This window comes from Streptomyces sp. LUP47B (assembly GCF_001746295.1).
Lineage (GTDB): Bacteria > Actinomycetota > Actinomycetes > Streptomycetales > Streptomycetaceae > Streptomyces.
On sequence record NZ_MJAH01000019.1, the window covers coordinates 110,487 to 168,157 of the forward strand.

Genomic DNA, 57,671 nt, shown 5'->3' on the forward strand with positions numbered 1-57,671 from the left:
GAATTTGGTACGCGCCCGCCATGAGCCCACCTCGGTGAGCCGGGGGTACCTCTTGATCTCGACCCGCCAGCCCTGGTCGTCCGTCAAGTGGAAGTGGAAGACGTTGAGTTTGTGCGCGGCCATCAGATCGAGGTAGCGCAGGACGCCGTCCTTGGGCATGAAGTGCCGCGCCACGTCGAGCATGAGGCCGCGCCAGCGGAATCGGGGAGCGTCGCTGATGGTGACCGGGGTCACCTCCCAGGCGCGCTCGGAGGTGACGGGGGCGCGGCGGAAGGCGGCGGGGCCGAGCAGTTGACGGAAGGTCTGGGCGCCGTAGAACAAGCCCTCCGGGCCGGCTCCGTCGATGACGACGGCGTGCTCGTCCACGGTGAGGCGGTACGCCTCGGGGCTGCCGAGTTCGTCGGCGAGGGTCGGCGTGATCCGCAGCAGGATGCGGCTCCTGCCCGAGGCGTACGGCTCCAGCGGGAGGCCCGTCGCCGCGCCGACCGTGGTGCGCAGCCAGCGGGCCACGCCTGCGGCGCCCCGGCCGGACTCGATCTCGGTGTCCTCGTCGAGGACGAACGGCCGCCCGTCGGCGCCGCCGACGCTCGACGGCGCCGGAATCAGTGAAGTCACGTCAGTCCTTAACCGCTCCGCCCAGCCCCGAGACCAGACGTCGCTGTACGAGTACGAAGAACACCAGCACCGGAATCGTCATCACCGTCGACGCGGCCATGACCCCGCCCCAGTCCGGCTCGTCCGGCTTGTAGAAGACCAGCAGGGCCATCGGCAGGGTCGACTGCGAAGTGTCGCTGATGATGAACGACTTGGCGAAGAGGAAATCGTTCCAGGCCGAGATGAACGAGAACACGCTCGTGGCCACCAGGCCGGGGAGGACGAGGGGGAAGAGAATCTGCCACAGGAATCGCGCACGGCTCGCCCCGTCGATGTACGCGGCCTCCTCCAAAGCCTCCGGTACGGCCTTCACGAACCCCCTCAGCATCCAGATCGCGAAGGGCAGCGAGAAGGCGATGTGGGGCAGGATCAGCGAGCCCAGCGTGTTCAGCAGACCGAAGTCCCGCATCTGGAAGAACAAGGGGATGGTGAGGGCCTCCACGGGCACCATCTGGGCCACCAGAAACATGATCAGCAAGGTGGTCCGGAAGCGGAAGCGGAATCGTGTCACGGCGGTCGCCGCGAGAAACGCGATCAACGCCGAGACGATCACGACGCTGCACGCGACGACAAGGCTGTTGACGAAATACCGACCGAAATCCTGCTGTCCGAACACGCGCCGGAAGGAATCCAGCGAGGGCGCGAGGGTCCAGGGCCGGGGCTCGCTCGACTCGATCTCTCCGGCCGGTTTGAAGGCGCTGAGCACCATCCAGTAGAGGGGGAAGGCGACCACCAGGGCGATGAGCAACGCCGAGGCCTCCGCGGCCAGCCGCCAGGGACGCCGTAGCAGGTTCACAGCTCCTCCCCCTGGCGGTGGAGCAGCCGCAGGTACCCGAGCGTCACGGCGAGCAGGATCAGCAGCATCACGACTCCGATCGCCGAGCCGAGGCTGTACTGCGAGGAGGCGAACGCCTGCTGGTAGGCGTAGACGTTCAGGACCAGGTTCTGGCCCGCGATGCCGCCGCCGTTCGTCATGACGTAGATCTGTGTGAAGACCTTGAAGTCCCAGATGACCGACTGGATGGTGACGACGGTCAGGATCGGCCGCAGCATCGGCGCGAGCACCGACCGCCAGATCCGCCACTGCGAGGCGCCGTCCAGCGCGGCGGCCTCCAGCACCTCGGCCGGTACGGCGCGGATCCCGGCGTAGACCGTGACCATCACGAACGGGAAGGAGCACCAGACGACTTCGAGCAGGACGAGGAAGAAGGCGCTGAGCCGCCCGTACGTCCAGGAGTGGTCGCCGAGCCCCAGGACCCGGTTCACCGGGCCGAAGTCGGGGTCGAAGAGGAACAGCCAGACCGTCGATCCGGTCACGGCCGGTGTCGCCCACGCCCCGAGCGCGGCCAGCATCAACGCCAGCCGCGGCACGGCACGCACGCGCGTGAGCAGCACCGCCAGCGCACACCCGACGGCGAGCGTCGAGACGACACAGGCCGCCGCGAACAGCACGGTGGCCAGCAGCACCTGCCAGAACTCCGGGTCGGAGAACAGCGCCGAGTAGTTCCCGAAGCCCTGGAAGGTGGTCGGTGCACCGCCGCTGACCTGAGCCTGGGTGTACTGGAAGAAGGAGATCAGGCCGAGCTGGTAGATGGGGTAGACGAGCAGTGCGCCGAGGACGACCAGGGCGGGGGCGAGATACAGCCAGGGCGCCCGGGTGGCGCGGTGGGTCGCCGAGGTCACCCGACGGATCCGAACGCGTCGTTCATCTTCTTCGCCGCTTCCCCGGAGGCCGCCGCCACGCTCTTCTTGCCGCTGATGACCTCCTGGAACATCGTCGGCAGCACCAGCGAGGAGTCGATCTGCGACCACGCGGGCGACGCGGGCACGAACTTCGTTCCGGCCGCGAGGGTCTGCGCGAACGGCTTCACATACGGCTGCCGGGCCGCGACCCGCTGCCGGACGTCCGCGAAGGTCGGCAGGAAGCCCATCGCGTCGAACATCGACGCCTGCGTCTTCTTCGACGTGAGCTGTTCCATCAGCTCGACCGCCAGCGTCCGGTGGGACGTGCTCTTCAGCACCCCGATGTTGTTGCCACCGGCGAACGCGGGAGCGATCGACCCCGCGGAGACTCCGGGCAGGGGCACCACCGCGTACTTGCCCTTGACCTTCCCGGCCTCCACCGCCGTATGGCTGAAGTCACCGCCGATCGCCATTCCGGCCTTGCCCGCCGCGAAGGCGGTGATCGTGTCGTTGCCGCCCATGCCGGCGCACTTCGCGGCCGGGCAGTTGTCGTCGGTGAAGAGCGAGGTGTACTCCTTGATGCCCTTCTGAGCGGCCGCACCGGAGATCGCGGAGGCGTACGAGCCGCCCTTGCCGGTGGCGAGTTCGCCGCCGTTGGCCCAGATGAAGGGCATCGCGCCGTACGTGTAGGCGCCGCCGACGACCAGGCCGTACAACTCGGGCTCGGCGGCGCGGATCCTGCGGGCGGTCTCGGCCAACTCGGCCATCGTTCTGGGTACTTGCAGACCGAGTTCCTTGAAGACGTCGGTCCGGTAGTACAGCGCGCGGACGCCGACGTAGAAGGGCGAGCCGTACATCTTCCCGTCCACGGTGACCGACGTCCTAGCGGTGGGGTCGGTGTCCTTGGACTCGCTCCAGGCGCCGAACTCCTTGGTGACGTCGAGGAGTCCGCCGTCCTTCACATAGCCGGCGGTGTCGGTGTTGCCGTACTCCATCACATCCGGCGCGGAGGACGGGTCGTTGAAGGCGGCCTTGACGCGCTGGGCGCGGGTCTCGATCGGGATGTACTCGACGGCGACCTTGGTGCCCTCGTGGGCCTTCTCGAAGGCGGCGACGGCGGCGTCGACGACCTTCTTCTTCGGCTGGTTGCCGACTTCCTGGAAGAGCCAGACGCGCAGGGTGCCGGTCTTGTCGTCCTTGTCGGAGGAGGAGTTGGAGGAGGTCTGGGGGGCGCAGGCCGTGACGACCAGGGCCGTCAGAAGCAGGGCAGGCAGGCGGGGGGAGAGCTTCATGGAGTGATCCTCCGGACGTGCGTTGCAACATATGCAATGACGGTTTCGCTCAACGCAACGGAGGCTATGGCTTGCATGAACACGCCCACAAGAGGTCTCAACCAATTCGTGACACGCAAGAGGCCCCTGAGGCGCGTGGAACACGCCTCAGGGGCCTCGTGAAGCTCAGCCGGGCAGCGGACCTACTTGTCGCCGCCCTTGTCGTCGTCCCCGGAGCCCATGGACTCGTAGATCTCCTTGCACATGGGGCACACGGGGTACTTCTTGGGATCGCGGCCGGGCACCCACACCTTGCCGCACAGCGCCACGACGGGGGTCCCGTCGAGGGCGCTCGCCATGATCTTGTCCTTCTGGACGTAGTGGGCGAAGCGCTCGTGGTCGCCGTCGCCGTGGGACACCTGCGGCGTCGGCTCTACGAGGGTCCCCGTACCAGTCCCGCGCTCGGGCTCGAGAGTGCTCATACGGCCAAGAGTAATCAACCGCCGGGCACTATGGATCCCTGGCTTGTACAACGAGCGGCGCGGGTGGTGACGCCGTGCTCGAGTCCGGCCCCGCCTCGCCACAACTCCCCCGCACGGACGCGAATGTCGCGAGCAGCGGGAGCGGGTGGACCGTCGGAGCATTGCAGCCGCACGCGCGCGCGGACGCGACCACGACCGATCTCCCGCGCGGCCGCGCTGCCCGTGCGAGCCCCGTCCCAGGCACGCCTGCGCGTGATCCACCACGCTCGATCAGTTGAGCGAAGGGTCGTCCGCGTACGTGGCCACCATCGCGAGCTCGCTGCGCTGGCGGCGCAGCACCTCGCGCCAGAGTCTCTCGGGAAACGGGCAGGAGACGTCGCCCGGTTCCGACTCGACGACGTACCAGGCGCCCTCCACCAGCTCGTCCTCCAGCTGGCCGGGGCCCCAGCCGGCGTAACCGGCGAAGATGCGCAGGCTGCCGAGGGCCGAGGCGAGCAGTTCCGGCGGTGCCTCCAGGTCGACCAGTCCGATCGCGCCGTGCACTCTGCGCCAGCCCAGCGGGGCCCCGTCGACGGCCCCGCCGCCGGGGATGACGGCGACCCCCAGGGCCGAGTCCAGGGAGACCGGGCCGCCCTGGAAGACGACACCGGGTTCACCGGCGAGGTCGGCCCAGCCCTCCAGGATGTCGCCGACATCCACGGGGGTGGGCCGGTTGAGGACGACACCGAGGGAGCCCTCCTCGTCGTGGTCGAGAAGGAGCACCACCGCACGGTCGAAGTTCGGGTCCGCCAGGGCGGGCGTTGCCACGAGCAACCGCCCTGTGAGCGAGGACACCTCGGTCATGCCAGACATGATCCCGCATCTTCCCTCCGCGTGGGGAGGCAATGCCTCTACGGCAGTGGATGCAGCTCAGAGCGCAACGATGCGCCCCACGCGCACAACCCGAGCCCGTGACCGCATGTGCCCGGCAGGGAACCGTTCGTGTTGTGACAGAGCTATGACGTGTCTGGGCGGCACTTGGGCTTACTGAAGGGGGGTAGGCGGCGATTACCCTTTCCCTTCTGCCCCCTGCCCGACTCATCGGAACGCGAGATACATGACCGTCAACGGCTCTGACGACGTACTGATTGTCCACGGCGGAACCCCGCTGGAGGGCGAGATCCGGGTCCGCGGTGCGAAGAACCTCGTACCGAAGGCCATGGTCGCCGCCCTGCTGGGCAGCGAGCCGAGTCGACTGCGCAACGTTCCGGACATCCGTGACGTGCGGGTCGTACGCGGACTGCTGCAACTGCACGGGGTGACGGTCCGTCCGGGTGAGGAACCGGGCGAGCTGGTGATGGACCCGACCCACGTCGAGAGCGCGAACGTCGCCGACATCGATGCCCACGCGGGTTCCAGCCGTATCCCGATCCTGCTGTGCGGTCCGCTGCTGCACCGCCTCGGGCACGCCTTCATCCCCGGCCTCGGCGGCTGCGACATCGGCGGCCGGCCGATCGACTTCCACTTCGAGGTGCTCCGGCAGTTCGGCGCGACGATCGAGAAGCGGGCGGACGGGCAGTACCTGGAGGCGCCGCGGCGGCTTCGGGGTACAAAGATCACGCTGCCGTACCCGTCCGTCGGCGCGACCGAGCAGGTCCTGCTGACGGCCGTCCTCGCCGAAGGTGTCACCGAGCTCTCGAACGCCGCGGTGGAGCCGGAGATCGAGGACCTGATCTGCGTCCTGCAGAAGATGGGCGCCATCATCGCGATGGACACCGACCGGACCATCCGCGTCACGGGTGTGGACCGGCTCGGCGGCTACAACCACCGCGCCCTGCCGGACCGCCTGGAGGCCGCCTCCTGGGCGTCCGCCGCGCTGGCGACCGAGGGCAACATCTACGTCCGCGGCGCCCAGCAGCGCTCGATGATGACGTTCCTGAACACCTACCGGAAGGTGGGCGGTGCCTTCGAGATCGACGACGAGGGCATCCGCTTCTGGCACCCCGGCGGCCAGTTGAAGTCCATCGCGCTCGAGACCGACGTGCACCCGGGCTTCCAGACGGACTGGCAGCAGCCTCTGGTGGTCGCGCTCACCCAGGCCACCGGCCTGTCGATCATCCACGAGACGGTCTACGAGTCCCGTCTGGGATTCACCTCGGCGCTGAACCAGATGGGTGCTCACATCCAGCTCTACCGCGAGTGCCTGGGCGGCTCGAACTGCCGCTTCGGCCAGCGCAACTTCCTGCACTCGGCGGTCGTCTCCGGCCCCACCCGGCTCCAGGGCGCCGACCTGGTCATCCCCGACCTCCGCGGCGGCTTCTCGTACCTGATCGCGGCGCTGGCGGCCCAGGGCACGTCCCGGGTCCACGGCATCGACCTCATCAACCGCGGCTACGAGAACTTCATGGAGAAGCTCGTGGAACTGGGCGCCAAGGTCGAACTCCCGGGCAAGCCCCTCGGCTGACCGCCGCCCCGCCCCTCCGTCCCCGGACCGCGCCCGGCATCTGCTGGGGGTCCGGGGGTCATCCCCCGGGCAGACACAGCATGGAGAAGCTCGTGGAACCGGGCGCCAAGGTCGAACTCCCGGGCAAGCCCCTCGGCTGACCCCGCCGCCCCGCCCCTCCGTCCCCGGACCGCGCCCGGCATCTGCTGGGGGTCCGGGGCGGCACCCCCGGGGCAGACACAGCATGGAGAAGCTCGTGGAACCGGGCGCCAAGGTCGAACTCCCGGGCAAGCCCCTCGGCTGACCCCGCCGCCCGACGCCGGCCGGGGGCAGCCGCTTTGGGCGGGGGTCCGGTCGTACGTACGCCGATGGGGCGGTCACCCGGACTCGGGTGACCGCCCCATCGGCGTTGTGCTGAGCGCCCTCAAGGGGCGCGGGGAACTGCGCGGCCGGCCACGGACGTCCCGACAGCCGAAGGACGGCCCGCAGTCACCCGGCGCTCGAAGCGGAGCGCTTACTTGCCCTTGGCGGCTTCCTTGAGCTTGGAGCCCGCCGAAACCTTGACGCTGTAGCCGGCCGGGATCTGGATCGGGTCACCGGTCTGCGGGTTGCGCGCGGTACGAGCGGCACGGTGGGTGCGCTCGAAGGTCAGGAAGCCGGGGATGGTGACCTTCTCGTCACCCTTGGCGACGATCTCGCCGACGGTCTCGGCGAACGCGGCCAGAACGGCGTCGGCGTCCTTGCGGGTCACCTCGGCGCGGTCGGCCAGCGCGGCCACCAGCTCACTGCGGTTCATGTTGTTACTCCCGTGTTCTTCTTGCCGTTGGGGTGTGCCACGCGGCGGGGCCGCACACGAGGCACAGCGAAGCCGATGCGCTCGCGCCCAGGGACGCATCCTGCCCCTACCTGCTGCGGGAAAGCCAATCCGGCACCCGTAGGACTCGTATGACCACCCTAGGGGGTCACACGAACAGAGGCCTGGGCGTGGCGCCACCCTAGAGGGTGCCCCGAAGCGCCCGGTTCCGCGACGCGCCGGGCCGGAGGACCACCGTGGCAATCCTCACAGCAGAAAAGCCGACGTCCACTGTAGACGCAGGCCCTACACCGTCGCCCCGGCGGCCTTCGCCGCGTCCCGCACCGCACCCGCGACCGCGCCCGCGACCTTGTCGTTGAAGACGCTCGGGATGATGTAGTTCGGGTTCAGCTCGTCCTCGGTGACGACGTCCGCGAGGGCCTTCGCGGCCGCGAGCATCATGTCCGTGTTGACCGTGCGGGACTGGGCGTCCAGCAGACCGCGGAAGACACCCGGGAAGACCAGCACGTTGTTGATCTGGTTCGGGAAGTCGGAGCGGCCGGTGGCCACGACGGCCGCCGTCTGACGGGCGACCGCCGGGTCGACCTCGGGGTCGGGGTTCGCGAGCGCGAACACAATCGCACCCTCGGCCATGGCGGCGACGTCGGTGCCGTCCAGGACGTTCGGGGCGGACACGCCGATGAAGACGTCCGCGCCGCGCACGGCCTCCTTCAGCGTTCCGGTCAGGTTCTCGGGGTTGGTGTTGTCGGCGATCCAGCGCAGCGCCGAGCCCGGAGCGGCGTCGACGAGGTCCTCACGGCCGGCGTGCACGACGCCGTGGATGTCGGCGACGACGGCGTTCTTGAGGCCCGCGGCGAGCAGCAGCTTGAGGATGGCCGTACCGGCCGCGCCGGCCCCGGACATGACGACCCGGATGTTCTCAATTGCCTTGCCGGTGACGCGAAGTGCGTTCGTCAGGGCGGCGAGGACGACGATCGCGGTGCCGTGCTGGTCGTCGTGGAAGACGGGGATGTCGAGGGCCTCGCGCAGCCGGGCCTCGATCTCGAAGCAGCGCGGCGCGGAGATGTCCTCGAGGTTGATGCCGGCGAACCCGGGGGCGATTGCCTTGACGATCTCGACGATCGCGTCGGTGTCCTGGGTGTCGAGGCACAGCGGCCAGGCGTCGATGCCGGCGAACCGCTTGAAGAGGGCCGCCTTGCCCTCCATGACCGGGAGGGCGGCCTTGGGGCCGATGTTGCCCAGACCCAGCACGGCCGAGCCGTCCGTCACGACCGCAACGGAGTTGCGCTTGATGGTGAGGCGGCGGGCGTCCTCGGGGTTCTCGGCGATCGCCATGCAGACGCGGGCCACACCCGGCGTGTAGATCATCGAGAGATCGTCACGGTTGCGGATGGGGTGCTTGGACTGCATCTCGATCTTGCCGCCGAGGTGCATCAGGAACGTACGGTCGGAGACCTTGCCGAGTGTGACGCCCTCGATGCCGCGCAGCTGCTGGACGATCTCGTCGGCGTGGGCCGTGGAGCTCGCCGCGATGGTGACGTCCATCCGGAGCTTCTCGTGGCCCGAGGCGGTCACGTCGAGGCCGGTCACCGAGCCTCCGTGGGACTCTACGGCCGTGGTGATCTGGGAGACCGCGGTACCACCCGCGGGCACCTCCAGCCGGACCGTAATCGAGTAGGAGACGCTGGGCGCCGTTGCCATGGCCGACTTCCTCTGCTTTCACCTGTGACGCTGATGCCGTCCGATGGTCGCACCTACTGATGAGTAGGCGTTAGCCACACTGGATTGCGGACTTTTTGTTCATGACGAGAGAGGCCCACGTCACATGGACGTGGGCCTCTCACCAGGTCAATGACACCGACCCGCCATGCTCGCCTCGCGGCAAGTGGTCGCTCGTAGCGACGAAGGTTGGGCCCGGGGGCTTGGATCGGGCCGGTGTCACGTCAAGGCTAACAAACGGATCCCGAAAGACCATTCCCGTCCCGAGAGTTCAATCTCTCAGCAGATCGGGCACCCCGTCGCGGTCCGGCTGGTCGCGCTCCGCCGAGACGACCGTCAGCTGCTGGGTGGCACGGGTCAGGGCGACGTAGAGCACCCGCAGTCCGGCCGGCGACTCGTCGGCGATCTCGGCCGGGGAGACGACGACCGTCGCGTCGTACTCCAGGCCCTTGGCCTCCAGGCTGCCGAGCGCCACCACCCGGTCGCCGAGTCCGGTGAGCCAGCGGGCGGCTTCCTCCCGGCGGTTCATGGCGACGACGACGCCCACCGTCCCGTCGACGAGGTCGAGGAGGCGGGCCGCCTCCTCCCGGACGGTCTCTCCCGGCGACTTGCGTGCGACCGTGCCGCGTCCGTTGTTCGTCGTCACGAAACGCGGTTGGACGCCGGTGGACCGTACGGCCGAAGGGGCCGTGGAGCCGGGCATGGCGAGGGCCAGCACCTTGGCCGCGAGGTCGGCGATCTCGGAGGGGTTGCGGTAGTTCACGGTGAGCTGGAAGCGGCGCCGGGGTCGCGTGCCGAGAGCCTCGTCGCGGGCCTCGGCGGCCTCGTCGGGGTCGGACCAGGAGGACTGCGCCGGGTCTCCTACGACCGTCCAGGTGGCGTGCCGGCCACGGCGGCCGACCATGCGCCACTGCATCGGCGTGAGGTCCTGGGCCTCGTCGACGATGACGTGGGCGTACTCGACGCGTTCCTGGGCGAGCCGCTCGGCCCGCTCGCGCTGCGACTCCTCGCGGACCGGCATCAGCTCCTCCAGGCCGGTGAGGTGGTCGAGCGGATCCAGTTCGCGCCTCTTCCTCGGGCGGGCCGGGGTGCCGAGGACCGCCTGGAGCTCGTCGAGCATGGCGATGTCGTGCACGGAGAGTCCGTCACGTCTGAGTGAGCGGGCGACCCTGCGGACCTCGCCGGGGTTGAGGATGCGGCGGGCCCAGCGGCCCAGGCGCCGCTCGTCGGCCATGGCGGCGAGGACGGCCTTCGGGGTGAGCTCCGGCCACCAGGCGTCGAGGAACTCGATGAAGCTGTCCTCGGAGGTGATGTCCTCGTCGAACGAGGACCGCAGCTCGGCCGCCAGTTCGGGATCGGTGTGCCGGGTGCCCGCCCCGGACCGCGCCCACAGGGCGTCCAGGAGCAGCTTGCGGGCCCGGGGACGCAGCAGGTTGACGGGTGCGGTGCCGCTGAGGGCGTTCCGGCGGATGTTCTCCAGCTCGTTCGCCGCCAGCTCGAGCCGGCGCCCGAAGGCGACGACGCGAAGGCGGGTGAGGGGTGTGGTGGGGGATGCGGTGGAGGTGTCGTCCTCGCCGAAGGCGAGCTGCCCGGAACCGCTGCCCGCGCTGTGGCCTCCCACCTCCAGCGCCCCCCGCGCCGCCTTCCGCAGCACCTTCAGCATCCGGTACGACCCCTTGGCGCGGGCCACGGCCGGGGAGTCGTACAGGGTGGCCTCGACGCCGTCGACCAGCGAGCCGATGGCGCGGATGGCGACCTGGCCCTCCTCGCCGAGGGACGGCAGGACACCCTCGGTGTACGCCACGAGCAGCGGGGTGGGCGAGACGATGAGGATGCCGCCCGCGTAGCGGCGCCGGTCCTGGTAGAGCAGATACGCGGCCCGGTGCAGGGCCACGGCGGTCTTGCCGGTGCCGGGGCCGCCCTCGACGTACGTCACGGACGCGGCGGGGGCGCGAATGACCATGTCCTGCTCGGCCTGGATGGAGGCGACGATGTCCCGCATGGTGTGGCTGCGGGCCTGTCCCAGCGCGGCCATCAGGGCGCCGTCGCCGATGACGGGCAGCTCGTGGCCGTCGAGGAAGGCCCTGAGCTCGGGGCGCATCAGGTCGTCCTCGACGCCGAGGACCTTGCGTCCCTTGGAGCGGATCACCCGGCGTCGTACGACACGCCCTGGGTCCACCGGAGTGGACCTGTAGAAGGGGGCTGCGGCCGGCGCGCGCCAGTCGATGACCAGCGGCGCGTACTCGGAGTCCAGGACTCCGATCCGGCCGATGTGCAGGGTCTCCGCGATGTCGGCGGTGCCGTCCTCCCGGACAGCTCCTTCGGCGGGTTCCACGGCGGTGTAGGCGCCGTCGGGCCCCTTCTTGCCGTCCTTGCCGAGGAGCAGGTCGATCCGGCCGAACAGGAAGTCCTCGAACTCGTTGTTGAGCCGGTTGAGGTGCACACCGGCCCGGAAAACCTGGGCGTCCCGCTCGGCGAGAGCGCCCGGTGTGCCGACCTGGCCGCGCTTGGCCGCGTCGTTCATCAGGAACTCCGCCTCGTGGATCTTCTCCTCGAGGCGCCGGTAGACCCGGTCCAGATGTTCCTGTTCGACGCCGATCTCGTGGTCCCGAACCGAGTCCTGAACCGAGTCGACCGCGGATGGTTGAGCCTGAGCGGCCACCGGGCCCCCTTCTGACGTGCTGGGCAGCCGTCAACCGTACGCGAAGGGGGCCCCGGCGGGAAGTTACGCGTCGACCTGGACGAGCTTCTTGCCGTCGGAGGTGACGACCTCGAAGTGGTCGATCGTGTTCTGGGCCGGTGCGACCGCGCCGCCGATGTAGAGCGGCTGCTTGGATTCCGCGGTCTTGCCGTTCGGAATGCCGTAGCCCCACTTGCCGACGGACCAGGTGGAGGCCGTCCAGCGCTCGCCGTTGGTGCCGACCGCGATCAAGGAGCACTTGAGCGGTCCCTTGACGCCCTTGAGCTCCAGGCCGAGCGAGGTGCCCCAGTTCTTCTCCTGCATGGCGACGGTGGCGCTGACGCCGGTGGAGGAGTCCGTCGCGGACACCTTGTCGCTCATGGAATCGAAGAGTTCCTTCGGGGTGGCCGCGAGGACCTGGTTCTGCTTGGCCCCGCCGCCCGAGTCGCCGCCGCTCGCCGCCATCGCGACGAACGGACCGCCGATGATCAGCGCGGCCGCGGCCGCGACCATGTAGAAGCTGCGGCGCCGCTTCTGCGCACGGCGCTCCGCGACCTCGTCCACCAGCTTGTTCACGATCCGCGGGCTGGGCTTGGCGGAGAGCGACTCACCGATCGCGGGGGTGCCGGAGCCCGGCAGGTCCGCGAGGGCGGCGAGCATCGGCTCCATGCCGGCGAGCTCGTCGAGCTGCTGGGCGCACCACTCGCAGGTCGCGAGATGGGCCTCGAAAGCGGTTGCCTCGGCGTCGTCGAGGATCCCGAGGGCGTAGGCGCCGACGGTCTCATGCTCGTTCGGCACCGGAGATCCCATCATGGAACCTGACATACCCGAACCACCTGTGCCGAATCCCTGGTTACCCCCGTACACACTCATCACGCCGTCACCCCCCGCTCCTCCAGTGCGAGCTTCATCGACCGCAGGGCGTAGAACACCCGCGAGCGGACGGTTCCGCTGGGAATGCCCAGGGTCTCGGCCGCCTCGTTGACCGTACGCCCCTTGAAATACGTCTCGACGAGTACCTCCCGGTGGGCGGGGGTCAGGTCGTCCAACGCATCCGACAGCGTCATCAACCACAGCGCCTTGTCGATCTCGTCCTCCGCGGGGATGACCTCCAGCGGCGACGGATCGACCTCCTGCGGCCGGGCCTGCCGGCTGCGGTGGCCGTCGATGACGATGCGCCGGGCGACCGTCACCAGCCAGGGGCGTACCGATCCGGTCGCTCGATTGAGCTGTCCGGCGTTCTTCCAGGCACGGATGAGCGTCTCCTGCACCACGTCCTCGGCTCTCTGGCGGTCACCCGCAACCAACCGAAGGACATACGCAAGGAGAGGCCCGGCGTGCTCCCTGTAAAGGGCACGCATCAGCTCCTCATCAGGTTCCGAGGGCTGGGACATGCGATGTCGGGCCCTCGATCCACGTTCATTGGCCACGACGGAATCCTTGCGCACGCCCACCTCCGAAGTCCCGGGGTTCCCCCAGTCGGTCGCTCGACTACGGGTACGGACGGGAGGGGTGGGGTGTTCAAAGTGCGACGACAGTTTTCTTCTGAGTGACGTGACGAGACAGGACATGCGCGCACATTCCCGCCGCGCGATCTTTACATTTCCACCACACAGGCAAGATCACGACTACCGCCCGTGAGGTTGAGCGAGTAAACGACGTGTAATCGAAATCACTTCGACAGGCCCTCCACAGAAGGGACATAACGAACAGTCAGGTGCGCGAGAGAGCCGCTCGCCTCCGATGCCGGGCCACTCTTTCGCGGTTCCCACAGACCTCACTGGAGCACCAGCGCCTCCTGCGCCCCCGTGACGTATCCAGATAGACGATGGGGCAGTTGTCCCCTTCGCACTCTCTGATCGCCGCCCTTGCGACGGGGTCCGTCAGCAGCCCTACGGCGTCCCTGGCGATGGCCCCGAGCAGTGCCGCGCAGCCGGGCGGACCGTCCAACTCGCGCACCAGCGCGCCGTCCTCGTCCCGCACCGCGCGCGGGGCCGGAGGTGCGGCCCGGGCCACGTCGTTGACGTGGGCGAGCGCGAGGTCGTAGCCGTGTCCGGACGCGAGGTCGTATCCGTGTCCCGGCGCGAGGCCGTAGCCGTGTCCGGGCGCTCCTCGCACCAACTGGCCGATGCTGCCGCGCAGTTCCCGGAAGCCGACGAGCCAGGAGGGGTCGGCGTGCGTCAGGTCGGTCCCGTCCGGCACCAGCCCCGAACCGACGATCCAGGCGCACAGCACCTCCGTCGAGTCGAGGCGTTCCTCGGGGTGGGTGGTCGCGAGGAGGTCGAGGCTGATCCGTCCGGCGTCGAACCGCAGTTCGTACGCGACCGTGGCCATACCCAGTGCCATGTGCCTGTCACCGCCTAGGGTGCCCCGGTCGTAAGGGGTCGGTGAGGTGCTTCGCGGCTGTTCCGGGGCTCCCTCTTACAGTGCCCTCCCGTTCTCGCCGCCGGAACCCCTCGTACCGGGCGCGGTGCCTGGACCCGGTGCCTGGACGCGCACGTATGCGGCGGCGCGTCTCGGCCATGTCGGCGCGAGGGGCGGGGCCCTTGACTGAAGACATGACACAGAGCAGCAGGAGCGACGGATTCGGCCTCAGCCGATTCGTACTGGGCGCGGCCACGGTGACCACGGGCCTGATCGCCGGTGCCTTCTACGTCTTCGCGTGCGCCGTCATGCCGGGCCTGGCGCGCAGCGACGACCGCGTCTACGTCACCGTGATGCGCGACATCAACGAGGTCATCCAGAACCCGGTGTTCTTCCTGAGCTTCCTGGGCGCACCGGCCCTCACGGCGGTGGCGGCCTGGCAGGCCCGGGGAAGCCGGCACCGGCGGTGGGTGTGGGCGGCCCTGGCGGCCTCCGCCCTGGCGTTCCTGGTCACCGTCGTCTTCAACGTCCCCCTCAACGACCACCTCGCGCGGGACGGCGACCCCGGCGCACTGCGCGACGAGTTCGAAGATCCCTGGGTGGCATGGAACGTGGTGCGGGCGCTGCTGCTGACGGTGGCGCTGGGCCTCCTGGTGAAGGCCACGGGCAGCCGTGCCGCGAGGGTCGACTAGCCGGCCAGCGCCTCGGCGGGCAGCGTTCGCCGGCTGAGGAGCGGGGTCCGGTGCGTGTTGTGGTGGTCCGCCGGCCGGGGGCTGCGGAGTACTGGCCGAGGGGCTGGGAGTGCCCGGCCCGGGGCCGGGAGTGCCCGGCCGGGGGCTGCGGAGTACTGGCCGAGGGGCTGGGAGCGCCCGGCCCGGGGCTGGGCGTACCGGCCCAGGGGCCGGGAGTGCCCCGCCCGGGGCCGGGAGTACCGGCCTAGGGGCCGGGAGTACGGCCCAGGCCGAGAGTGCCCGCTGAGGGCTGCGGGTCCCCGGCCCGGTGCTGGGAGTACTGGCCGAGGACTGCGCGTACCGGCCGACGACCCTCGTACTGGAAGTCCTTGGGCTTTCGAGGAACCCTCTGCCACCGGGCGCCACATTCACCGGGCTACACTGTCCGGCCCTGCCCTGCCGTGCCGTGTGGTGCGGATGCCGGACGGGTCGTAGCGAACGGGCCGGCGGCCCGCGGGCCGTGGCCCGGTCCTCAAGTCGCTCAGCGCTGGACCCGCCGAATCGTGGGGGATGATGGAAGACCAAGCAGCCCGTGCACCATCGGGCTCTGCATCCCCCACCCCGACGGACCTCGCACGCACGAGTCCGGTGTCCGCTGCGACCGCCCGGCTCCGCCGGCTGTCGCGGTGGTGGGAATCACGCCCCACCGCCACCAGGGACCGCGAGTTCGCGCTCGTCTTCACGGTGCTGTCGTTCGCGGCGCCGCTGTCGCGGATCGGGGCAGAACTCGGCGCCCTTACCGCCCACGGCGCGTCCGGCGGAAGCGTGCTGGTGACCTTGGGGCAGACCCTGCCGCTCGCGGTGCGCACCCGGTGGCCGACCGCCTGTCTCGCGGTGGTGGGGATCTCGTTCGCGGTCCACCAGTCCCTCGGCTACCCGCCGACCTTCGGCAGCCTCGGGCTGTACATCGCGCTGTACTCGGTGGGTGCCCACCAGGAACCCCTCCCGCGGGTCGTACCACTGATGGCGACGGGCGGATACGCGGTCCTCTGCGCCGTCCTGTACACGTTGGATTCGCCCAACGGCTTGACCGACTATCTGGTCTACTACGTGGCTCTGACGGCGATGTGGGCCCTGGGCGTCCTGGTCCGCGAGCGGCGGGTACGCGAGGCCGAGCGCCGGCTCCTGTCCGCGCAGGCGGCCATCGCCGTGGAGCGCAGCCGCATGGCCCGGGAGTTGCACGACGTGGTAACCCACCATGTGACCGCGATGGTGGTGCAGGCCGGCGCGGCGCAGTACGTCACCGAGTCGCCGGACCGCGTCAACGAGGCCCTCGTCGCCATCAACGGCACCGGCCGCCGCGCGCTGGCCGAACTCCGGTTCCTGCTCGGCGTGCTGGAGGCGACCGGCGATTCGGCGTCCCGGACGCCGCTGCCGGGCCGGGTGCCCGACCTGGTGGAGCAGACACGAGCGGGCGGCCAGCCGATCCGGCTGGTCGAGGACGGAGAACAGCCGGACATGGCCATAGGTGCCCACCTCACGGCGTATCGCGTCGTGCAGGAATCCCTGACGAACGCTGTGAAGTACGCCGCGGGCCAACGAACGCTGGTACGGCTCGCGCACACCCCCGGCTGGACGGACGTCGAGGTCACCACCGCCGGGACGGCCGACGGCGCGCCCTCGTTCGCCGCCCTCCGCAACGACGCCCCGCAGGTCTCGGGAGGCCGGGGCCTGACCGGGCTGCGGGAACGGGTGGAGATGGTGGGCGGCGAGTTCGCGGCAGGGCCCCGCCCCGAGGGCGGGTTCCGCGTGTACGCACGCATCCCCACGGGAGGTACCGCGTGAGTGTTCCGCCCGCCGTGATCAGGGTGCTGGTCTGCGAGGACCAGGCCCTCGTACGCACCGGCTTCGTCACGATCCTCTCCGCCCAGCCCGACATGGAGGTCGTGGGGGAGGCCGTGGACGGCCGAGCGGCGATCCGGAGCGCGGAGGAGCTGAAGCCGGACGTCGTCGTCATGGACATTCGCATGCCCCTGCTCGACGGAATCGAGGCCACCCGCCACCTGGCGGGCCCCGATTCCCTCAGCCCCGCGAAGATCCTGGTCGTCACCACCTTCAACGTCGACGAGTACGTGTACGAGGCCCTCCGCGCCGGTGCCAGCGGCTTCATGCTGAAGGACGCCGCACCGCCCGAACTGATCAACGCGGTACGCACCGTTGCCCGCGGTGAGTCCCTCCTGGCCCCCGCCGTCACCCGCGCACTGATCGGCCGCTTCGCCGAACGCCTACGCCCCTCCGCCGCCTCCGCGTCCCCCGAACGCGACCGCCTCAAGGTCCTCGCCCCCCGCGAGCACGAGGTCCTCCTCCTCATCAGTGAGGGCCTGTCCAACGCCGAGATAGCCACCGAGTTGGTCCTCAGCCCTGAGACCGTGAAGACCTACGTCTCCCGCATCCTCACCAAACTGAACCTCCGCGACCGCGTCCAGGCGGTGGTCCTGGCGTATCGGGCGGGGTTGGCGGGGCGCGGGGACTGAGCCCGACTCGAACCTCGTTGTCCTCGAAAGCGTTGTCCCCCGAGCGAGCTACACGATGTGTCCACCCAGGGGTGAAGTGCGGCACCGGTGCTCTCTTGTTGACTCTGTGACTGTCAACGCAGCGATCGGACCAGCGGTCCGACCGCGCCGAGCAGCAGGAGGGCAACACCATGAGAGGGACGCGCAGTTCCGGGAGGTCGGGGTTCCCCGGCGGCCGTCGGTTCGCCACGGCCCTGGTGGTTTCGACGCTGGCCGGAGCCGGGCTGGCCGCATGCGGCGGCGACGCCGAGGACACGCCGCAGGCCAAGGCCGCCAAGCAGACCGCGGCGGCCGAGCACGCCGCGGACAAGCCGGAGATCACCTGGGGCACGTGCCCGGAGCCGGCCGAGGGAACGAGCCGAAATCCTCGTCTGACCTGCGGGACGTTGAAGGTCCCGCTGCACTACCGAGATCCGGGCGGCAAGAAGATCGAGGTGGCGGTCTCGCGGCTGGCCACCGCCAAACCCGGGAAGAAGCGTGGCGTCCTGCTGCTGAACCCCGGCGGACCGGCCGTGGGTGGTCTCGACATGCCCGCAACCATGGCGTCCACGCTGCCGAAGTCCGTGCTGGACAGCTACGACCTGATCGGCTTCGACCCGCGCGGCGTCGAGCACAGCACTCCGCAGAGCTGCGGTCTGAAGGACCCCAGTGTGTTCGGGCTCTTCCCCTATCCCGCCGCGGACGGCTCGATCACCAAGAACGTGGCCTTCGCCAAGACCAACGCCGAGAAGTGCGCAGACACGGTGGGCGACACCCTGCAGTACTTCACCACCGCCAACACCGCCCGCGACATGGACCGCATCCGCCAGGCACTCGGTGAGCGGAAGATCTCCTACTGGGGCCAGTCCTACGGCACCTACCTCGGCGCCGTCTACAGGGCCCTGTTCCAGGACCGGACCGACCGGATGATCCTGGAAGGCAACATCGACGCCACCAACGCGTGGGCCGACGAAGTGGCGGACCGCTGGGGCAAGGGCATGGCCGACCGGTTCCCCGACGCGGCCGCCGTCGCCGCGGCCCAGGACGGCACCCTCGGGCTGGGCGACAGCGTCAAGCAGGTGACCCAGAGCTACCTCGCCCTCGCCGACCGGCTCGACCGCAAGCCCGTCCCCGTGCCCGGTATGCAGCTGTCGTTGGACGGACCGCTGCTGCGGAACATCACCTACGGCATGCTTCTGCACAACGACACGCTTCCACCGCTGGTCGGTTTCTGGAAAGCCGCCGCCGACCTGGCCGACGGCAGCGCCACCGACGCCGACAACGAGGTTCTCCAGCAGATCCTCGCCGACAGCCCGCGGCCTCCGGGTGTCCCCGCGGACAACCAGGCCACCATGTTCCTGGCTCTCGTCTGCGGCGACGCCGAATGGCCCCACGACACCGACGGTTACGCCACTCGCAGCGCCGCCGACCGCAAGGCGTGGCCCCTCACCGCGGGAATGCCGGGCAACATCTGGGCGTGCGCCTACTGGAAGAAGCCGGCCGAGCGGCCCGTCACCGTGACCGGCGAAGGCCCGCGCAACACCCTGATCCTCCAGAACCGCCGGGACAACGCCACTCCGTGGGAGGGCGGCACAGGGCTGCACAAGGCCCTCGGCGACAGTTCTGCCTTCGTCGGCGTGGACAACGGCGGGCACTACGTCTACAACGAAGGCTCCGCCTGCGCCGACAAGGCGACCGTCGACTTCCTGACCACCGGCCACCTGCCGGGCAAGAACGTCTACTGCACCGACGTCCAGCGCAGGAGGTGATCCGGTGACGCGAGCGTGAAGGCGAACGCGGCGACCAGGTCATGGGGGGACGACGGTGGTGCACGCGTTCCACTCCGTCATCGCGGAGGCGGGGCTCTTTGTGCAGCGCACCGTGCTGGTGCTGCCGCGGCGCACGATCTGCTGCAGCTTCTGCCCCTCCTGGTCGGTCAGTCTGCGCCCACGGACAGGCTCAGCCACCGCGCCCCCAAGTCGGATCGGACGTCACCGCAGATCCAACCGCCACGACCACCAGCCCGGCGAACCTATGCGGTCAGAGCACTAGACGTCCGCGTACTTGGTGTCGGCGGACGGGTCCAGTGCCAGCCGGTACCCCCGCTTCACCACCGTCTGGATCAGCTTCGGCGCCCCCAGGGCCGTACGGAGACGGGCCATCGCCGTCTCCACCGCGTGCTCGTCCCGGCCGGCGCCGGGCAGCGCCCGCAGCAGCTCCGCCCGTGACACCACCCAGCCAGGCCGCCGGGACAGCGCCCGCAGCAAGGACATCCCCGCCGGTGGCACCGGCCGCAGCACCCCGTCGACCAGCACCGCGTGCCCCCGGATCTCCACCCGGTGGCCGGCGATGGGCAACGACCGGGCCCGCCCGGGAAGCTCCTGGCACAGCAGCTGCACGAGCGGCCCGAGCCGGAAACGCTCGGGCGACACCGTGTCCACCCCCCGCGCCTGCAACGGCAACGCGGTGACCGGCCCGACACACGCCGGCAGCACATCGTGGTGGAGGGCGGCGAGCAGCTCGGGCAGCAGACTCCGGTCCTCGGCCCGGGAGAGAAGCGAGGCCGCGGCGGGCGCGCTCGTGAAGGTCACCGCGTCCAACCCCCGCGAGACAGCCGCGTCCAGCAGCCGGTCCACCGGCCCGATGTCCTCCGGCGGCATCCACCGGTACACCGGCACCCCCACGACCTCCGCTCCCGCGGCCCGCAAAGCCTCCACGAACCCCGGCAACGGCTCCCCGTGCAGCTGAATGGCGACCCGGCGCCCCTCAACGCCCTCCTCCAGCAGCCGGTCCAGTACCTCGGCCATGGACTCCGACGACGGCGACCAGTCCTCCGTCAGCCCGGCGGCCCGTATCGACCCCTTGACCTTCGGCCCGCGCGCGAGGAGTTCCACCTCACGCAGCCGGTCGAGGAGCGCCTCACCGAGCCCCCATCCGTCGGCGGCCTCGACCCACCCCCGGAAGCCGATGGCGGTCGTGGCGATCACGACGTCGGGCGCCTGGTCGATCAGATCCTTCGTCGCCGCCAGCAGTTCACTGTCGTCGGAGAGGGGCACGATCCGCAGAGCGGGCGCGTGCAGTACGGCGGCTCCACGGCGCTGGAGCAGCGCACCGAGCTCGTCCGCTCGGCGCGCGGCCGTGACGCCCACGGTGAACCCCGCGAGGGGACCGTGTTGCTCTGCTGCCTGCTGTTCGTCGTACATGGCTGTCGTCCCGCAGTCTGTCGTCTGACCTACATGCCGACCGAGCCTGTCAACGGCTCGTGACAGGCTCGGTTCCGCTTTATGTCGCCAGTGTTACGTCACACCTCGGCGTAGCTGAGCTGCGGCTTCGCCTCGGAGGCGGTCGCGGCCTGGCCCTGGGCGGCCGGGCGGCGAAGGTATACGGCCCAGGTGACCCCGAAGCAGGCGGCGTAGTAGGCCAGGAAGGCGACGAACGCGCCGGTTCCGGAGCCGTAGGAGAGGAAGGACTGACGGAAGGCGAGGTTGATGCCGACGCCGCCGAGTGCTCCCGCCGCGCCGATGAGACCCATCGAGGCTCCGGAGAGGCGACGTCCGTACAGTACGGCCGCCTCCCCTTCGAGACCCTTGGCGACGGCCTTGGTCTGGAAGATGCCGGGGATCATCTTGAACGTCGATCCGTTGCCGATGCCGGTGAGCGAGAACAGTACGACGAAGGCGACGACGAACAGGGGCAGCGACTTCTGCATGCTGGCGACGACCAGGACGGCGGTGGCGGCACCCATGGCGACGTAGTTCCAGAGGGTGATCTTCGCGCCGCCGTACTTGTCGGCGAGCCAGCCGCCCACGGGCCGGATCAGGGAGCCGAGCAGCGGTCCGATGAAGGTGAGGTACGTGGCCTGCAGCGGCGTACGGCCGAACTGGTTCGTCAGCACCTGCCCGAAGGCGAAGCTGTAACCGATGAACGAGCCGAACGTGCCGATGTAGAGGAAGGACATGATCCAGGTGTGGCCGTCCCGCGCGGCGTCCTTGGCGGCGCCGGTGTCGTTCTTCACGGACGCGATGTTGTCCATGAAGAGAGCCGCGAGGACGGCGGCCACGGCGATGAGCGGGATGTAGATCCCGAGCAGCACACGCGGGCCACCGCTGGCCCCGATGACGGCCAGGGCCACCAGCTGGATCGCGGCCACACCGATGTTGCCGCCGCCGGCGTTCAGACCGAGCGCCCAGCCCTTCTTCCGCAGCGGGAAGAAGGCGTTGATGTTGGTCATGCTGGAGGCGAAGTTACCGCCACCGATACCGGCCAGCAGGCCGACCAGCAGGAAGGTGTTGAACGAGGTCCCCGGCTTCATCACGGCGAACGCGGCGATGCTGGGGATGAGGAGCAGGCTGGCCGAGATGATCGTCCAGTTCCGCCCGCCGAAGATGGCCACGGCGAAGGTGTAGGGCACCCGGACGACGGCTCCGACCAGGGTGACCATGGAGGTCAGCATGAACTTGTCGGCCGGGGTGAGGCCGTACTCCGGGCCCATGAAGAGCACGAGCACCGACCACAGGGTCCAGATCGAGAACCCGATGTGCTCGGAGAGAACGGAGAAGAGCAGGTTCCGCTTGGCGACCTTCTCGCCGGTCTCCTTCCAGAAGGTCTCGTCCTCCGGATCCCACTGCTGGATCCAGCGGCCGCCCCTGCTCGGGGGTGCGGGGGCTGTACTAGGGGCTGTCATGACGCCTCCACGGTGCGACGGGGCTCGGTGGTGCTTTTCGGGGGTGCTGAGCGGTGATAAGTCCCGAAGGTAGGGAGGACGCGTTTCCTGCCTGTGGCACCGGGTGACCGGAAGGGAACGTTGCTCTCACCCCGGCGAGGGGCGGGATGAGAGGTCGTGGGGGCTTTGTGTTACGAAGAGCTCCGCGCGTCGTGAGGCCGTGGTGTGAGGACCGCTCGACCACTTCAGTCGTCGGCATCCTCGGGGTCGTCGTAGTCCTCGGCCAGCCGGAGCCCTAGGTCGGACTCCCACTCCAGGGCCCATCGCCGCAGCTCAGCGATCTCCTCGGGGCTGAGCCCGTAGGCCGCGAACTCCTCATCACTGACCCATACGACGCTCTCGAGCCGGTCGCGCAGCTCGAGGAGGTCGAAGTCACCCAGCTGCTCGAGCTCGATCACTGAGTAGTACGGGCAGGCCGCGTAGACGCCGATCAGGTCCTGGGGCAGGCCGCGGTCGATGAGGGCGCGCAGAACCATGGGAAGCGGGGCATCCGTCGCCGGCCTCGGATCCCTCAAGCTCGCGTCCTGCTCCGATGGATGTCCGCTGCCGCGTGCCATGATCCGCCTTCATGAACGAACGCGCGCTGTCGCCCGCCTGGCTGGCCTCGTGGATGACCAGGGTCTCAGGTGTCCTGAAGCTAATGGCAGACGATTTCGAGCGGCGGAACGGCTTTCCCCCTGGCATCAATCAGGTCCAGCCTGCCGACCTGGACGATCAGGACGCGGCTCGCGCCCTGACCCGCCTCGGCCTCGTCCATCCTGACTTGGTCGTGTTTTACGGCAGCATCGGCCACGTCACTTGGGCGGACGTCGGCATCGGCTACTTCATAGACCCAGTGTGTGACGTCCTTCTGCGGTTCAAGGAGTACGGCGCCGTTGAAGTCGGCCCGCACCAGAACACCAGTGGTCTGGTCATCGGCTCGAATGGGGGCGGGCTGTGTTACGTCGCCGGTCTCGACGGGATGGTCTACAGGACCCGGACAGCAACACTGGACGAGCCGGAACTCGCCAAGGTGGCTGATGACCTACGGCATTTTCTGGAGCTGCTGGAAGAATCCCTGACACGGTTCGTGGGCGATAGTGCGCCGGGACCCCTTTGAGCATGCCGCCACTCAGCACCTCCCACCCACCTCGAACCACAACAGCTTCCCCGCGCCCCGGTCGAGAAGTCCGTCCCCGAGCGACCACCCACCCCACGCATCGGCGAACTCCTGCACAAGGAACAGACCACGCCCTCCGACCGTGCCCAGCGAGGCGGGCGGAACGCGATCGCCGGGAGGCCGGGCAAAGGGAGCGGGGATATATGGGTGGCTGTCCCACACCCCGACCCGCAGCCGCCCCTCCCCCAGAGCCGTCAGCCTCAGCGAGGCGGGCCCCTTGGCGTGCAGGTAGGCGTTGGTGACGAGTTCGGACGTCAACAGCTCGACAACGTCGAGGACTTCGGCCATGCCATGGCTGTTCAGCGCGGCCCGCACGGTCGTACGTGCGACACGTGCGGCTCTGGGGTCATGCGGCAGGCGAAGGGCGTACACCCAGGTGTCGGGCAGGGCTACGGTGACCATCGGATACCTCCGGCGGAAGAGAAAGCTGGGTGGGTGCGCTTCCGGCTTATAGGCGGGGGGAGTTGGGCGACAAGAAGTACAGTAGAGGTCACATGGGAGATACATCTCCCGAATTGAAGAGATGCACCCGTTATTACTTCGTGTGGGTTACACGACCGCCGTGCCGCAGCCCGGAAGGACGCGCTTTGCCACCCACCAGCAACCCCACCCTGCGCCAGCGCCGACTCGGGGCCGAACTGCGCAAACTCCGCGAGCAAGCCGGCTTCACCACAACCGGTGCCGCCTCGATGTTCGGCGTCAACCAAGGGCGCATCAGCATGATCGAGACCGGCCGCAGCGCCCTCAGCGCCGACCGCGTCCGAGCCATGGCGTCTGCCTACGCCTGCTCCGACGAAGCTCTGGTCGACGCCCTGGCCGACATGACGGGGCGGCGGACTCCCGGCTGGTGGGAGACGTACCGCGATCACCTACCCGCAGCGCTGGTCGACCTGGCCGAACTGGAGCACCACGCAACGGGGTTGCGGGTGGCCCTCGTGATTCACATCCCCGCTCTGCTGCAGACCACCGACCATGCCCGTTCTCTCTTCCGGGCGGTCGTTCCGCCCATGCGGCAGTACGAGATCGAACACCGCCTCACGCACCGCATGAAGCGGCAGGGCATCCTGCACCGGGAAGAACCGCCCCTGTACTCGGCATTCATCCACGAGACGGCCCTACGCATGGGCTTCGGCGGCCCCGACGTCGTACGCGGCCAGCTCAAGCATCTGCTGGACATGAGCGAACTGGCCCACGTCACCGTCCGCGTGATCCCCTTCGGCACGGAGTTCTTCCCGAGCACAGGCCAGTCCTTCGACTACGTAGAGGGCGCCGTCCCACAGCTCGACACAGTTCAGCTGGACACACACCACGGGGGCTGCGGCTTCCTCGACACGGAGGCATGGTTGAGCAAGTACCGTGCCGTACTTGATCACATGGAGACTTGCGCCTTCGACACCACCAAGTCGCGGGACTTCATCCACCGCCTCATCCAGGACACGTGAAAGGGCCGCACTGTGCAGAACCTCCAGTGGCGAAAGTCCACCTATAGCGGCGACAGCTCGAACTGCGTCGAGATAGCCGCGACCCCGGCCGTCATCCATATCCGCGACTCAAAGAACGCGGAAGGCCCTCACCTCGCCTTCCCATTCGTCGCTTGGACTCACTTCCTTTCCCACACGGCCTCTCCCACATCGCCGACGTGGGGCCTCATCTGGTCCTGCCGCTGACAGGTTCCGACGTACCTACGTACGCCTCCGCGTCCAGTGCCAGGCCATCGACAACCTCGGCAACGCCCTCGGCCCGACCGACGCCCACGATGCCCCACCCACCGCAGGCATCGTCCGCTGACGTTGCCGTCATGCACCACAGAAGCCCCGTGGAACCCGGATGAAAACCTCTCATCAGGGCCGCTCCACGGGGCTGCAAAATCTCACGAGTCGGCTAAAGCGGAAATTTATATTTCCAAGGCACATCCAGTTCTTCGGGGTCAACACCCGCCCGGATGACCGACTCATCAACATCGTCAATCGACGAGACGGTCTCGTCATGGACGATGGACATATTCCCATCATAGATGTCATTGTCGTCGGCCGATAGATCGCGAAGAACTTCAAATGCCCGAACTCTGAATTCTCCGGATCGGAGTGGGATAACCCAGATCCAAGACTCGCTCTCTGCGGAACTAGACGTCCTGCGGGCAGCGACCTCAGATTTTGACATGAGGAGCCTGTTCACCGCCTGAATCTGCATGTTAGGACTCCCAGAAGATTCGAACGATCGGACCGTCAGAGGTGTGGACTTGAAGGTACGGAAGATCCCCATCGCGGTTTCCGGCGCCGCGTCCGAGGACTCGACCGTCCTCCCCGAGCTGGTCATCCCAGTGATACGTTCCGCGCTTAGTTCCGTAGTACTGCTTCGTTCTAACGCCGTCCATTCCAGACGCGTTTCTGTAGCTATCTCCTTGATACGTCCGAAGGAAAAGCTCTTCCGCTTCAGAACGACGCTTCACCGTGACGCTCGTCGCGCCGTCAGCCAAGGGTTTAGACGCTCTAGACTAGAACTGGGCAGCGCTACCGCAGCGCCAATTGCATGCCGAACTCTCTCAGAACACCCACTCAGAGACCCTTCTCGGACCTAGCTGCTGAGCGTACAAGGATCACGACCCTTGCCGGAGGGTCTCCAGTTCATGAATCGGGAAGGTGATTCCACCCCACACCTTTGAATATTCGACAGTGCTGCCACATCGAACTAGCACGTCGTCAGCCATGACCACCACGCTGCGAATAAATGCACGGACGTCAACCCGACCGCACCATCGCAGACTGCCACCGCTCCAGCGGCGGGACTCTGATTCCATGTCCGCGAATTGAACGACCTGCAAGTACGCCTCTTCGTCTGCTCCCGTAAAAAACAGGAAGGTACCCGCGGGCTCGGCAGGAAGGAAGGCTGTTGCCGAGCTTGACCCCAGTCGGAGGTCGATGGCCGCTTGCACCACAGAACCGAGACCATCTCCAATGTATGTGGTGTGTACTTCGATGGTCTCTCGCGGAAAGCGTAGAACGAGGTCGGCCGAGCCGGCCCGCACCATCGTCCAATGCAGAGAAAGTTGTTCCATTGCCATCACCTTGGATAGGCGGTACGTAGGGATCCGTCTGGATTGAGGACAACTTCGACGCTAGTTTCACCTCGAGATCCAACAGGGTAGCCGAAATCGTGTGTGTGAATTGTTCCGTCGCGAGGACGCCCGACTGCATCGGGAGTATTTGGCCGCCCTGGCGTTTTTGCAGTGTCCTCAATCAACTCTCCAATTTCATCCAGATCCGCATAATTGGAGAAAGTTGTGTTTCCTTGCACCACTCCTGGACTTCCATCTACGTGCTCATCCAGCACGTGTTGCCAACCGCCCCCATTGAAGAGATTGCAGTTGTTGTTGCTGTTGTGAACGAGGACTGGCGTGACACCGGCGAGTACATAGTACGTATGCAGTTGCTCGACGGTGAGGTTGTACATGTCGGCCCGACCTGGCCGGGTCTCAACGCCGATGACCAGGACATGCCGGTTGGTGGCGGTGTTGAGTACGTGGCCGGGTTCGAGGTTGCCGGCGGGGATCCAGGACTGGTCAGTTTCGTCCCAGAAGGGATGGTTGGCGGTGGCGTGGAGGGTGGCGCTCTGGCCATCGGTTCCGCGGACCGTCACCTCGACGAGGTCGTTGTCATTGTGGACGATGCGCGCCGTGACCGTCCGCGATCCCCTGCGTTTGCCGGTCCGAGGATCGGCTGCCGCGACTTGATCGCCGGGTTTGACCTTGCCAATGGGCTTGGTCTTGCCGTCCTTCAGCAAGACAGGTGTGGACGGTGTAAAACTACACGCCAGCCTCGCCAGCGTCGCCACGGTGCCTTCTTCGGCCTCCGCCACAACCGCTCGCGACGCCCCGCGTGCCAGGAGCCCCTTACCAAAGGATCCCCAGGCCAGCGTCACCAAGGTGATCACACCTGAGACGGCTGCCTCGCCACAGTCGCCGCGTCCCGTGACGCAGTGGATAGTGGCCTTGACACCCCACGGGTCGTTCTGAGGCCCGGGCAGCAGTCCTGCCCTGGCCGCCGTGTCACAGAAACCCGCGTTCTTGTCATTCCTCGTGTGGCACTGGTCCGTGGCGAAACGGGCGAGATACTGGCTGTAGCTGGTACGGCGAGGATCGAGAACGGCGTAGCGGGCTACGAGTTCTTTCTTGGTGGGGAGTCTGATCCCCTGGATGATCGGCTGACCGTCCTTGGCTGTCTTCACACCGGGCTTGCCGTGCCCGCCGGTGTTCGTCGTGTTGTTGCTTCCGTTGGTGTCCTTGTACGGCCCCGTGTGGTTGATGCTGTCGATGTTGTCCTGCGAACAGCCGGGGTTGCTCGCACCACAGCTCTCGAGCCCGGTGGGGTCGGATCGGGTAACAGGACTGTTGTTGCTGTAGCTGTAGCCGTTGATCTGCTGCGGGTCCCCTGCGTTCAGCACTGGGTCAGCGGACAGGAAGCGGCCGGTCGTCGGGTCGTAGTCGCGAGCGCCCAGGTGGGTCAGGCCGGTGCTGGTGTCCTTGATGCCGCCGATGAAGCCCTTGTCGCCCGGCCAACTCGTCGGTGCCTTGCCGCGGGCGGCGCCGAAGGGGGTGGAGCGGCGCTGCTGCAGAGTCAGGTCTGTGCCGTTGATGGCGAGTTCGGATGTGCCGTGGTGGTCGCCGATGAGGAACGACAGCTTGTTGTCGTCGGTGCGGATGGCCTGGTTGCCGCCGCCGAGGTCGTAGTAACGCGTCGCCTTCGGCGTGGTGGAGCCATTGGCCAGGACGATCTGGGTGCCGCCGAGGTAGAGCGTGGTGTCCGCGTCGGTGCGGGTGATCAGGCGGTTGCCGTCGGCGTCGTAGACATACGAGGTCGATTTGGTACCGCCGCTGCCGTCGGGCTTGGTCACCTGTACGAGGTGGCCTTCCGCATCCCAGAGGAGGGTCTGCTTGTCACCGCTGAGCGTGCGCGTCTGTGTGTTGCCGGCGTCGTCGTAGGAGTAGGTGTCTTGGGAGATGCCGTTGGGACCGGTGGTGTCGACCTGGGTCAGACCGTGGGGCCGCTTGCCGCCTGCGGGCGGGTAGGTGTAGCCGCGCTTGATGTCCTTGCTCGTGTCGCCGGTGGCGTCGTGCTGGGTTTCCGTAAGACGGTTGCCACTTAGGTCGTAGGTGTAGGACTGCCAATAGGGGGCCGGTCCCCCGAGCACCGACGCCGACGGTGTCGCGGCGCAGGTCGTGGTGTTTTGCGCCCAGGCATCACTGAGGCGGCCGAGGTAGTCATAGGTGAAGCACTGGTTGTCGGTGCCGTCCCGGGAGACATCCGAGAGGGAGGTGATGTTGCCTGCCTCGTCGTAGCCGTAGGTTGCCGACTTGTCGGTACCGGAGACGTCCTGGCGGTCGACGCGCGAATTCTGCAGCCGCTGCGTGCCCCATTGGTAGGTGTTGGTTACCTGGGTCTTCTTCGCCCCGGCCGCCTGGTAGCTGTACTGCAGCGGTTTGCCCGTGTAGCTGTAGACGGTGTCGGTGACGTAGGTGAGGCCGCCGCTGCCAGACAAGGTCTTGGGACGCAGCACGTCATCGTAGGTGGGCGTTACGGCCTCAGCCGTAAGGCTGCCCGCGGCCGGATAGCCGACCGACTGCACAGTGTCATCAACGTTGTACTGAACGTTGGTCTGGTACGAGCCCTTGAGCCCGGTGCCTTCGGAGTCGGGGATCGTGATCGTGGTCCGGTGCGGCCGGTAAAGGGTGTCGTACATGCTGTACGTCGTGGTGTAGGCGGAGCCACTCTCTCCGCCGATGTAGCGGGTGGCAGAGGCCCGTTGCCCCTTGAAGCCGCTGGGATCCCAGACTCGCTTGGTCATCAGAGGACCAGAAGCGTCGCCCTCATGGGTTTCGGTCTCTCGCCCGAGGCCGTCGTAAAGGTGAGTGATCTTCTTGCCACGATTGTCGGTGGTGAGGACCAGTTGGTTGCGGTCGTCGTACCCCGATGTGACGGTGCCCTTATCGGGGTCGATAGCGAGCTTCTGGTTGCCGCGCTGGTCGTAGTCATACGTCCAGGTGCTGCCGGCCGGATCGGTGAGCTTTGTCAGCTTGCCTGCCGGGTTGTAGCTGTAGAGCGTCTTGTCGACGAAGCCCGTGGGGGTGGCGCCGTGGTACTGCCACAGTTCGGTGGTGCGGCCACGGGCATCTGTGACCGTGGTAGTGGGGGTTGCTCCCTTGGGGGGGGTCACCGTGACCCGGTCACCGCCGTAGGCGGAGACTGTCGTCGACAGGACCGCTCCCCCGTCGCCGTTGCCTGCGATCTGCTGCGACTTGGTGACGCGACCGAGACCGTCGTAGGAGTTCCAGGTCTGCGTCTCCACCGCCAGCGCGTCGTCCAGTGCCAGCAGGTCGGTAGAGGGAGCCTGGGTGTTGTAGTACGAGGTGAACGCCTTGGCCGTCAGGCCGCGTTCGTCGTAGAAGGTGTCGCTGATCAGCCGTCCGCCGTCGGGACCTGGGGCCTGAACCTGGCGTGGCCGCAGGAAACCGTCGTAGAGGGTGTAGGCGGTCTTGCGGCCCGTCCCGTACAGGGTGGTGGTACCGACCGCGACCGGCTTGCCGTCGGTGATCGTGTAGGAGAACTGGTAGTTCGGTGTGTCGTTGTTGGCCTTGGAGCGGTTGGGCAGCCAGACCTTCAGCTTGCGGCCCAGCGCGTCGTAGGTGGTCTCGGTGGACTTGGTGTTGGTGTCCGACACGGCGAGGGGCAGGCCCCTGACCGTGTCGTATGTGGTCTTCGTGGTCTGCGCGGTGGCCGTGTTGCCGGTTACTGAAGCCGGCGTGACGGTGATGGTGGAACTGGTGGGGAAGCCGGTCGTCGGGGCGTAAGCAGTCGTGGTCACGAGTCCGCCGGTGCGGTCCGCACGTACCGGTGCGGTGGACTCTGCCGCAGTGACCGTGCCGGTGATGTCCGTCCCGGAAGTCTGGCGGCCGTACGTGTCGTACTTCGCGCCCGCTTCGATGTAGGTAGCGGTGGTTCCGTCATGCGACTTCAGTGTCGCCGTGCTGGTGGCGTCGCCCACGGTGGGGGCGGAACCGTAGTTCTGTCCGTCGTACGCGGTGCGGATGTCGACGATGACGTCCTTGGACCGGTCAGGGGTGTCCGCGCACTTGACCGCGACCGTCTCCACCCGGGAAGGCGGGTCGAGAATCCAATCGGTGGTGTTGTCGACGTAGGTGGTGCGCGTGCACTGATTGTCCGTCGAGGTGGACTCGTCGCCGAAGTCGTCGGTCCGAACGATACGCCCGGCGGTGTCCTCGAACGTGTTGGTCTGGTACGTGGTGCGCCACTTGCTGCCCGCACCGTCGTCGAGGGAAGTCCAGGTGCGAGTGTTCGCCGTGCCGGTCAGGTTGGCCGTCGTCGTACCCCAGTTGCGTGTGCGGGAGGCCGTCTGGTGGTGCCAGGGCGTATTGACGGTCTTCCCCAGGACCTTGCCGTCCGGTCCGCTGTAGCTCTCCGCCTTGTACTCGAAGCCGGCGGCGGAGTCATGGTCGGTGATGGTGCCGCCGTTGTCGTCGGAGACGCTGGCGGACTTGGTGCCACCGGACGGGGCCGCGCGGTCGCCGTCCATGCCGCGCAGGAAGTAGTGGTCTGTCTGCGACTTCATGCCGACCGGGTCCTGGCCGCCGGTCCGAACTCGGACATGGGCATAGCCGCGCCAGGTGGACCAGGTCTTGTATTTCTGCTTGGTCAGGCCGTCATCGTCGTCGTAGTGCCAGGCCGCGCCGTCGAGGTAGTCGTAGCGGGTGACCATGTCCGGGGACGACTTCGTACGGTCGGTCTGGGTGACGGCATCGACGACGTACTTGTTGAACCACTGCAGCGTCGGGTCCGCATCACCCTCCTTGGTGAAGTAGGTGGGGAAGCAGCGGGTCTTGTTCGTTTCCGGCGTCGGCAGGTTGGAGGCGTCGCAGACAGCCGTGGAGTAGGTGACGTCAGTCTGGCCTCCGGTCTCGTCGGCGATTGTCGACAGGCGTTCCTTGATGAAGGGGGACGTGTTGTCGCCGTCGATCTTGAGCCGGTTGGTGCGCTGGTCGTAGTCGAAAGTGACCTTTGGCAGGGTGATCTCGGGGGTGGTGGACTTCCCGGTGTGCTGGATGGAGGTCAGCAGCAACTGGTAGTCGATGTCGGCCGTGCCCCAGCGATGGCCGAACGTCCAGGAGTCGACAGGGGCGTAGCTGCCGTCCGACTTCACCACACTGGTCGTAAGACCGGTCAGCCGCTTGCGGGTCCAGAACGACGGGCTGGCGTTGTAGCAGTCAGCGCCAGACTTGCAGTTCAAGTCCCAGGGTGTGTCGTACCAGTAGAACTTCTTGTCGTCGATCGTCGAGGCGTCGCAGGTCACCCCTGTCTCGGGCAGGCATCGCTCAGCTGAGGTGAAGTCAACCCTCGCCAGCGCTTTGGCCGAGTACACAGAGGATGACTTCAGCCCGTACTCGATGTGGTCGAGGTAACCGCCACGGTCGTAAACCGTCTTGTCGGCCGACTTCAGGTTCCGGGCGTAGTAGTTGGTTTCCTTGTTGTAGTAGTAGGCGATCGCGTTGCCATGGGTGTCGACCGCGTAGTCGAGGTTCCATCGCCAGCCCTGCTGACACCACGAGTCCGCGAACGTGGCCGCGTGGCAAGCTTCTCCGTCGTCGTTGCCGAAGACCGGAGCTGACCAGGCCGAGTTCGTCGCCGAGTTGCCCGAGGCCCACCCCGGCAGTCGGTTGTATCCGAAGTAGTAGCGGGTCCCGTCAGTAGTCGTGACGCGCCAGTACTCGTCTTTCCGGGCCCCATTGCCGCGCACGTCACCGGAGGTGTCGGCGCCGTAGATGCGATCGACCTTCGTTCCGTCGTCGCCCTTGATTCTGAAACTGTTGGTGCCGGTCGCGATCAGCTCACCGGAGTGCCCGTTGAACGACAGGGTGGCGTTGTCGTACGCCCAGCACAGATCGCCCGGCTTGGTGCCATCGGCGTTCTTCACGCCGTCGTCGGCACATCCCTTGTAGCTGCGCTCAATGAAACCGGGCCACAGATCGAATCCGTCACCCGCCCAGGATCCCTGGTTGTTGGTGTTGGACGTCCGCCCGTCAAGGCTGCCCGAGGAGTACGACAAACCCACCTGGGGGGTGAAGGAGCCCGGCACATCAGGCACAGGCATGTCGTACGACCAAGTGAAGTCGCCAGTGTTGAGGTTGGTCTGCCATGCGGAGGAGGCCGAGAGCTGGCTGGCCTTGTAGTCACCCTGATCACTGGACGTACCCGTGGTCGCTGCCAGCAACGTCGTGGCAGAGCTGCTACCGGCGGTGGACAATGCCACCGCATCGGCGGTGAGGGTCTTCGCCTCCACATCGTTGTGCGACGGGACTGTCTCCGCCTTGGAACACTTCGCGGTCCCGGGGTGAGTCGCCGCGCAGGCGGGGAGACGGACCAGCTTCAGCCGCGCCGCATACGCACCGCCGTAGGCCTGCGCGAACTTCGAGTAATCCACGCTGACAGCAAGTGCGTCGCCATCGGCTCCAGCCTGAGTCCTGATGGAGAACAACAGGCCGTCCACACCCGCGAGTTCGGTGGTCTTGCGATCCAGCACGCGCACCGTGGCCTTGCCCGTCAGCGCCCTGCCTGCAGAGAGCTTTGAAGTTTTCGCCTGAGGAGCCGTGAGGGATACCGGCAGATCTCCAGCCTGGAGGGTCGTGGCTCGCGCGCCGTCGAGCAAAGTCACGGTCGCGGAACCGGCCTTCGGCCAGGCGCGTTTGGGTGCCGTCTTCGGCACGCGCGGTTTGCCATCTGTACGGCGGGGCGTCGGCTTCACGCCGTGCCCGGACAGCTGCTTCTCCGAGGTAGGCAACTTGACCTCGGCTACGGCAGGTTCTGCGACGGTTGCCTGGATCAGGGTGCCGACCAGTACGGCGGAGACTGTCAGGGCAACTCTTCGCAGAATGCCCGTCCGTGCTCTCGCTGTCATCGTTCGCTTCATCAATCTGCCCGTCGTCCGTGGCCGCAGACCGGCCTCACCCCGTGCGACGGGGTGCCACTTCGAAGATGACCTTGATGCTTCGGTGCTCACTGCTCGTCGCCCGGCGCGGCCGCCTGTGCAACAACGGCTACCACACCAGGGCACAGGTCAGGGCCCGGCCGTGGTGTCCAGGTCGACACCGCTACGGAGACTGTTGATCTGAGCCTCGACAGCCGCGCCCTGGAGGACCCAGACGTCGTCGATGGCTCCGCTCCAGTACTCGCCCCATGTGCTGGCACCAGTGCTGGTGATGGTCTTGCCCCGACCTAGCTGCAAGCCTTTGGTGGCGGCGAACGGCAGTACTGAGGTGTTCCACGAGACTTGCTCGGTGCATGTGGGATCGTCGGGTTCGCCGTTGTCATCGGCGTCCCTACAGGGCCTGACCTGCACCTGGCCATCAACGTAGAGGATCATCTGGCCGGCAAAGGCGTCGTAGACGACGACGATGTTGTTCCAGGATGTGTTGTTCTGGAAGTTGGTGTGTTCCGCCGTCGACGTGACCGCAGCGCCGCTGTCCGCGTTGGCCATCACCAGCTGCCACCGACCGGCATTCGTAGGATCTGATTTGTCGGGAACGTACCGTACTGCGAACCCGTTGGTGTTCGCCCCGGCCATGCTCATCACGGTGACCGGTTTGGTCGGACGGCTGGGTGCAGTCACCCAGGCCGAGACGGTGAAGCTCTTGCTGGTGTCAACGGGCGAGGTACTGGTGGCGGCGTAACCACTGCTTGTGCCGTTCAGCAACAGGCCGCCCCCGCCGACCATGTTGCTGCTACCCGTCACGTCTATCCCCGCCCCACTGCCCATGGTCAGCGGTTGAGCCGTGTGGTCCTCACGGATCAGGTCGTCCGGCGAAGCGCTGCCCGAGATCGAGTCCAGCCTCCAGCGGCCCTCCACCGTGGCCTGGCGGTCGAACGTTTCGGCTATCTCCGGCGCGGACAGCGCCCGGTCGTACAACTGCACTCCCGAAATCTGGCCCGGGAAGAAGCTGGAGACGGTTCCACTGAATCTGCTGGCCCCGATCAACACCGGGCCCCCTGCGTAGAACGGCGCGGTCACCTTCGCCGTCGCCACCCACTTGCCCTGCACATACAACCGCAGGTCATCGGTGACGGCGTCATAGGAGCCCACCACGTACGTCCACTCGCCACCCGGAGCCAAAGACGCATCCCCCTGAGTTGCCCGGATCGGCGTGCCGCTGGTGCTGTCCTGGGAATACTGGTTGAACGTCCAACCAGAGGAGGCCGAGTAGTACAGCTCGAAGCCAGGCATCACGGAGCCGGCCTGCGTCGCTATCACCGCTCCGTGTGTGGGCTTGGTTTTGGGCAGCTTTGCCCAGGCCGCGACGGAGAAACTGGTCTGGTTGTTCAGGTGTGGACCCGGAGTTGCGGCGTAGTCGTCCACCCCGTCCAGGCTCAGCGCTGTGCCCGCGCGGCCCGCCTGGCCGAGCTTCGCGCCGCCCTTGAGGATCGCCGGGTTGACGTCCGCACGGCCAGTCACCTGGGTCGTCGCCTTGCCGTCGGCGTCGGCGGCTGACTCATCCAGCGGGAAGACCGCACGGGCCGGACGACCGTTGCCGATGGAGTTCTTGCTGTAGAGGTCGCTGACCTCCGTGGCTGACAGGGGCTTCTCGAAGACGCGTACTTCGTCGATCGTGCCGGGGAAGAAGGAAGCCGGCCGGCCGCTGTAAGAACCAGCACCGATCTGCAGGCCACGCCGTGCATCCCATGGTGTGGAATAAGCCGCTGTCCCGGCCAACGTCCCATTCACATAGAGCGACAGTTGATCGGCGCCCGCGCCGTAGGTACCGACCAAGTGCACCCACTCACCTGGCTTGACGCCGCCCGCAACCGACTGCTCGGCACGCACCGGCGTGGCGGACGCGGTGTCGGCCGTGTACTGGTTGAACGCCCACCGGTCGCGGGCCTTTGAGTAGTAGAGCTCGAAGCCGGGGGCGCTGTTGCCGGGCTGAGCTGCGATTACCGCAGGGCCGTCCGGCAGCTTGTCGAGCTTTACCCACGCCGCCACCGAGAAGCTGAGCGACGTATCCGCCGTCGGGATGTCGGACACAAGGTAGTCGTCCACCCCGTCCAGAGAAACCGCCGTGCCCCTCACACCTGGGACACCAAGAGTGGGGCCACCCTTGAGGTCGACGGTGCGCTGCCCGGCGCTGCCCTCGGCCTGGCTCGCCCCGGCGGCCTCGTCCAGTTTCCACTCCGCCCGCGTCGGCTGTCCGGACTTCACCCGGAACATGTGACGAGTCGGCTCACTGCCGTTGCCCGACGAATCGAAGGCCTGCGCATACACGAAGTTCGTGCCTGCGCGAGTGGGGCGGAAGCTGACCGTCTTCGCCGCACCACCAGACGTCGTCACCTCATTGTCTGACGATGGCTCCTCGTTCACCCCGAACTGGTACTTGACCACGTCCGTGTCAGAAGCATCGATCGTGAACGTGCCATAGCGGCCCACTCCGTCGTACACCGAGTCGTCCGGGTTGCCGTCATCGGCCGCCGGATAGTCTCCAGAAGTTATCGACGGCCCAGCGGGCACACTCGTGTCCCACTCGAAATAGCAGCCCGTCGCTGATCCCGCCGCCGACCAGGGCGAATAACTGTAGTACTTGCCTTCGTCGTAGTCACCGACCCTGGCAAACCAAGCCAGCTTTTTGTTCTTCGGAATCTTCTTGGTGGAGGTGATCTGCTCGACCAGTCTGGTACTGAAGACTGAACCGGACTTCTTCGGACCGATCATCGCCGAGGTCCACTGAGCCTCAAAGCCCGTTCCCGAATCCCACCACAGCTGAAACTGCACGCTCACCTGATCGCCATCAGGGTCCTTCACATCATTCGCCGTGATCGTCGGCAGCGACCGGATACGGACCTTGTTCTCCGGCTTCTTACAGGTGGCCCCCGGGTTCATGGTCAGCTGACTCATGGTCAGCTGCTTGGGCGGCTCGTTATACTTCACCCGCAAATACGCGTCGTCCGAGAAACGCTTCCAGCTGTACTTGTCATTCTCGTCGGACTCCGGAGCCCTCAGACCGAATGACGTGTATGACGAGTCGTGCGAGGCCGCGTACCTCACCCCCGCCGTGGCATCGAACTCCACGTCCCCGGACGGGCAACTTGCGCTGCCTCCCTTGGCGACGCTCTTCGAATCCATCAACTCCAGCCAGTTGTTGGCCGAGCTGTTCCACGTCGTCTCCGAGTCGAACGCCTTCGTTCGCCACAGCTGCACCGGACGCGCATCACACGAACCGGACCACGTCTCATGCCCCACAAAGGTCGCCGAGAGGATCGACTTACCGCTGAACCGCGAGGTCGGGAACTTGAAGAACAGCCGCTTCACGTCGTAAGGCGCACAGTAATCCCAGCCGCAATACCCCACACCCGCATCCGAGTCTCCGTTGAAGCGCCACTGCGGCGAGGATGCCCAGTAACGCGAGACCATCGTCCATTCTCCAGCTTTGGGGGTGTACGTCTGCGGATCGATGTAGACCGGGAACGTTGTGTCAGAGTCGGTCAACATGCCCTGATCTGGCGTCAGTTTCAGCTCGCTGCCATCCGAAGCCACGTCGACGGCGATTGGCGCCACATTTGCTGCGTCCCCCGGACCATCCGCGTCGCCCGAATCTTCTGAGGCCTCGGCAGGTGCAACGAAATCGGCCCTCTTTACAGTGCTGCCCTGAGCCCCTGCCGACACCAAGGGGGCCTTCGTGGAATCCCACATCAGCGGCTTGGCGGCCTGAAATACCACGCCGCCCACGGCTTCATCGACCGCCTCCAGGCCACCAGAGCCCGTGGCCTGAAGATCCAGTCCCGGTGAATCGACTCCCAGCTTCAGCTCGGCGAGCGCCGGATTCTTGGCCGCTTCCGAGGTGTTGACCACCAGCAGCTCGGAGAAGCCATCCGTGGTCGCTCGCATCTTCAGGTCCACGTCGGGAAGCACGTTCGCGTAGATTGCCGTGTCTCCGTCGAGCGTCGGCGTCGGCAGTGCTGTCGGCCACCGGAACGCGAGCTTCCTGCCTGTTCGCTCCAGGGCGACCAGCGGACCCGTGCCGCCGCCGGAAAGAGTTATACCTACCGCCGTCGCCTTCGGACTCACCGAACCGTCAGATTGCTTGACCAGCGTGCTGTCGATCGCCTTCCACTGGCCGTCGATCCGGGTCCTTACGGGCTTGAGGTGCTGAACAGATTCCAGTTGGCCGGTCGGAGTCGCGTACGCCTCACTCGACTCGGTCCGCAAAGACGTGACCTCGACGTTCGTACCGACGGACTCAGCCGTCTCCTTGGCGGCGGCGAGCGTTGTCGCTGCCTTGGTGCCATGAGTGCTCGTGACTTCTGCTGAACCCTCCCTCGCGTGGGCTCGACTGCCGGCACCCAGCGATGGGACAACGCTCGCCACGACCGCAACCGCGATCACCGCGGTCAATGACCTGCCAGCACTGCTCCACCCTTTGGACGTGCCCATGTCCCCCGCCCCCCGACCCACAGGATCCCCACCCCAGAGTCACAAGATCCTCAAAAGTGAGAGGACCTTAACCTTTCCTTACTTGAGCACGTCAAGGGTCAGTTCCCCAGGGCGGAAATAGCACCCTGAGACGCATGGGGCGACTCCAGCCACATGTCCCAAGTGTCGGACTGGGATGAATAGCTAGTCCTTTGCTTCGCTTTCAAGTGAGCCCAGATGCGGACATCAGCCGCGTTGCGGACGTCGAGTTTCAGACAGGCATGAGGCCGTTCAACGATGTGGACGCTGTTATCGCTTTACTCGGATTTGAGATTCCACGGGCGTCGTCGTCGGCATGGCAGCTTTGCGCAGCCCTGCGAACGGCCCTCGACACGCCCGCGGTGGGGGACGGTGTCCACACCGAACGAACAGCATCCCGGCTCCGGCTGCTCGCCGGGTACGGCCGTCGGCAAGCCCGAGTCGAAGCGCACCGCCGTCGCCCTGTCAGGTCCCGTGCCCTGCAGGCGTCGTCGGCTGCGCGCGCCCCCGCTTCACCCCGTTCGGCCACAGCCTCGGCCTGCGCTTCGCCGCCAGGTCCTCGATCCAGCCGAACGCCAGGATCGCGAGTCCGATCAGCGGCCACACCAGGAAGAACATCCAGAGCATGTCCGTCGCGTCGAGGGCGGCGACCGCGCGGTCGCTCTGCATGAAGGGGAGGCGGTACGCCAGGTCGATGATCGGGACCGTGGCCATGATCAGCAGGTTGTGCCAGAGGTAGATGGTGACGGCCCGGTTGTTGGAGAGGGTCACCAGTTTGTCCCAGCGGGCCAGCCGGCCCGGCAACTCCTGCCAGGACGGCGAGTACTGGAGCAGGATCACCACGAAACCGAAGGACCAGGCAGCCTGGGCCAGCGGGATGTCGTTCAGGTCCCAGCCCTCGGGGCCCAGATGTCCGGACGTCCACCACAGGGCGAAGGCCATCACCATGACCGAACCGGAGACGGCGAGGTAGCGCGGGACCTTCGCCAGCACCCCCTCGTGGTGCGCGAAACCGAGTACCCAGCAGCTGCCGTAGACCGCGAAGTCGGTGACCGCGTTGCCCAGTTCGCCGGGGATCGTCACCAGTCCCGTGCCCACCACGGCCGTCAGGGCCAGCGGTGCCAGCAGTGTCGCCCACGGCACCCTGCGGAACGCCCACAGCAGCAGCGGGGAGGCCAGCACGAACCACAGATACGCGCGGAGGTACCACAGCGGGCCCACCGCCTGGTCCGCCCACGTGCTCTCCAGCAGGTCCTTCGGGAAGCCGACCTCCCAGGGGTACGGCGGCGCCCCGATCGGGATGACGTAGTTGACCAGCTCCAACAGGCCCCAGGTGCCGCTGTGGTCCGGGTCCTCGGACAACTTCCAGCCGCCTACGAACATCAGCGGCAGCACCACCGCGCTGAACGCCCAGAGGGGAGGCAGGAGTCGGCGGATACGGCCCCTGATCACGCTCAGCGTCGGCCTGTTCAGGGAACGGGCCATCAGCGAGCCCGCCAGCGCGAACATCACGCCCATCGACGGGAACAGCACGGTCAGCCATGCCCAGCCGAAGAGGTGGTAGAGGACCACGCGGACCAGCGCCAGCGAGCGGAGGAGGTCCAGATAGCGGTCCCGGCCGGGCGCCTTGGGCGGAGGAACCACCCCGTGCTGCTCCCGCTGACCCGCCGTGTACTCCTGCGTCATCCGACCGGCCTCCGCTCGTCACTGTCCTTGCGCGTCCGCTGCTTCGCCACCGGTCCGCCCGGCGCCTCGACGACCCCCGTGCGACGTAGCTTCTGCCAGCGCAGGCGGCCTCCGGTGAGGGCCGTGATCCAGGACTGGAGCAGCACGACGTACATGAGCTGGCGGTAGAGGATCTGCTGCAACGGCAGCGAGATCAGGTGTGTCATGCGTTCCCGGTCCAGCCGGAACGCGTAGGCGGCGCAGACCAGTTGGATCGCGAGGACGCCCAGCCAGGCCACGATCGTCTTCTCGGTCGGACCGAACACGACGCCGTAGAGCAGGAATACGTCGATCAGGGGGGCCAGCAGCGGGGCCACCACCATGAACAGCGACACCAGCGGCAGGCCGACGCGGCCGAAGCGGCCCGACGGGCCCCGTTCCACCAGTGCCTTGCGGTGCTTCCAGATCGCCTGCATCGTGCCGTACGACCACCGGTAGCGCTGGGACCAGAGCTGTTGCACCGATTCCGGTGCCTCCGTCCAGGCGCGCGCCTTCTCCGCGTACACCACACGCCAGCCGTCCCGGTGCATGGCCATCGTGATGTCGGTGTCCTCGGCGAGCGTGTCGTCGCTCATGCCGCCGACGCGTTCCAGGGCGGAGCGGCGGAAGGCCCCGACCGCGCCGGGAATCGTCGGCATGCAGCGCAGGACGTCGTACATCCGGCGGTCGAGGTTGAAGCCCATCACGTACTCGATGTGCTGCCAGGCGCCGATCATGGAGTCCCGGTTGCCGACCTTGGCGTTGCCGGCCACGGCTCCCACGCGCGGGTCGCCGAAGGGCTGCACGAGCTCGCGGACCGTGGACGGTTCGAAGACGGTGTCGCCGTCCATCATCACGATGAGGTCGTGACGGGCGTTGGCCAGACCGCGGTTCAGCGCCGCGGGCTTGCCCGCGTTCAGCTGGCGTACGACCCGGACGTTCGGCAGGCCCATCGCCTCGACGATCCGGGCGGTGCCGTCGCTCGAACCGTCGTCGATGACGAGCACCTCGACGGGGTGCTCGCTCGCCATCAGTGAACGGACGGTGCTCTCGATGCACTTGGCCTCGTTGTACGCCGGGACCAGCACCGACACCGGCTGGGTGACCGGCTCTCCCCAGCGGAAGTCCTTGCGGCGCACCCGGCGGGCGTGGATGCCCGAGAGCAGCAGCATGAGGACGAAGCGGCCGATGACGAGCGAGCCGATGATCGAGAGGCCGACGACGAGGACGTCGGTGATGTGCTCGGAGGCCTGGACCAGGAAGATCCACGCCTTGCCCTTCCACAGCTCGGGGCCGGCGACGGCGGTGTGGGCCGTGGGCGCGTCGAGTGCCTCGGTGAGGTTGTCGAACACGTAGCCCTTGCCCTGCATGTCGGGCAGGAACCGGTCGAGCGCCTGGACCGTCTGGTGGCGGTCGCCGCCGGAGTCGTGCATCAGCACGATCGCGCCCTTGCCGTTCTTCGGCGTGGCGTTGCGGATGATCTGGCGTACGCCGGGCTTCTGCCAGTCCTCGCTGTCGGTGTTGTTGACGACGGTGATGTAGCCGCGGGTGCCGATGTACTCGGTGACCGGCCAGGACCTGTCGTCCATGGCGTCGGCGAAGGAGGAGTACGGCGGGCGGAAGAGCGAGGTGCGGATGCCGGCCGCGCCGGCGAGGGCGAGCTGGTTCTGGGACAGCTCCCAGTCGATGCGTTTCTTGGACTGGAAGGACAGGTCGGGGTGGTTGAAGGTGTGCAGCCCGACCTCGTGGCCCTCGTCCACGATGCGCTTGACCAGGTCCGGATAGCGGGAGGCCATGGTGCCGGTGACGAAGAAGACCGCGTGTGCGTGGTGCTTCTTGAGGACGTCCAGGACCTTGGGGGTCCAGGTCGGGTCGGGACCGTCGTCGAACGTGAGGACGAGCCGGCGGTCCGGCATCCGCAGGCTGGTGGCGCGACCGCTGCGGGTGTCGATCACCGGGCCGCCGTCGAGGATCTTCTCCGGCACCTTGTCGGTGGAGGCCTCTGACCGGACGCGGTGGTCGGCGAGGATCTCGCTGTGGACGTAGCCACGCAGCATCAGCATCGCCATCAGGGCGACGAGGACGAGCACGGGCAGCAGCAGGCGCATGGGCAGGCGACGGCGCCTGGAGCCGTCGGTGGCTCCTGGTGCGGCCCCCGGGCGGCGGGTTCGGGATGCCATCAGAGGGTGTACTCCGGGGACGGGGAGGAAATCGGGGCGCCGGAAGGCACGGGAGCCGAGGTGGCGGCGGACTCCGACGCGACGGGCGAGGAGACGGCCGAGGTGGCGGCGGACTCCGACGCGACGGGCGAGGAGACGACCGAGGTGGCGACGGACCCCGGCGCGACGGGCGAGGAGACGACCGAGGTGGCGACGGACCCCGACGCGACGGGCGGGGTGGTGGCGGTCTCCGTCGCGACGGGCGAGGAGACGGCCGAGGTGGCGGCCGAGGCCGCGGAGGCCCCAGACGCGGCCCCCGGGCGGCGGGTGCCGGATGCCACCACAGCAGGCGCTCCGGAGACGGCGACGACAACGGACCGCCGGAAGGCTCCGAAACCGGCACACCCGAGGTCTCCGACGCCACGGGTACAGGCGAGGGCGAACCGTCGGCCACCAGGCCCGGACCTGCGCGACAGCATCACAGCAGGCGCTCCGGAGACGGCGACGACAGCGGAGCGCCGGAAGGCGCCGGAGCCGGCGCTCCGGAGGTCTCCGACGCCACGGGCACGGGCGAGGGCGGGCCGTCGGCCACCGTGCCGGGGCCTGCGCTGCCGGCGCCCGTGGTCTCGGTCGGGGCGACCGAGGGGTCGGGGCTGGTGGTGACGGGCGGGGTGACCGAGGGGCTGGGCGGCGGGGTGACCGACTGGGTCGGCTGCGTCGAGGGATCGGCGCTGACCGACGGGTTGCCGCCGGGCCGGGTCGCGGTCGCCGACGGATCGGCGGACGTCCCCGGCTTGCCCGGGCTCACGGTGGCGCCGGGCGACGCGGACACACCGGCCCCGGGAGCCAGTGTCACCCCGCCGCTGACCGTCGGAGTGATCCCGGGGATCACGCCCACCGGGACGGAGGGTTCGGCGGACTGCGCCGGCATCGGACTGGTGTCGACCTTGCCGGCCGGGGCGTCGTCCTTCGGGCCCGTCATGGGAAGCCAGGGCGCGTTGGAGTTGCCGGACAGCAGGGTGACGACGATGACGACGGCGTAGACCGCGCAGGCCAGACCGACGGCGATGCCGATACGGCGGAAGCGGCGGCTGCGCCGGCCCGACTCGTCGACGAAGACCGGGGCGTCGGAGCTCTCGGCCCCGCCCTCACCTCCGGGACGACCCTCGATACGGTCGTCGCCGTTCACGCCGACCCCGTCGAGCTGGACGGTCACCTCGTGCGGATCGTGTGCGTGACCGGCACCGCTGCCGGACTCGTCCCACGGATCGCGAACCACGGCTCTGCGGCCGGCCGGCTCCGGGGCACCCTGGCCGCGGTCCGCCCTCGGGGCCCCGGGGAAGTCCCGGTTCCCGTCCTCGGCCGGGACTCCGGTTGTGCCGGTTTCGCCGGTTTCCGAAAACGTCTGGGTAGTGCCCCCAGCTGTCGGTATGTCCTGGGTGCCTGATGCAGCCTCGGGCCATTCCGGTTGGGCGTCTTCCCGCCACTTTTTTACGTTCTTCACGCGCACGCACATCCCCCCACGGGCTGTTCTGGGCGCGCTGTCGACCTTGAGCACACGTCGGCTGAACCAGGCCCCCACCTGGTCCAAGCGCCCCCTTTACCACACCGTGCTCAGGCCACGAATGTAGCGCACACGGAGGAAGTGTGTTTGCCACGTGTCATTTGTGGATGTTCATATCGAGCTCATCGGTGGCTGGAACCCATCCATCGACGGGCCGGTGAAGCCAGTCAAGTTCGACGGAAAGTTCGATTGCGGCGCGCCGAAGGGCGTCGAACGCGGGATGCGTCAGACCCCTGCGCCACACCAGCGACACGGGCGACAGCGGTACCGGTTCGACCAGCGGACGCAGCACCGTGGCGGGCATGGCCGGAAAATCCACGACCGCGAGAATGGGGTTCCGGGTCTTCGCCATGATCCGCCGGAACTCCTCTTCGCCGACCGCGAGCGGAACCGGCGGGGCGATTGCGATGCCCCGTCCTTCGAACAGCCGACGAGCGAGATCGGTCCATTCCGGAGTACGCGGATTTCCGGCCCCCGCGTACACGGTCTCGCCCTCCAGTGCGGCTAGCGGCACCCGCTCCAGGGAGGCCAGCGGGTGGTCCTCGGGCAGGACGACGGCCATGGGCTCGAGGCGCACGGGCTGGTGGTCCAGGCTCGCCCGCAACGCCGGGTCGAGACCGGTGAACCGGCCGAAGGACGCGTCGAGGCGACCGGCCAGCAACTCCCCCGCGGCGCCGGTCAGCCCGCTCTCGTAGCGGGCCATCAGCTCCTGGTCGGGGGCGAGTTCCCGGGCTCGCAGCAGTACGGCGCGGGCGGTGGCCTGGTCGGGGAAGTTCAGGTCCACGAGCAGCGGGCGGGCCTGCGCGAAGGCGGCGAGCAGCTCGTCCTGGGCGTCCAGGACCCGGCGGGCGTACGGCACCAACCGCTCGCCGTCGCCGGTCAGTGTCACCTGCCGGGTCGTGCGCACGAACAGCTCCGCGCCCAACTCCCGCTCCAGTCGGCGCACATCACGGCTGAGCGCCTGTTGGGCGACGTAGAGCCGGGCCGCCGCGCGCGTGAAGTGGAGCTCGTCGGCGACGGTGAGGAAGGCGCGCAGGAGACGCGGGTCGAGGTGGTGGGATCGGGGGCCGGGGCTCGGGCTGGGCACGGACATCGGGCGAACTTACAACACAGGTGCGTGAATCGGTACGGCGAAGGTGTTGGACCCCTCGATCACCTCCACGCGACGGTGGGCGCATGCCGCAACCGGACGGACCGATGTTCACCACGACCGCCGACGCCCTCGTCATCGTCGACTTCAGCCCCCGAAGTGCACGAAGCGCACACAGCACAGGGAGCACAGGAAGCCCGCGCGCCCCGCGCCCGCCCGGTCCCTACCGCCGTCTTCTCGCCACCCCCGGGGCCCGCGCCTTCACCATCGGGAACCTTCTCGCCCGCCTGCCCATGGGCATGTTCAGCGTCAGCGCGGTCGTCATGATCGCCGGGACGCGTGGGTCGTACGCCCTCGCCGGCGCCGTCACCGCGGCGGGCCTCGCGGCGACGGCGGTGGTCGCCCCGTGGACCGCGCGGCTCGTCGACCGACAGGGACAGGTCAAGATCGCCGTACCGGCGACGGCACTCGCCGCACTGGGTTCGCTGGCGCTGCTGTTGTGCGTCCGCCTCGGCGCGCCGGCGTGGACGCTCTTCGTGTCGTACGCCGCCACCGCCACCACCCCCAATCTCGGCGGCATGTCCCGTGCGCGTTGGGCCCACCTCCTTGCCGGCGACGAGAAGTCCCTCCATGTGGCGAACTCCTTCGAGCAGGCCGTGGACGAGGCGTGCTTCATGCTGGGCCCGGTTCTGGCGGCCTTCCTGTGCACGACGTTCTTCCCGGAGGCGGGCACGCTGGTCGGGGTGGTGCTGCTGGTGACGGGCGTGCTGGTGTTCGCCGCGCAGCGTTCGACGGAACCGCCGGTGCGGGAGCGCGGCCTTTCGCTGGCGCCCTTCCGCGCCCCCGGCATCCCGCCCCTGCTCGCCGTCTGCCTTGCCATGGGTGGCGTCTTCGGCTCCATGGAGGTCGTCACGATCGCCTTCGCCGACGCGCAGGGACACCGCTCGGCGGCCGGGATCGTGCTCGCGGTCCAGGCGGCCGGTTCGTGCGCGGCGGGGCTGGTCTACGGGGCGATACGACGGACTGGATCAGCCGAGGACCGGTACGTGTGGTGCATCGCCGCCATGACGACCCTGCTGACGCTCCCTCTGCTGGCCGCCTCCCTCACCGGCTCCCTGCTCGCCCTGGCGGCCGCGCTACTGCTCGCCGGGATGGCGACCGCCCCGACGATGGTCACCGGGATGACCCTGATCCAGCGGCGCACCCCGCCCGGCCGCCTCAACGAGGGCATGACCCTCGCGGTGACCGGCCTGCTCGGCGGAATCGCCTGCGGCAGCGCGGCGGGCGGCTGGACGGTGGAACACGTCTCGCCGACGGCGGGCTACGGCGTCCCGATCACCGCGGCGGCAACGGCCCTGATGATCGCCCTCATCTCAGCCCAACGGCCGAGCACGCCCCGCCCACGACCCACGACAGCACCCCAACCACCACAGCCGCGACAGCCCTGACGACCACCCTCGCGCCCAGCCCAACGGCCAAGCACGCCCCGCCGACGACCCACAACAGCACCCCGACCACCACAGCCGCGACAGCCCTGACAACCACCCTCACGTCAACCCGACGGTCAAGCACGCCCCACCCACAACCCACAACAGCACCCCGACCACCACAGCCGCGACAGCCCTGACGACCACCCTCACACCGACCGGACCGCCCGCAGCACCACGGCCGACGGCAGGACAGCCGCCCACCCCTCGCCGACGGTGCGCCACAGCGCCCCGAGCACCGCAGCCGCCACAGCCCTGACAACCCCCTCACCTCGGCCCGGCCGCCCGCCACCCCCAGCGACACGGCCGACCCCAGGACAGGCGAGCGCCTCCCGCCCACGGCCCGCCAGGGCATCGCAGCCACTACAGCCGTAGCAGCCCCGACGACCGCCTTCACGCCGGCCGGACCACCCACACCAGCTCTCCCCCACGACCCACCACAGCACCCCCGCCACCCCAACCGCCGCAGCCCTGACAACTCCCCTCACCTCCGACCCCGATCGTCGAATCGCTTCACCTGATCCTGCATAACCCATTGACGACCTTCAAAGGCGCCGCATACGTTCCTTCGTCGAAGCGCTTCGACAGGGGTCGTCGAATCGAGTCGATTCGACGACCCCTGCGTGGCGCCCGGCCCGAAGCACCATCCGACTCCCCGGAGGTACGGGATGTTGACGGCACGAAGGCGTGTGGTGGCGGCGGCTGTGATCCTCACCGGATCACTGCTGGTGACCTCCTGCGGGGACTCGGACAGCGGGTCCTCCGACGGCAAGACACTCAGGCTCTGGCACTACGAGGGTCCGACCAGCGCGATGGGCATCGCCTGGAAGGAGGCGATCAAGGAGTTCGAGGCCAAGCACCCCGGTGTCAAGGTGGAGTTCGAGGAGAAGAGCTTCGACCAGGTGCAGAAGACCGCCCCGATGGTCCTCAACTCCTCGGACGCGCCCGACCTCATGGAGTACAACAAGGGCAACGCGACCGCGGGCCTGCTCTCCAAGCAGGGTCTCCTCACCGACCTGACGGAAGAGGCGACCAAGCGCGGCTGGGACAAGAAGCTCAGCCCGAGCGTCCGCACGACGAGCCTCTATGACACCAACGGCGTGATGGGCTCCGGCAAGTGGTACGGCGTCCCCAACTACGCCGAGTACACGCTGGTCTACTACAACAAGGACCTCTTCAAGAAGTACGGCATCGCCGAGCCGAAGACGTTCGCCGAACTGACTGCCGCCATGGACAAGTTCGTGGACGAGGGAGTCACCCCCCTCGCCAACGGCGGCGCCGCCTACCCGGCCCAGCAGTACCTCTACCAGCTGGCGCTGTCGAAGGCCGACCGCGCGTGGGTCGACTCGTACCAGCTCTACAAGGGCAAGACCGACTTCCACGACGCGGCCTGGACCTACGGCGCCGAGACCTTCGCCGACTGGGTGAAGAAGGGCTACTTCAGCAAGTCCTCCAGCGGTCAGAACGAAGAGGCCGCCGGCGTCTCCTTCACCTCCGGCAAGGCGCCGATCCTGTTCTCCGGCAGCTGGTGGTACGGCCGCTTCAAGACGGACAACAAGTTCGACTGGGGCACCTTCCGGTGGCCCGACTCGAACCTCACCCTCGGCTCCGGCGGCAACCTCTGGGTCGTACCGAAGGGTTCGAAGAACAAGGACCTCGCCTACGACTTCATCGACATCACCATGTCGAAGAAGATCCAGAACCTGCTCGGCAACTCAGGCGGTGTCCCGGTCGCGGCCGACGCCTCCGCCATCACCGACCCCCAGTCGAAGACCCTGATCGACGACTTCAACACCCTCTCCAAGAACGACGGCCTGGCCTTCTACCCCGACTGGCCGGTCCCCGGCTTCTACGACGTCCTGGTCTCCGGGACCCAGAAGCTGATCACCGGCAGTGAGAAGCCCGGCGGCTACCTCAGCGATCTCCAGGAGGCCTACGACAAGGGCGCGCCGAAGCAATGACGGTGACCGTCGAACGGAGTGCGCGGGCGGCCGGCAAGGGCGCCACCGCCCGGCCCCCGCGCCGCCCCCGCGACTCCTACGCCCTCTTCCTCCTGCCGGGCGCCCTCGCCTTCCTCGCGGTCATCGTCCTGCCGTTCGTGATGAACACGTACGTGAGCTTCACGGACTGGCAGGGCGTGGGCTCCCCCGAGTGGTCGGGGCTCGCCAACTACCGCGAGCTGATGGACGATTCCGAGTTCTGGGCGTCCTTCCGGCACAGCCTGTTCATGGTCGTGGCGATGGCCGCGATCCCCACGGCCCTCGGACTGGTCCTCGCCGCCGCCCTGTTCGACTACGTCGGCAAGCACTTCGGATCCAGAACGGCCGCCGTTCTCCGCGCCTGCTTCTACCTCCCCCAGGTGCTGCCGATCGCGGTCGCCGGCATCGTCTGGAGCTGGATCCTCGCCCCGGACAACGGCTCGCTCAACGCGCTCCTGAAGGCGATCGGCCTCGGCTCCTGGCAGCAGGACTGGCTGGGCGATCCCGACCTCGCGCTCTACAGCGTCATGGGCGTCATGATCTGGGTCCAACTGGGCTTCCCGCTGGTCGTCTTCATGGCGGGCCTGCAGCGCGTCGACCCCCAGCTGTACGAGGCCGCCGAACTGGACGGCGCCGGCTGGTGGCGCCGCTTCTGGCACATCACGCTGCCCCAGATCCGGCCGGAGATCTACGTCGTCCTCACCTGGTGCTCGATCGCCGCGCTCAAGGTGTTCGGCGCGGTGTACGTGCTCACGAAAGGCGGGCCCGGCGGCGCCACCGACGTGCCCTCATACTTCTCCTTCACCACGTTCTTCGAGAAGACGCAGGTCGGCTACGGCGCCGCGATCTCCACCGTGCTGACGGTGCTCATCCTCGCGCTCTCCCTGATCGGTCTGAGGCTCCAGGAGAGGACCGACCCATGACCACCGCCCTGCGCCGCTACCCGGTCCTGATCGCCCTGTGCGTCGCGGCCCTGTTCATGATCGTGCCGTTCCTCATCGTCACGGTCAACGCCTTCAAGTCCCCCACGGAGTACGCCCAGAACGGCCCCCTCAGCCTGCCCGACGGCCTCTACACGCAGGGCGTCAAGGACTTCTGGGAGCGCGTCGACTTCGGGCAGAAGCTCGTCAACTCCGTCCTGATCAGCGGCTCGGTGGCGGTGCTGGCCGTGATCCTGTCCGTCCTGAACGCCTACGCGATCGGCATCGGCCGCATCAAGGGCCGGACCTGGGTCCTCGCCTTCTTCGTCCTCGCGAACATGCTGCCGCAGGAGGCGCTGGTCTACCCGGTCTACTACCTGAGCAAGGAAGTGGGCCTCTACGACACGAGGTTGAGCGTGATCATCGTGTTCACGGTGATCCAGGCGGCCTTCGGCACGTATCTGCTCTCCGCGGTGCTCGGCCAGTTCCCCCGCGAGATCCTGGAGGCGGCCCGCATCGACGGCGCCAACAGGTGGCAGGTCCTGTGGCGGATCGTGGTCCCCGTCAGCCGCCCCACCCTCGGTGTGCTGCTGGTCTTCTTCTTCATCTGGACCTGGAACGAGTTCCTGCTCCCCCTGGTCATGCTGATCTCCAACGACAACCAGACGGTGTCGGTGGCCCTCGGTGTCCTCCAGGGCCAGCGCCTGATGGACGCCACGATGACCAACGCGGCCGCCCTGCTCGGCGTGCTGCCCGCGATCGTGTTCTTCCTCGTCTTCCAGCGAACCCTCACCCGCGGTATCGCCGTGGGTGCCGTGAAGTAAGGACCCCCCACGTGAAGTTCACCGACGGCTACTGGCTGCTGCGCGAGGGCGTCACCGCGGCTCATCCGGCCCAGGTCCACGAGGTCGCCGCAACGGACGGCCGGCTGGACATCCTCGCGCCGACCCAGCCCATCCGCCGCCGCGGCGACCTGCTGAAGGGACCGGTCGTGACGATCAGCGCCCACGCCCCGATACCCGACGTCATCGGCGTCACCTTTACCCACTTCGAGGGCGAGCAACCGCAGGGGCCTCGATTCGAGGTCCGCACAAAGGACTTCACGGCTCACACGGAGTACGACGAGGAGCACGCCACCCTCACCTCCGGTGCGCTGTCGGTCCGGGTGGCCCGCACGGACACCTGGCAGGTCGACTTCCTCGCCGGCGGCCGGTTGCTGACCGGCAGCGGCCCCAAGGGCATGGGCATCATGCGGGACGCGTCGGGCGCCCACTATCTGCGCGAGCAGCTGGGTCTCGGCGTGGGCACCTCGGTGTACGGCCTCGGCGAACGCTTCGGACCGCTGGTGAAGAACGGCCAGGTCGTCGACATCTGGAACGCCGACGGCGGCACGGCCACCGAACAGGCCTACAAGAACGTCCCGTTCTACCTCACGGACGGGGGCTACGGCGTCTTCGTCGACCACCCGGGCACGGTCTCCTTCGAGGTGGGCTCGGAAGCGGTCTCGCGGGTGCAGTTCAGCGCCGAGACCCAGGAGTTGACGTACTACGTCATCTACGGCCCGAGCCCGAAGGAGATCATCCGCAAGTACACGGCCCTCACCGGCCGCCCGGCCCTCCCGCCCGCCTGGTCCTTCGGCCTGTGGCTGTCGACGTCCTTCACGACGTCGTACGACGAGGAGACCGTGACGTCGTTCATCGAGGGCATGCGGGAGCGCGAACTCCCCCTCTCCGTCTTCCACTTCGACTGCTTCTGGATGCGCGAGTTCAACTGGTGCGACTTCCAGTGGGACCCGCGGGTCTTCCCCGACCCGGAGGGCATGCTCGCGCGACTGCACGCGCGGGGCCTCAGGGTCTCCGCATGGATCAATCCGTACATCGCCCAGAGGTCACCCCTGTTCGCGGAGGGCAAGGCGCTCGGTCATCTCCTCAGGCGTCCCGACGGCAGTGTGTGGCAGTGGGACCTGTGGCAGCCCGGCATGGCCCTGGTCGACTTCACCAGTGAGGCCGCCCGCGACTGGTACGCCGCCAAGCTGGAGGCGCTCCTCGCGCAGGGCGTCGACTGCTTCAAGACCGACTTCGGCGAACGGGTGCCGCTGGACGTGGAGTGGTCCGACGGCTCCGACCCGGAGCGGATGCACAACTACTACAGCTACCTCTACAACCGGACCGTCTTCGACGTGCTGCGCAAGCACCGCGGCGAGGAGGAGGCGGTGGTCTTCGCCCGCTCGGCGACCGCGGGCAGCCAGCAGTTCCCGGTGCACTGGGGCGGCGACTGCGAGGCGACCTACGAGTCGATGGCCGAGTCCCTGCGGGGCGGGTTGTCGTTGGGCCTGTCCGGCTTCGGCTTCTGGAGCCACGACATCGGCGGCTTCGAGGGCACCCCGACACCGGCGCTGTTCAAGCGCTGGCTGGCCTTCGGACTTCTCTCCTCCCACAGCCGTCTGCACGGCAGTTCCTCCTACCGGGTGCCGTGGCTGTTCGACGAGGAGTCCGTGGATGTCCTACGGCACTTCACCCGCCTCAAGCTGAGGCTCATGCCGTACCTCTACGAGGCCGCGCGCACCGCCCACGCCGAGGGCGTGCCGGTGATGCGGGCGATGGTGCTGGAGTTCCCGGACGATCCCGGGTGCGCGCATCTGGAGCGGCAGTACATGCTCGGCCCCGACCTGATGGTGGCGCCGGTGTTCAACGACGAGGGCGCGGTCTCCTACTACGTCCCCGAGGGCACCTGGACCCACTTCGTGACCGGCGAGACGGTCACCGGGCCGCGCTGGGTACGCGAGAAGCACGACTTCCTGAGCGTTCCGCTGCTGGTCAGGCCGGGCGCGGTGCTCCCGGTCGGCGCGGTGGACGACCGACCCGACTACGACCACGCCGACGGGGTGACCCTGCGGGCGTACGGCCTCGGGCGGGGCGAGCAGGTCACGGTGCGGGTGGGCGAGGTCGCCTTCACCGTCGTACGCGAGGGAGACACGCTGCGGGCGTCCTGCTCCGACCCCTCGGCGCCCTGGGGGCTGGCCGCGGGCGACCGGGAGGCGCGGGCGCGGGCCGGGACCGGCTTTCTCTCCCTGGAGCTGGGCTGATGGTGAAGATCACCGATGTGGCGCGGCGGGCCGGGGTCTCCCCCAGCACCGTCTCCTACGCCCTCAGCGGCAAGCGCCCGATCTCCGAGGAGACCCGGCAGCGAGTCGAGGAAGCCGTCCGCGAGCTGGGCTACCGCCCGCACGCGGGCGCCCGTGCCCTGGCAGGCAGACGGTCCAACGTCCTGGCACTGGTCGTACCCCTGCGGTCCGGGCTACACGTCCCGACCGTGATGCGGTTCGCGGTGTCGGTGGTGACGACGGCCCGGCGGTACGACCACGACGTGCTGCTGCTGACCCAGGAGGAGGGCGAGGACGGCCTGACCCGGATCGCGGACACTGGGTTGGTCGACGCGCTGATCGTGATGGACGTCGCACTGGACGACCTGCGGCTGCCGTTGCTGCGATCGCTGGACCTGCCGTCCGTGCTGATCGGCTTCCCGGCCGCCCCGGAGGGCCTGACCTGCGTCGACCTCGACTTCAAGGCGGCGGGCGAGGCGTGCGTGGAGCATCTGGCGCGACTGGGCCACCGGTCGGTGGCCCTGGTCGGCTCCCCACCGGAGGTGTACATGCGCCGGACGGCCTTCGCCCAACGGGTGGTCCAGGGCTTCACGACCGCCGCGGACCGCTGCGGGATGTCGTCGACGGTCCACCCCTGCGAGCCGGGTGCCGCCCGCGAGGTGGCCGAACAACTCCTGCGCGAGCAACCCGCCTTGACGGGAGTGGTCGTCCACAACGAACCCCTGCTGCAGCCCCTGGTCGACGCCTTCGGGCAACTGGGCCTACGCGTCCCGGCCGACCTCTCGGTCACCGCCATCTGCCCCGACGAACTGGCCGAGTCGGTCCACGTCCCGATCACGTCGGTGGCGCTGCCGTCGACGGAGGTGGGCGCGCGAGCGGTCGAGCTCCTGATGAAGAAGCTGAACGGGACGGCCGTACCGGATTCGACCCTGCTGGCACCGAAGATGACGGAGCGGGCGAGTACGGGGCGGCGGACGGTTGCCTGACCGTCGGGGTTACCGGTATGTCGGGGTTCTTCTACCGTGGAGAGCCTGACAGCACGCTCTCCGTGGGGAGCCGATCGCGATGCGCGTCTATCTGAAGCCGCCCTGGATGCAGCGCCACGTGGCCAACCGGCTGGTCCCCTTGTTCCAGCGGTCGATGATCTCCCGCCTCACCGTTAAGGGCCGCCGCTCCGGTCGCGAGCGCACGGTCCCGGTGGCCGTCCTGAAGCAGGGGGGCGAGCGCTACCTCGTCTCCTACCGCGGTCTCAGCGACTGGGCCCTCAACCTGCGTGCCACGCCCGAGGCCCGCCTCACCAGCGGCGGGCGTACCGAGACGATCACGGTGGAGGAGGTCCCGGAAGCCGACCGCCCACCGCTGCTCGCCGAGTACCGCGACGCCTACGGCTCCATGCCGACCGTCACGGGCGTCCTGGACGCACTGCCGGACCCGGCCGACCATCCGGTGTTCCGCATCCGCGCATGAGAAGACGGTGCCCCTGGCGGCACGCCCGGGGCGCCAGGGGCACCGTCCGTCACGCCACCAGGTGCTGCACCTGCGGGACCACGAACTCGCCGTACTCCATCGCCGACCCCAGTGCGGCCAGCCGCGCGTAGTGCTCAGGCGAGAGGACCGCGCCGACCGCGGTGCCGATCTCCTCCATGGCCCGCAGCAGCAGCCGGAACGCGAGGTCCGGTGTGCAGCGGCGGACGCACTCGGTCAGCGCCCGCCCGACCTCGTCCGGCAGGAAGTCCGCCGCCGAGATCTCGGCAAGGACCGTGTCGGTCAGTTCCACTCCGTCCCACTCGGCGGGGACGGCAGCGGCCACCTCGACTCCGGCGTGCCTGGACAGCCAGGAGTCGCACAGGCCGGTGAGCGTCTCCATCCACCGCGTTCCCGAGGTGACACCGGTACGCCCTCCGGAGAAGAAGGACGGACCGGTCTCCGTACCGGCCAGCCACAGCACCTCGATCGTCGCCGGGGGCAGGCGCAGCAGCAGCGCCGCGTCCCGCCGGACCGCGACGACGTTCTCCGGGTCCAGCTCGTCCCAGAGGTGGTAGCCGACCGCATCGGCGGCCGTGGGCCCGTTATGGGTCCAGTCCGCGTGGAACATACTCATCAGCCAGGTCACACCGAAGTCGGACTCATCGACACTGCGCACTGACCGTCACCAACCTCCGTGGACAGAACGGCTAGGCGAGTCCGCCATAAGGTGACGGTCCTGGCCGGACCCGCTTCACGGGCCACGCGCGCGGCCAGGTCACGGCCCCGCAGGTCCAGTTCCCTGCGCCTCGCGTCGTCCTTCGCGTCGTCACGGTCGTTCAGGTACTGCTCCATGCCGGCGTTGAAGTCGGCCGCCCACCTGTACAGGTCCGCGACCAGTTCGTCGGACAGGTCCAGTCCGGCGGCGGGGTCGTCGGGAGCGAAGTCCCCGAACCCCTCCGCACGGAGCGCGTGCCACTTGTACTCGCCCTCGACGGTGATGCGGAGCGGATACGGCGGCGTGTCGTGCTCGTCGAGGGACCAGTGCAGCCGCCCGCATCCCCAGCAGACGAACTTATCGGTGGCGTACGCGTCGTCCCAGTACCGCACCATCCACTGCGGCCCGAGGTACCGGGCCAGCGACTGGGCGACGTCGAGCCCCTGCTTCGCGTACCGGCGCAGTTTCTGACGGGACGTCGCCCCTCCCCCGGGGCGGGCCCGCGACCACGATGTCAGCTGCTCGGCCAGGGACTCGGTCAGCCCGAGCCCGAGGTCGTCGAGCGGCAGGGAACGGGTGAACCGGGAGAGGTCGTCGACGCCCTCCTCGTCCGCGAGATACAGCGGTGAGTCGTCGCCCCGCGCACGGACGAGCAGATGGCGTGGCGTGCGCATCGAGGTCATGCCGGGGTTCGCTTCGAGGTCATGCCGGGGTTCGCTTCCAGAATCTCGGGGTCGCCCTATCGTGGGAATTATGACCGCCCGCGTCTATTTGAAGCCGCCCTGGATGCAGCGCCACATAGCCAACCGGCTGGTCCCGTTGTTCCAGCGGTCGATGATCTCCCGCCTCACCGTCAAGGGCCGCCGCTCCGGTCGCGAGCGCACGGTCCCGGTGGCCGTCCTGGACCACGAGGGCGAGCGCTATCTCGTCTCCTACCGTGGTCTCAGCGACTGGGCACTGAATCTGCGCGCGACCTCCGAGGGCCGGCTGACCAACCGGGGCCGCGCCGAGGCCATCACCGTGGAGGAGGTCCCGGAGGCGGACCGCCCGCCCCTGCTCGCCGCCTATCGCGAACGCTACGGCGGCATGCCAACGGTCGCGGGAGCCCTGGACGCACTGCCGGCCCCGGCGGACCATCCGGTGTTCCGCATCCACAAGTGACACCACGCGACGCCGGTGCCCCTCACCCGCCGAGCAGGAAAGGGGCACCGTGGAGACAGCCGGTCAGCCCTCCGCGTCGGCCACCTCCTGGACAGCCCTCACGAGACCGCCCGCCAGAGCGAGCGCGTTCTCGCGGTAGAAGCCGAGCTGCGTGTGAAAGGCCTCCTCCGAGGCGAACATGCTGGGCACGGACAGCAGCACGGCATGCAGGACGTGCAGGTCCGCCACGGTCAGCAGCGTCTGCTCACCGGCGTCGAGCATCTCGGCGAGCCGCTCCAGCCGCTGTCTGCCGCACCCGGCCCACACCGTGAGCGCGGGTTCGCCCTCGCGCCGGTGGGCGAGCCACAGCAACGCCCCCTGGAGGAGCGGGCGTTGCGCCCCGGCGAACCGAACGGAGAAACCCGTTCCTTCCCGCCGTACGAACGGCCTGTCCCTCACGGTGTGCCGCCTCCCGGGTTCTTCAGGACGTACCGTCCCGCCTGCAGGCCGTCCTCCCACTGCTGGGCGGTGTACTGGAAGGCGTGGATGTTGTACGGCGTCTTCACCACCAGCACCTTCTTGGCCACGTCGTAGACGACCTCCGACCCCTTCGTGGTGTCACGGTACGTGAACTTCCCGCGCCAGCTCGCGAGGTAGTCGCCGAGCGCCTTCAGGTCGTGTCCGATGCCCGGAATCGCGTGGTCGAGGGAGTTCGCCGAACCGTCGTGCATCCGGCGGGCGTTGTAGTCCACGCCGTCTGCGATGTCCGTGCCGTAGCGTGCCTCGATCTCGTCGTACAGGGCGTCGGGCAGCGTGCCGTCGCAGTTGTGGACGAGTACCGGTGTCGCGCCGGCGAGGACGTAGAAGGTGTGCAGTTCGGCGACGGTGAGGTCCCACACCGTGCGCGGCGCCGCCACCGTCCTGAGACCGGTCACGACGTCCGACGCACCGTCACGGGTGCGCAGGCGATCGCCCGCGCGCAGATCCGCCACGGTGGTCCAGCCACTGCCCTGCACGTAGATCCGGTGCCCCGGGGTGGTGAGCAGGCGTCCGCCGTCCGCGACGGTCAGCTCGACGAGCTCGCCGGCCCGGTGCGAGAAGGTCGCGGTGACCGGCGCCGGGAGGGTGGCCCCGGTCTTCGGGTCGGTCGCCAGCAGCCGGTCGCCCTCGGTGATCGCGTCGATGGCCTTGTGCGAGCCGTCGGCCATCAGGACCTGCGTCCCCGCCGGGAAGCTGTTGGTCGGGCAGCCCGTGTTCTTGAGCTTCTCGGCCTCCTTCTTGCCGATGCCGGCGAGGACGTCGTCCTCCAGGCCGGACTCCTTGAGGGCCTTCCAGGCATCCGCGATGTCGTCGCCGGACTTGACCGCGAGCCGCAGCCGTAGGAGGGGCTCGATCGCCTTCTCGATCAGCTTGCCAGGGATGAAGTTGGACGCGGCCCAGGCGCAGTCGCCCCAGCCGCCACCCGTGCCGGTGAGCTTGTGATAGCAGCCGGTGAAGTCACCGAAGAGCAGGTTCAGGCCCTGCTTGCGCAGGCTGTCGGCGATGCCCTGGTTGACCTCCAGGTTCGAGAGGTCGCGGGTGATGTCGGCCGTGAGGCCCCGGAACGTCTTGGTGGTGAGGTACTCCGTGTCCGGTGCCGGACAGCCGAACTTCTCCGGGTCCACGTCCGCGGTGCACAGGTAGAAGGAGACGGTGGCGTCGAAGTGCACGGTGATGGTCAGCGTGCAGCCGTTGGGCATGATGATGTCATCGCAGCCCTTGGCCTCACGGCCGGTCTCGTGGGTGCTGTCGACCGTGTAGAAGGTGTTGCCGATGCCGGTGCCGGCCCCGCTCTTGATCTGGTCGTTGGCCCCCTTGCTCTCGGCCAGGGTGGCGGCCTTCTGTGCGTCCTCCGCGGCCTTCTGAGCCTCCTTCGCGGCAGCCTCCGCCGCCGTCGCCTCCGCGTCCGCCCGGTCGGCTGCCGCGCGAGCGTCCTTCGCGGCCTGTTCGGCCTCCGACGCCGCCGCGCGTGCGGCCTCCGCGTCCAGGGCCGCCTGGTCGGCGGAGGAGCGGGCGTCGGCCGCGTAGGTCTCGGCGTGGTCGGCCGCCTGGTCGGCGGCGGCCGCGTCCTCCGTGGCCTGACGGTCGTACTCCTTGGCGCGGGCCAGGGAGGCTTGGGCGTCCGCCGCGTACTGGGCCGCCTCGGCGGCGTAACCCAGCGCCTCCTTCGCCGACTTGCGGGCGTCGGCCGCGAACCCGGCGGCCTCCGCCGCCAGCGTGTACGCCGCCTTCGCATCGCCCGTCGCCGCCGCCGCGAGGCTCGCCGCCTGGGCCGCGTTCTTCTGCGCGTTGACCGCGTGCGCCTCGGCGACCGCCCGCTGCTGCTCGGCGATCGTCTTGGACGACTGGCCCGACAGGACGGCGAGCCCCGCCGCCGAGTCGGTGGTGACGTACGGCGCGCCCAGCTGGATCGCGTCGTTGGCCGGAGCGGCGACCTGCTGGGCCGCGTTGCCGGCGTCCTCCGCCGCCTGCGCGGTGGTGTAGGCGTGGCCGGCCGCATCGGCCGCGCCGGCGACCGCCTTGGCGGCCTCGGCCTTCGCCGCGTCGGCCTGCTTCATGGCGTCGGCGGCGTGCTTCTCGGCCTCGTCGGCCAGCTTCACGGCCGTAC

Annotated in this window: 45 protein-coding genes (2 of these 45 cut by a window edge); 16 read left to right on the top strand and 29 right to left on the bottom strand. The window is 68.1% G+C overall.

Features of this window, described 5'->3' with window-relative positions:
* The 6 genes from BFN33_RS41080 to BFN33_RS41105 all read right to left on the bottom strand — a co-directional run.
* A protein-coding gene (locus BFN33_RS41080) for a beta-N-acetylhexosaminidase (RefSeq protein WP_069765323.1) crosses the window boundary here: on the bottom strand, nucleotides 1-615 show its beginning. Its footprint begins 1,017 nt before the window's first position; the window shows 615 of its 1,632 coding nt (coding positions 1-615); it begins with the start codon at nucleotides 613-615; its stop codon lies off the left edge, out of view.
* Between the two features lies 1 nt (nucleotide 616).
* Entirely contained in the window at nucleotides 617-1,450 is an 834-nt protein-coding gene (locus BFN33_RS41085; RefSeq protein ID WP_069765324.1) for a carbohydrate ABC transporter permease, read from the bottom strand.
* Nucleotides 1,447-2,337: a carbohydrate ABC transporter permease gene (locus BFN33_RS41090; protein ID WP_069765325.1), complete on the bottom strand. Its 891-nt coding sequence runs from the start codon at nucleotides 2,335-2,337 to the stop codon at nucleotides 1,447-1,449. The genes BFN33_RS41085 and BFN33_RS41090 overlap by 4 nt, the downstream gene beginning before the upstream one ends.
* Nucleotides 2,334-3,629: an extracellular solute-binding protein gene (locus BFN33_RS41095; protein WP_069765326.1), complete on the bottom strand. Its 1,296-nt coding sequence runs from the start codon at nucleotides 3,627-3,629 to the stop codon at nucleotides 2,334-2,336. The genes BFN33_RS41090 and BFN33_RS41095 overlap by 4 nt, the downstream gene beginning before the upstream one ends.
* A gap of 182 nt (nucleotides 3,630-3,811) precedes the next feature.
* Nucleotides 3,812-4,090, bottom strand: coding sequence for a DUF3039 domain-containing protein (locus BFN33_RS41100; RefSeq protein WP_057610823.1), 279 nt, complete (start codon nucleotides 4,088-4,090; stop codon nucleotides 3,812-3,814).
* Nucleotides 4,091-4,360: 270 nt separating this feature from the next.
* Nucleotides 4,361-4,933: a YqgE/AlgH family protein gene (locus tag BFN33_RS41105; RefSeq protein ID WP_069765327.1), complete on the bottom strand. Its 573-nt coding sequence runs from the start codon at nucleotides 4,931-4,933 to the stop codon at nucleotides 4,361-4,363.
* Nucleotides 4,934-5,186: 253 nt separating this feature from the next.
* On the opposite strand from BFN33_RS41105, the gene murA reads away from it, so the two are divergent.
* Nucleotides 5,187-6,533 carry a UDP-N-acetylglucosamine 1-carboxyvinyltransferase gene (gene murA, locus BFN33_RS41110; protein WP_069765328.1) on the top strand — a complete coding sequence of 449 codons (1,347 nt, stop codon included), beginning with the start codon at nucleotides 5,187-5,189 and terminating at the stop codon, nucleotides 6,531-6,533.
* A 493-nt stretch (nucleotides 6,534-7,026) separates the two neighbouring features.
* Here murA and BFN33_RS41115 read toward each other — a convergent pair whose 3' ends face one another.
* The 6 genes from BFN33_RS41115 to BFN33_RS41140 form a co-directional block, all read right to left on the bottom strand.
* A complete protein-coding gene (locus BFN33_RS41115; RefSeq protein WP_007382399.1) occupies nucleotides 7,027-7,308 on the bottom strand; it encodes an HU family DNA-binding protein in 282 nt (93 codons plus the stop codon).
* Between the two features lie 303 nt (nucleotides 7,309-7,611).
* Complete coding sequence (locus BFN33_RS41120) at nucleotides 7,612-9,027, bottom strand: NAD-dependent malic enzyme (RefSeq protein WP_069765329.1); 1,416 nt, start codon at nucleotides 9,025-9,027, stop codon at nucleotides 7,612-7,614.
* Nucleotides 9,028-9,316: 289 nt separating this feature from the next.
* Nucleotides 9,317-11,707 carry a UvrD-helicase domain-containing protein gene (locus tag BFN33_RS41125; RefSeq protein ID WP_069765330.1) on the bottom strand — a complete coding sequence of 797 codons (2,391 nt, stop codon included), beginning with the start codon at nucleotides 11,705-11,707 and terminating at the stop codon, nucleotides 9,317-9,319.
* 63 nt (nucleotides 11,708-11,770) lie between these two features.
* A complete protein-coding gene (locus tag BFN33_RS41130) occupies nucleotides 11,771-12,598 on the bottom strand; it encodes an anti-sigma factor (protein ID WP_370743364.1) in 828 nt (275 codons plus the stop codon).
* Nucleotides 12,598-13,119 carry a sigma-70 family RNA polymerase sigma factor gene (locus BFN33_RS41135; protein ID WP_010039908.1) on the bottom strand — a complete coding sequence of 174 codons (522 nt, stop codon included), beginning with the start codon at nucleotides 13,117-13,119 and terminating at the stop codon, nucleotides 12,598-12,600. Before BFN33_RS41135 ends, BFN33_RS41130 begins: the two co-directional genes overlap by 1 nt.
* A gap of 319 nt (nucleotides 13,120-13,438) precedes the next feature.
* Complete coding sequence (locus tag BFN33_RS41140) at nucleotides 13,439-14,071, bottom strand: ABATE domain-containing protein (RefSeq protein WP_069765332.1); 633 nt, start codon at nucleotides 14,069-14,071, stop codon at nucleotides 13,439-13,441.
* A gap of 212 nt (nucleotides 14,072-14,283) precedes the next feature.
* Here BFN33_RS41140 and BFN33_RS41145 point away from each other — a divergent pair, with 212 nt between their 5' ends.
* The 4 genes from BFN33_RS41145 to BFN33_RS41160 all read left to right on the top strand — a co-directional run bounded on the left by BFN33_RS41145 (nucleotide 14,284) and on the right by BFN33_RS41160 (nucleotide 19,081).
* Nucleotides 14,284-14,781 (top strand): DUF1772 domain-containing protein, encoded by a 498-nt coding sequence (locus BFN33_RS41145; protein ID WP_069765333.1) that lies wholly within the window; start codon nucleotides 14,284-14,286, stop codon nucleotides 14,779-14,781.
* 627 nt (nucleotides 14,782-15,408) lie between these two features.
* On the top strand, nucleotides 15,409-16,605 hold the full coding sequence (locus tag BFN33_RS41150) for a sensor histidine kinase (protein ID WP_069765334.1): 1,197 nt from the start codon (nucleotides 15,409-15,411) through the stop codon (nucleotides 16,603-16,605).
* Nucleotides 16,602-17,294 carry a response regulator transcription factor gene (locus tag BFN33_RS41155; protein WP_069765335.1) on the top strand — a complete coding sequence of 231 codons (693 nt, stop codon included), beginning with the start codon at nucleotides 16,602-16,604 and terminating at the stop codon, nucleotides 17,292-17,294. Before BFN33_RS41150 ends, BFN33_RS41155 begins: the two co-directional genes overlap by 4 nt.
* 170 nt (nucleotides 17,295-17,464) lie before the next feature.
* Nucleotides 17,465-19,081, top strand: coding sequence for an alpha/beta hydrolase (locus BFN33_RS41160; RefSeq protein ID WP_069765336.1), 1,617 nt, complete (start codon nucleotides 17,465-17,467; stop codon nucleotides 19,079-19,081).
* Nucleotides 19,082-19,120: 39 nt separating this feature from the next.
* Here the strand turns inward: BFN33_RS41160 and BFN33_RS50765 are convergent, their stop codons facing one another.
* From BFN33_RS50765 to BFN33_RS41175, 4 genes are all read right to left on the bottom strand, one after another.
* Nucleotides 19,121-19,279, bottom strand: a complete 159-nt coding sequence (locus BFN33_RS50765; protein WP_256123014.1) for a hypothetical protein — start codon at nucleotides 19,277-19,279, stop codon at nucleotides 19,121-19,123.
* An 81-nt stretch (nucleotides 19,280-19,360) separates the two neighbouring features.
* Nucleotides 19,361-20,515: a uroporphyrinogen-III synthase gene (locus tag BFN33_RS41165; protein WP_069765337.1), complete on the bottom strand. Its 1,155-nt coding sequence runs from the start codon at nucleotides 20,513-20,515 to the stop codon at nucleotides 19,361-19,363.
* Nucleotides 20,516-20,613: 98 nt separating this feature from the next.
* Nucleotides 20,614-21,996: an MFS transporter gene (locus tag BFN33_RS41170; RefSeq protein ID WP_069765338.1), complete on the bottom strand. Its 1,383-nt coding sequence runs from the start codon at nucleotides 21,994-21,996 to the stop codon at nucleotides 20,614-20,616.
* A gap of 224 nt (nucleotides 21,997-22,220) precedes the next feature.
* The gene (locus BFN33_RS41175) at nucleotides 22,221-22,511 is read right to left on the bottom strand and encodes a hypothetical protein (protein WP_069765367.1); all 291 of its coding nucleotides are present in this window, start codon (nucleotides 22,509-22,511) and stop codon (nucleotides 22,221-22,223) included.
* 92 nt (nucleotides 22,512-22,603) lie between these two features.
* On the opposite strand from BFN33_RS41175, the gene BFN33_RS41180 reads away from it, so the two are divergent.
* Nucleotides 22,604-23,134, top strand: a complete 531-nt coding sequence (locus BFN33_RS41180; RefSeq protein WP_079141296.1) for an SMI1/KNR4 family protein — start codon at nucleotides 22,604-22,606, stop codon at nucleotides 23,132-23,134.
* Nucleotides 23,135-23,146: 12 nt separating this feature from the next.
* Here the strand turns inward: BFN33_RS41180 and BFN33_RS41185 are convergent, their stop codons facing one another.
* Nucleotides 23,147-23,596: an ATP-binding protein gene (locus BFN33_RS41185; protein ID WP_069765339.1), complete on the bottom strand. Its 450-nt coding sequence runs from the start codon at nucleotides 23,594-23,596 to the stop codon at nucleotides 23,147-23,149.
* A 185-nt stretch (nucleotides 23,597-23,781) separates the two neighbouring features.
* Between BFN33_RS41185 and BFN33_RS41190 the strand changes: the two genes are divergently transcribed.
* Both BFN33_RS41190 and BFN33_RS50770 read left to right on the top strand, forming a co-directional pair.
* Nucleotides 23,782-24,636, top strand: a complete 855-nt coding sequence (locus tag BFN33_RS41190) for a helix-turn-helix transcriptional regulator (protein ID WP_069765340.1) — start codon at nucleotides 23,782-23,784, stop codon at nucleotides 24,634-24,636.
* 12 nt (nucleotides 24,637-24,648) lie between these two features.
* Nucleotides 24,649-24,861 (top strand): DUF397 domain-containing protein, encoded by a 213-nt coding sequence (locus BFN33_RS50770; RefSeq protein ID WP_079141297.1) that lies wholly within the window; start codon nucleotides 24,649-24,651, stop codon nucleotides 24,859-24,861.
* Nucleotides 24,862-25,790: 929 nt separating this feature from the next.
* Here the strand turns inward: BFN33_RS50770 and BFN33_RS52840 are convergent.
* From BFN33_RS52840 to BFN33_RS41225, 8 genes are all read right to left on the bottom strand, one after another.
* Complete coding sequence (locus BFN33_RS52840; protein WP_141758047.1) at nucleotides 25,791-26,249, bottom strand: hypothetical protein; 459 nt, start codon at nucleotides 26,247-26,249, stop codon at nucleotides 25,791-25,793.
* Between the two features lie 5 nt (nucleotides 26,250-26,254).
* Nucleotides 26,255-33,157, bottom strand: a complete 6,903-nt coding sequence (locus tag BFN33_RS41195) for a polymorphic toxin-type HINT domain-containing protein (RefSeq protein ID WP_141758048.1) — start codon at nucleotides 33,155-33,157, stop codon at nucleotides 26,255-26,257.
* A gap of 159 nt (nucleotides 33,158-33,316) precedes the next feature.
* Nucleotides 33,317-37,678, bottom strand: coding sequence for a LamG-like jellyroll fold domain-containing protein (locus BFN33_RS41200; protein WP_141758049.1), 4,362 nt, complete (start codon nucleotides 37,676-37,678; stop codon nucleotides 33,317-33,319).
* 483 nt (nucleotides 37,679-38,161) lie between these two features.
* Nucleotides 38,162-39,382 (bottom strand): acyltransferase, encoded by a 1,221-nt coding sequence (locus BFN33_RS41205; protein WP_069765342.1) that lies wholly within the window; start codon nucleotides 39,380-39,382, stop codon nucleotides 38,162-38,164.
* Nucleotides 39,379-41,580: a glycosyltransferase gene (locus BFN33_RS41210; protein ID WP_069765343.1), complete on the bottom strand. Its 2,202-nt coding sequence runs from the start codon at nucleotides 41,578-41,580 to the stop codon at nucleotides 39,379-39,381. The genes BFN33_RS41205 and BFN33_RS41210 overlap by 4 nt, the downstream gene beginning before the upstream one ends.
* Entirely contained in the window at nucleotides 41,580-41,900 is a 321-nt protein-coding gene (locus tag BFN33_RS41215) for a hypothetical protein (RefSeq protein WP_141758050.1), read from the bottom strand. The genes BFN33_RS41210 and BFN33_RS41215 overlap by 1 nt, the downstream gene beginning before the upstream one ends.
* A gap of 137 nt (nucleotides 41,901-42,037) precedes the next feature.
* The gene (locus tag BFN33_RS41220) at nucleotides 42,038-42,838 is read right to left on the bottom strand and encodes a hypothetical protein (protein ID WP_256123015.1); all 801 of its coding nucleotides are present in this window, start codon (nucleotides 42,836-42,838) and stop codon (nucleotides 42,038-42,040) included.
* 382 nt (nucleotides 42,839-43,220) lie between these two features.
* Nucleotides 43,221-44,216, bottom strand: a complete 996-nt coding sequence (locus BFN33_RS41225; protein ID WP_069765345.1) for a LysR family transcriptional regulator — start codon at nucleotides 44,214-44,216, stop codon at nucleotides 43,221-43,223.
* 83 nt (nucleotides 44,217-44,299) lie between these two features.
* On the opposite strand from BFN33_RS41225, the gene BFN33_RS41230 reads away from it, so the two are divergent.
* The 7 genes from BFN33_RS41230 to BFN33_RS41260 all read left to right on the top strand — a co-directional run bounded on the left by BFN33_RS41230 (nucleotide 44,300) and on the right by BFN33_RS41260 (nucleotide 53,169).
* Nucleotides 44,300-45,661, top strand: coding sequence for an MFS transporter (locus tag BFN33_RS41230; RefSeq protein WP_069765346.1), 1,362 nt, complete (start codon nucleotides 44,300-44,302; stop codon nucleotides 45,659-45,661).
* 707 nt (nucleotides 45,662-46,368) lie between these two features.
* Complete coding sequence (locus tag BFN33_RS41235) at nucleotides 46,369-47,661, top strand: ABC transporter substrate-binding protein (protein ID WP_176742602.1); 1,293 nt, start codon at nucleotides 46,369-46,371, stop codon at nucleotides 47,659-47,661.
* Nucleotides 47,658-48,602, top strand: coding sequence for a carbohydrate ABC transporter permease (locus BFN33_RS41240; protein ID WP_069765347.1), 945 nt, complete (start codon nucleotides 47,658-47,660; stop codon nucleotides 48,600-48,602). Before BFN33_RS41235 ends, BFN33_RS41240 begins: the two co-directional genes overlap by 4 nt.
* Nucleotides 48,599-49,423: a carbohydrate ABC transporter permease gene (locus tag BFN33_RS41245; RefSeq protein WP_069765348.1), complete on the top strand. Its 825-nt coding sequence runs from the start codon at nucleotides 48,599-48,601 to the stop codon at nucleotides 49,421-49,423. Before BFN33_RS41240 ends, BFN33_RS41245 begins: the two co-directional genes overlap by 4 nt.
* An 11-nt stretch (nucleotides 49,424-49,434) precedes the next feature.
* A complete protein-coding gene (yicI, locus tag BFN33_RS41250) occupies nucleotides 49,435-51,684 on the top strand; it encodes an alpha-xylosidase (RefSeq protein ID WP_069765349.1) in 2,250 nt (749 codons plus the stop codon).
* Complete coding sequence (locus BFN33_RS41255) at nucleotides 51,684-52,688, top strand: LacI family DNA-binding transcriptional regulator (RefSeq protein WP_069765350.1); 1,005 nt, start codon at nucleotides 51,684-51,686, stop codon at nucleotides 52,686-52,688. The genes yicI and BFN33_RS41255 overlap by 1 nt, the downstream gene beginning before the upstream one ends.
* A 79-nt stretch (nucleotides 52,689-52,767) precedes the next feature.
* Nucleotides 52,768-53,169 (top strand): nitroreductase family deazaflavin-dependent oxidoreductase, encoded by a 402-nt coding sequence (locus BFN33_RS41260; protein WP_069765351.1) that lies wholly within the window; start codon nucleotides 52,768-52,770, stop codon nucleotides 53,167-53,169.
* 49 nt (nucleotides 53,170-53,218) lie between these two features.
* On the opposite strand, the gene BFN33_RS41265 is transcribed toward BFN33_RS41260, so the two are convergent.
* Both BFN33_RS41265 and BFN33_RS41270 read right to left on the bottom strand, forming a co-directional pair.
* Entirely contained in the window at nucleotides 53,219-53,803 is a 585-nt protein-coding gene (locus tag BFN33_RS41265) for a hypothetical protein (RefSeq protein ID WP_069765371.1), read from the bottom strand.
* A gap of 8 nt (nucleotides 53,804-53,811) precedes the next feature.
* Entirely contained in the window at nucleotides 53,812-54,567 is a 756-nt protein-coding gene (locus BFN33_RS41270; protein WP_256123016.1) for a hypothetical protein, read from the bottom strand.
* 70 nt (nucleotides 54,568-54,637) lie between these two features.
* On the opposite strand from BFN33_RS41270, the gene BFN33_RS41275 reads away from it, so the two are divergent.
* Complete coding sequence (locus tag BFN33_RS41275) at nucleotides 54,638-55,045, top strand: nitroreductase family deazaflavin-dependent oxidoreductase (protein ID WP_069765352.1); 408 nt, start codon at nucleotides 54,638-54,640, stop codon at nucleotides 55,043-55,045.
* A 63-nt stretch (nucleotides 55,046-55,108) separates the two neighbouring features.
* Here the strand turns inward: BFN33_RS41275 and BFN33_RS41280 are convergent, their stop codons facing one another.
* Entirely contained in the window at nucleotides 55,109-55,483 is a 375-nt protein-coding gene (locus BFN33_RS41280; protein WP_069765353.1) for a hypothetical protein, read from the bottom strand.
* On the bottom strand, nucleotides 55,480-57,671 hold part of the coding region annotated (locus BFN33_RS41285) for a polymorphic toxin-type HINT domain-containing protein (RefSeq protein ID WP_218109076.1) (this coding region is incomplete at its 5' end). The annotated region continues 118 nt past the right edge of the window; 2,192 of 2,310 annotated nt are visible. The genes BFN33_RS41285 and BFN33_RS41280, both read right to left, overlap by 4 nt.

Excerpts from the sequence above, each read along its gene's own strand:
- BFN33_RS41210 (WP_069765343.1), bottom strand. The coding sequence starts at position 41,580 with ATGGCATCCCGAACCCGCCGCCCGGGGGCCGCACCAGGAGCCACCGAC.
- BFN33_RS41135 (WP_010039908.1), bottom strand. The coding sequence starts at position 13,119 with ATGTCCCAGCCCTCGGAACCTGATGAGGAGCTGATGCGTGCCCTTTAC.
- BFN33_RS41265 (WP_069765371.1), bottom strand. The coding sequence starts at position 53,803 with ATGAGTATGTTCCACGCGGACTGGACCCATAACGGGCCCACGGCCGCC.
- BFN33_RS41255 (WP_069765350.1), top strand. The coding sequence starts at position 51,684 with ATGGTGAAGATCACCGATGTGGCGCGGCGGGCCGGGGTCTCCCCCAGC.
- BFN33_RS41180 (WP_079141296.1), top strand. The coding sequence starts at position 22,604 with ATGAACGAACGCGCGCTGTCGCCCGCCTGGCTGGCCTCGTGGATGACC.
- BFN33_RS41230 (WP_069765346.1), top strand. The coding sequence starts at position 44,300 with ATGCCGCAACCGGACGGACCGATGTTCACCACGACCGCCGACGCCCTC.
- BFN33_RS41225 (WP_069765345.1), bottom strand. The coding sequence starts at position 44,216 with ATGTCCGTGCCCAGCCCGAGCCCCGGCCCCCGATCCCACCACCTCGAC.
- BFN33_RS41165 (WP_069765337.1), bottom strand. The coding sequence starts at position 20,515 with ATGTACGACGAACAGCAGGCAGCAGAGCAACACGGTCCCCTCGCGGGG.
- BFN33_RS41170 (WP_069765338.1), bottom strand. The coding sequence starts at position 21,996 with ATGACAGCCCCTAGTACAGCCCCCGCACCCCCGAGCAGGGGCGGCCGC.
- BFN33_RS41115 (WP_007382399.1), bottom strand. The coding sequence starts at position 7,308 with ATGAACCGCAGTGAGCTGGTGGCCGCGCTGGCCGACCGCGCCGAGGTG.
- BFN33_RS52840 (WP_141758047.1), bottom strand. The coding sequence starts at position 26,249 with ATGGAACAACTTTCTCTGCATTGGACGATGGTGCGGGCCGGCTCGGCC.
- BFN33_RS41175 (WP_069765367.1), bottom strand. The coding sequence starts at position 22,511 with ATGGTTCTGCGCGCCCTCATCGACCGCGGCCTGCCCCAGGACCTGATC.
- BFN33_RS41140 (WP_069765332.1), bottom strand. The coding sequence starts at position 14,071 with ATGGCACTGGGTATGGCCACGGTCGCGTACGAACTGCGGTTCGACGCC.
- BFN33_RS41195 (WP_141758048.1), bottom strand. The coding sequence starts at position 33,157 with ATGACAGCGAGAGCACGGACGGGCATTCTGCGAAGAGTTGCCCTGACA.
- BFN33_RS41145 (WP_069765333.1), top strand. The coding sequence starts at position 14,284 with ATGACACAGAGCAGCAGGAGCGACGGATTCGGCCTCAGCCGATTCGTA.
- BFN33_RS41100 (WP_057610823.1), bottom strand. The coding sequence starts at position 4,090 with ATGAGCACTCTCGAGCCCGAGCGCGGGACTGGTACGGGGACCCTCGTA.
- BFN33_RS41105 (WP_069765327.1), bottom strand. The coding sequence starts at position 4,933 with ATGACCGAGGTGTCCTCGCTCACAGGGCGGTTGCTCGTGGCAACGCCC.
- BFN33_RS41185 (WP_069765339.1), bottom strand. The coding sequence starts at position 23,596 with ATGGTCACCGTAGCCCTGCCCGACACCTGGGTGTACGCCCTTCGCCTG.
- BFN33_RS41200 (WP_141758049.1), bottom strand. The coding sequence starts at position 37,678 with ATGGGCACGTCCAAAGGGTGGAGCAGTGCTGGCAGGTCATTGACCGCG.
- BFN33_RS41245 (WP_069765348.1), top strand. The coding sequence starts at position 48,599 with ATGACCACCGCCCTGCGCCGCTACCCGGTCCTGATCGCCCTGTGCGTC.
- BFN33_RS41270 (WP_256123016.1), bottom strand. The coding sequence starts at position 54,567 with ATGACCTCGATGCGCACGCCACGCCATCTGCTCGTCCGTGCGCGGGGC.
- BFN33_RS41275 (WP_069765352.1), top strand. The coding sequence starts at position 54,638 with ATGACCGCCCGCGTCTATTTGAAGCCGCCCTGGATGCAGCGCCACATA.
- BFN33_RS41235 (WP_176742602.1), top strand. The coding sequence starts at position 46,369 with ATGTTGACGGCACGAAGGCGTGTGGTGGCGGCGGCTGTGATCCTCACC.
- BFN33_RS41205 (WP_069765342.1), bottom strand. The coding sequence starts at position 39,382 with ATGACGCAGGAGTACACGGCGGGTCAGCGGGAGCAGCACGGGGTGGTT.
- BFN33_RS41160 (WP_069765336.1), top strand. The coding sequence starts at position 17,465 with ATGAGAGGGACGCGCAGTTCCGGGAGGTCGGGGTTCCCCGGCGGCCGT.
- BFN33_RS41240 (WP_069765347.1), top strand. The coding sequence starts at position 47,658 with ATGACGGTGACCGTCGAACGGAGTGCGCGGGCGGCCGGCAAGGGCGCC.
- murA (WP_069765328.1), top strand. The coding sequence starts at position 5,187 with ATGACCGTCAACGGCTCTGACGACGTACTGATTGTCCACGGCGGAACC.
- BFN33_RS41130 (WP_370743364.1), bottom strand. The coding sequence starts at position 12,598 with ATGAGTGTGTACGGGGGTAACCAGGGATTCGGCACAGGTGGTTCGGGT.
- BFN33_RS41260 (WP_069765351.1), top strand. The coding sequence starts at position 52,768 with ATGCGCGTCTATCTGAAGCCGCCCTGGATGCAGCGCCACGTGGCCAAC.
- BFN33_RS41120 (WP_069765329.1), bottom strand. The coding sequence starts at position 9,027 with ATGGCAACGGCGCCCAGCGTCTCCTACTCGATTACGGTCCGGCTGGAG.
- BFN33_RS41095 (WP_069765326.1), bottom strand. The coding sequence starts at position 3,629 with ATGAAGCTCTCCCCCCGCCTGCCTGCCCTGCTTCTGACGGCCCTGGTC.